Origin of the sequence: Mesorhizobium atlanticum (assembly GCF_003289965.1) — a bacterium.
GTDB classification, from domain to species: Bacteria; Pseudomonadota; Alphaproteobacteria; order Rhizobiales; family Rhizobiaceae; genus Mesorhizobium; species Mesorhizobium atlanticum.
In genome coordinates, this window is record NZ_QMBQ01000005.1 from 224,290 (window position 1) to 277,919 (window position 53,630).

Here is a 53,630-nt window from a genome sequence, read left to right on the forward strand (position 1 = left end):
CGCATCACCGTCGATCCCGGCCTGCGAGAGCGGCTGGCTGTCGACGGCAAGGAACCGCAGAGCGTGATCGTGGTGACGGTCAAGGCCGCCTACATGCACTGCGCCAAGGCCTTCATGCGCTCCGACCTCTGGAAGCCGGAGACCTGGTACGACCGCGCCACCCTGCCGACGCTCGGCCAGATCATCCGCGACCAGCTGGCATTGAGCGAAAGCGCCGGCGAGATCGACCGCGAGCTGGACGACGATTACCGGCAGACCATGTGGTAGGCTTGCCGCACGACTCACTTCTTTCGTCCGGCTCTTCCCTTGATCGAGATCATCGCCATATCGGGCAGCCTGCGCGCCGCCTCGACCAATTCGGCCCTGCTGGCTGCCTTGGCCGCCAACACGCCCGAGGACTGCCACGTCGAGGTTTACGACGGTGTTGGCCGCCTCCCGATTTTCAACCCCGACAACGAAGGCGAGCGCACGCCGCCTGAAGCCGCGCGCCTGATCGAGACGATCACCCGCGCGGACGGCGTCATTGTCTCGTGCCCGGAATATGCGCATGGCGTGCCCGGCGGCATGAAGAACGCGCTCGACTGGCTGGTGTCGCGCGACGCCGCGGTGGGCAAACCAGCGATGTTGGTGCATGCCTCGCCCCGTTCGCTCTACGCGCGGGCGGCGCTGGCCGAGGTGATGCGGACGATGTCGTTCGTGTTGTATGAGGAGCCGGCGCTGGAGATCGCGCTGCTGGGCAAGGGGCCGGAGGAAATGGAGGCGATCCTGGCGAAGGATTCGAACCGGCAGGCAATGCGTGAGGCAGTGCGGGGTTTTGCAAGGTTTATAGGCGCCAACATGGCCTCGTCATTCTAGGGCGGAGCAAGGAGCGAAGCGACGCGCGCAGGCCCTAGAATCCATGCCGTTACCCTAAGGCGTTGCAACGATTACAGAATTCTGCGCCGTTGCGCTCAACGTCGAAGTCACGGAATGGATCCTCGGGTCAAGCCCGAGGATGACGAACAGAGGGGGAGCGCCCATACCCCCGCCTTCGCCCAAAGGACCGCGCAGGCACTCGAACCTGCGACACCACTACCCCTTCCGCAGGGTTTCGACATCGGTCTTGCCGACATACCAGTCGCGGGCATTGACCTCCTCGAACACCACCCAGACATCGTTGTTGCCAAGCCCGGTGGCGTCCATGATGGCCGAAGTCACCTTCCTGGCGATATCAGCCTTCTTGCCGGCCGGATCGGCGGCGATCACTTCCTTGACGATGCGGATGTTGACGAATGGCATGATGTCCTCCCCTTGGGTTCTGCTGGTTAACGTCAGGCGACGATTTCGCAATTCGCTTCGGCGAGTCGGACAGCGCCGGTTGCGGGAACCGCGGCGCTGACGGCGCTGCTGGGACGCGCAGAAAGGCCAGTAAGGGCCAGAGAAGCGCCTGCAGCAATCTCAATAGGTCTTGGCCCCGTTCACCATCAGCCGCACCACATAGAGCGAGGTGGTGCCGGCGATGTAGAGGCAGTTCAGCTTGTTGCCGCCGAACACGCAGTTGGCGGTCACTTCGGGCACCTTGACCTTGCCGATCAGCGTGCCGTCCGGATCGTAGCAATGGATGCCGTCGGCGGCACTTGTCCAGATGCGCCCGTCGGAATCGAGCCGGAACCCGTCGAAAAGGCCGGCGGTGCAGTCGGCGAAAACCTTGCCGCCCGAAACCTTCTTGCCGTGCTTGCCGACATTGAAGACACGTATATGCGCGGGGTTCTTCTCGCCATGCGTGCGGCCGGTGTCGGCGACATAGAGCAGGCTTTCGTCCAGCGAGAAGGCGAGCCCGTTCGGCCGCACCATGTCGGTGATGACGGCCTCCACATCGCCGGTTTCCGGATCGACGCGGTAGACATTGCAGTTGCCGATCTCGCTTTCGGCCTTGTCGCCCTCATAGTCGGTGTCGATGCCGTAGCTAGGGTCGGTGAACCAGATCGAGCCGTCGGAGCGCACCACCACGTCGTTGGGCGAGTTGAGCCGCTTGCCCTTCCATTTGTCGGCGATGGTGGTGACCGAGCCGTCATGCTCGGTGCGGCTGACGCGGCGGCCGGAATGCTCGCAGGTCACCAGCCGGCCCTGCCGGTCGACAGTATTGCCGTTGGAATTGTTGGACGGCTGCCGGAACACGCTGACGCTGCCGTCGGTCTCGTCATAGCGCAGCATGCGGTTGTTGGGGATGTCGGACCAGACGAGATAGCGGCCGGCGGCGAACCAGGCCGGCCCTTCCGCCCAGCGGCATCCGGTGAACAGCTTTTCCACCTGCGCGCTGCCGTTGAACAGGCGCGCGAAGCGCGGATCGAGAACTTCGTAATAGTCAGCGGCCGCCATGCGTTTTCCTCCCGGCATCAGGTGACGGGCGGATCAAGCCAGCCTGAACGCAATCTGGCAAGACGGCAGGCCTGTAATTTGTATGACAAAACAGATGAGAAATGCGTGAAGCGCGCGCCACAGGCCGCCGTGCCGGATGCAGCGACCCGTTAGCCCGCGGTTAACCGGCTATGCGCTGGTTGCAATGGTGCATTGCAACATCTTTCTTTTGCAACGCACCATTCCTATGTCATGCTCGCAATCGTCAGGGAGGAACAACCGGCCGCACCAGTGCGGCATGAAAGGAACCCTGTCATGTTCGATAATCTTGTTTCCCGCGCCCGCGCCAGCATCGCCAAGCGCCGCCAGTACAACCGCCTCGTCGCCGAAATCGAGAACCTGTCCGGCCGCGATCTCGCCGATCTGCGCGCCGACCGGTCGGAAATGCTCTACCAGATCCGCAAGCAGATTTACGGCTGAGGCTTTTCCGGTCGAGGGGAATTCCCCCTCACCCGGATTGCCAACCGAATTGCGAAGGGCAATTCGGGGCAATCCGACCTCTCCCCGAGGCGAGAGGAGCAGGTAAGCGCCGCCGCCAACCTCTTCTCCCCCCGGGGAGAAGGTGGCCGCGAAGCGGCCGGATGAGGGGGTGTCAACCCGGCGCCGCCAGCGCTTTCTCGATCTGCGGCAACAGCAGGTCGCGAGCAGACTCAGGCGTCAGCGGCCCGACATGCTTGTAGGCGATCTTGCCATCCTTGCCGATGACGAAGGTCTCCGGCACGCCATAGACGCCCCAGTCGATCGCCGCGCGTCCGGCCGGATCGACGCCTATCGCCTGATACGGATTGCCGAGATCGCCGAGGAAGCGGCGGGCGTTTTCCGGCTGGTCCTTGTAGTTCAGCGCCGCAAGCGTGAAGCGCTTGTCCTGCGACAGGCCAAGCAGCACCGGATGCTCTTCGCGACACGGCGCGCACCAGGACGCGAACACGTTGACCAGCGTCACCCTGCCGGCAAAGCTCTTGGAATCGAGCCCCGGCAGGTTCACCCCTTCCAGCGGCGGCAGGCTGGTCTGCGGCGCCGGCAAGCCGATCAGCGCCGAAGGTATCTCGGCAACATCGCGGCCTGACAGGAGCTGCGACAGGAACAGCCCCGCCAGCCCCAGAAATACCAAGAGCGGCAAAAGCACGAACAAGCGGCGGCGCGGCGCCGGAGCTTCGGTCCCGGTGCTCATGGCTTGACGGCCTTATCCGAACGCCGCCTCACCCCGGCGGCCTCGAGCGCCGCGAGCTCGCGCTTGCGCGCCCGCTGGTCGAGCAGGATCCAGCCGACCAGCGCGGCGAGCACGACGCCCGTGATGGCGTAGGCGGCGGTGACGAACAGGGCATGCGTGCTCATGTCGGCCGCTCCCTGCTCTCCGCACTGTCAACCGTTACGATCATAGCTTTCCATAACCTCGGACCGGCCGGTCCGCAATTCGCTGCGGCGCCGCAGCGAAATGAACGTCCTTGTGGCCTCAATCCGTCCCATGCCGCAGCGCCAGCGCCGCCGCCAGCGGCCCGACCACGGCAAGAAACAGCGTCAGCGCGGCAAGAATGAGGAAGGGCTGCAGGAACGGCGCCGGATCGGCGACGGCGCCATAGCTTGCTGAGACACCGAAGATCAGCACCGGAATGGTGAGCGGCAGCACCAGCACGGAGATCAAGAGCCCGCCGCGCGGCAGCGCCACCGCCACCGCCGCACCCGCGGCGCCGATGAAGGTGATGGCCGGCGTGCCGATGAGGAGCGTCAGCGCCGTGGCGCCGATGCCCAGCGGCTCCATGTTCATGAACAGGCCGAGCAACGGCGCGGCGACCACCAGCGGCAGCACGCTGCCCGTCCAGTGCGCCAGGCATTTCGTCAGCACCGTCAGCGCCAGCATGTGACGGTCGCCGTTGAGCACCAGGAGGTCGAGCGAGCCGTCCTCGCGGTCGGCCTGGAACAGCCGGTCGAGGCCGAGCAGGCAGGCGAGCAGGGCGGCGATCCACAGGATTGCCGGGCCGATGCGGGACAGAAGGTTGAGGTCAGGCCCGACGCCGAACGGTATGGTGACGATGACGGCGAGAAAGAAGATGACGCCGACCAGCGCCCCGCCGCCGGCGCGGATGGAAAGGCGGATATCGCGCAGGAAGAGAGCTAGCATGGTTTGAGATGCCTGCGCCCAGGCCCCCCTCTCTGGCCTGCCGGCCATCTCCCCCTCAAGGGGGGAGATTGGATGTCACCGAGGCCTTCGCCAATCTTCAACGTAGAGAGGTTGGCGGGGCGCCCGAACTGCCGATCTCCCCCCTTGAGGGGGAGATGCCCGGCAGGGCAGAGAGGGGGGCTTGGCGCAAACATCAACCGGCTACCCTCATTTGCAGCTCGCGCGCCCCCTCCAACCCCAGCGGCAGATGCGTCGCCGCTACCACGATCCCCCCATCCTCGAGATGCCCCCGCATCAGCCCCGCGAACCGCTCCTCCGAGGCCTTGTCCAACCCCGCCGTCGGCTCATCGAGCAGCCAGACCGGCCGCCTGCTGACAAGAAGCTTGGCGATCGACACCCGCCGCCTTTGCCCGGTCGACAGGTAGCCGAACGGCAGATGCCCGAGGCCGGCGAGCGCCACCGTCTCCAGCGCCTCGTCCACGCCCAGCCCCGGCTCACCCTGGAACGCCCGCCAGAAGCCGAGATTCTCCTCGACGCTGAGCGCCGTCTTCATCGCGTTGAGATGACCGAGATAATGCGAGGCGGAGGCGACCGTCGGGAAAGCTTCGCCGCCGCCTTCGATCAGCACCTTGCCCCTGGCGACCGGCAGCAGACCGGCGACGATTCTGAGCAGCGTCGATTTGCCTGAGCCGTTCGGGCCGGTGATGATGAGCGCTTCGCCCTGGTCGAGCGCAAAGCCGATATTGGAGAAAACCGTCTCGCCGCCGCGCTCGCCGCCCAAATTTTCGGCGATCAGCCGCATTCTTGCCCGTCCCGAAAGCACCGTTTCGCGGCCGTCGCCGGCTCACGCAAATTCGTCTTTCGACTGTCTAGAACTATTCCAGGAAATTCTCTATATGCGGATCATCCGTGCCAGCGGTCGGCGCGGGAACAGGATTAGCGCCGAACCAGCGCACGCGCCGCCTTGAACGGCTCGGGTTGCTTGGGAGCGGACAGCGGAAATGGCCGTACCCGCACCTTTGCGCGTGATTGCATGCCAACGGCGTCCGTTCCCTTTCAGGCTGAACAGACAAGGACGGATCGCCGTGACGAAATCCCTCGACAGTTTCAATTGCCGCCGCACCCTGACCGCAGGTGGCGCGGACTATGTTTATTTCGACCTCGTTGAGGCCGAGAAGAATGGCCTCACCGGCATTTCCCAGCTGCCCTATTCGATGAAGGTGCTGCTGGAAAACCTGCTGCGTAACGAGGATGGCCGCTCGGTCACCAAGGAATCGATCCAGGCGGTCGCCGCCTGGCTGACCGACAAGGGCACCGCCGGCGTCGAGATCGCCTATCGCCCGGCCCGCGTCCTGATGCAGGATTTCACCGGCGTTCCGGCGGTGGTCGACCTCGCCGCCATGCGCGACGGCATCAAGGCGCTCGGCGGCGATCCGGAAAAGATCAACCCGCTGGTGCCGGTCGACCTCGTCATCGACCACTCCGTCATCGTCGACGAGTTCGGCACGCCGATGGCCTTCGCCCGCAATGTCGAGCTCGAATATGAGCGCAACGAGGAGCGCTACAAGTTCCTGAAATGGGGCCAGCAGGCCTTCCGCAATTTCCGCGTCGTGCCGCCCGGCACCGGAATCTGCCACCAGGTCAACCTCGAATATCTGGGACAGGTCGTGTGGACCAATTCGGAAGACGGCGAGACGGTCGCTTATCCCGACACCTGCGTCGGCACCGATTCGCACACAACCATGATCAACGGCCTCGGCGTGCTCGGCTGGGGCGTCGGCGGCATCGAGGCCGAGGCCGCGATGCTCGGCCAGCCGGTCTCCATGCTTCTGCCGGAGGTGATCGGCTTCCGTCTCACCGGCAAGCTCAAGGAAGGCGTCACCGCCACCGACCTGGTGCTCACCGTCACCCAGATGCTGCGCAAGAAGGGCGTCGTCGGCAAGTTCGTCGAATTCTTCGGCCCCGGCCTCTCCAACATGACGCTGGCCGACCGCGCCACCATCGGCAACATGGCGCCGGAATATGGCGCGACCTGCGGCTTCTTCCCCGTTGACAGTGAGACCATCCGCTACCTCACCATGTCCGGCCGCGAGGAAGGCCGCATCGCTCTGGTCGAGGCCTATTCCAAGGCGCAAGGCATGTGGCGTGATGCCGGCTCGCCCGATCCGGTCTTCACCGACCTGCTCGAGCTCGACCTCGGCGACGTCGTGCCGTCGATGGCCGGGCCGAAGCGCCCCGAAGGCCGCGTCGCCCTGCAGGACGTTCCGGCCGGCTTCGCCAAGGCGATGGAGACCGAATACAAGAAGGCCGCCGAGATCTCGAAGCGTTATGCGGTCGAAGGCACCGGCCACGATCTTGGTCATGGCGACGTCGTCATCGCCGCCATCACGTCGTGCACCAACACCTCGAACCCGAGCGTGCTGATCGGCGCCGGCTTGCTTGCCCGCAACGCCAACCGCGTCGGACTGAAGCAGAAGCCGTGGGTGAAAACCTCGCTCGCCCCCGGCAGCCAGGTGGTAGCCGAGTATCTGGAAAAGTCCGGCCTGCAGAAGGAGCTTGACCAGATCGGCTTCAACCTGGTCGGCTTCGGCTGCACCACCTGCATCGGCAATTCCGGCCCGCTGCCGGCGCCGATCTCCAAGACGATCAACGACAAGGGCCTGATCGCCGCCGCGGTGCTTTCCGGCAACCGCAACTTCGAAGGCCGCGTCTCGCCGGATGTGCAGGCCAACTACCTCGCCTCGCCGCCGCTGGTGGTGGCGCATGCGCTGGCCGGCACGGTGACCAAGGACCTGACCACCGAGCCGCTCGGCGAGGGCAGCGACGGCAAGCCGGTCTATCTCAGGGACATCTGGCCGACCTCGGCCGAGATCCAGGAGTTCATCGAGAAGAACGTCACCCGCGAGCTGTTCGCCCGCAAATATGCCGACGTCTTCAAGGGCGACGCCTACTGGCAGAAGGTCAAGGCGCCGGAAGGCCAGACCTATGCCTGGGACGACCACTCGACCTATGTGCAGAACCCGCCCTATTTCGCCGGCATGGGCCGCGCCTTCGGCAAGGTCGGTGACATCAAGGGCGCACGGGTGCTCGGCCTCTTCGGCGACAAGATCACCACCGACCACATCTCGCCGGCGGGTTCGATCAAGGCCGCCTCGCCGGCCGGCAAGTACCTCACCGAGCATGGCGTCGGCGTGGCCGACTTCAACCAGTACGGCACGCGACGCGGCAACCATGAGGTGATGATGCGCGGCACCTTCGCCAACATCCGCATCCGCAACCACATGCTGGGCGAGAACGGCCGCGAGGGCGGCTACACGATCCACTACCCCTCGAAGGAGGAGATGTCGATCTATGACGCCGCGATGGAGTATAAGAAGGAAGGCGTGCCGCTGGTGATCTTCGCCGGCGTCGAATACGGCAACGGCTCCTCGCGCGACTGGGCGGCCAAGGGAACGAATCTCCTTGGTGTCCGCGCGGTCATCGCCCAGTCCTTCGAGCGCATCCACCGCTCGAACCTGGTCGGCATGGGCGTCATCCCCTTCGTCTTCGAGGAGGGCACCTCATGGGCCTCGCTGAACCTCAAGGGCGACGAGCTGGTCGAGATCGACGGGCTGGACGCGATCAAGCCGCGCCAGAAGATGGTGGCCAAGATCACCTATGGCGACGGCACGGTGAAGAATGTGCCGATCATCTGCCGCATCGATACGCTGGACGAGCTCGACTACTTCAAGAACGGCGGCATCCTGCAATACGTGCTGCGCGATCTGGCCGCGTAAAATAGGGAGTAGTGAGTAGTGAATTAGTGAGTAGGGGAACAAGCACCGCTACTCACTACTCACTACTCACTACTGCCCTCACCTTCCCAAACCTCGCCGTCGCCGCCAGCAGCGCCGCCAGCATCAGCGCGTTGAAGACGTGCCAGAGGAAATGCGTGCCGAGCGGGAAGCTGGCGCAGACCAGCGGATCGACCATGCGGCAGATGACCGAGACGACGAAGATCGCCGATCCGGTCAGATTGTACCAGCCGGCCCTGTTGCCGGTGGCTGCGATCCATACCCCGAAGAAGGCGAGCGCAAGGAAAGGCGGCAGATAGCTTGTGGTGCCGTTCGAGGCCATGCGCAGCCAGTCAGGCACGGCAAAGGTGATCAGCCCGGCCACGACATAGAAGGCGACGAAAACGAGGATCGCCTTGCTCCATGACATGCCGAGGAAACGGCGCAGGTTGAACAGCGTGTAGGCCAGCGTGAAGCCGGCGATCGGCAGGATGTCGGCCCAGATCGTGCCTTTGCTGGCGAAGGTGTGGAACACGGTCGAGCCGATGCCGATCGCCACCACCCACCAGGCCAGCACCTCGGCGAAGGCGCCGGTCTTATATCGCCGCACTTGCCGGACGCCCCACAGTCCCGCGGCAATGAAAGCAAGGTTGCTCAAAGCATTGGCCGGCTCCGCCCAAAGTCCAGGTCCGGTGCGTTCGCAATAGAGATCGACAGGGGTCAGGAGAGTTTGCCACATGGTGAGGATGCTGCTCCTGAATCGAACCGCGCCGTGAAATGCAAGGGCTTCTCCTATTGCCCTCTTACCTGCGGTTGCAACAGCAAAATTTCACCGCAACGTGACTTCCCGTTGACTGGCGCTTCTGCCACATATTTTAGCAATCAGAACAAGGCCGGCGTTCACCGGCGGGAATTGGAAAAGTCATGGCATTTCGAGGACGATTGCGGCTTGCGGCAGTAGCGCTGGCCCTGACGGCGTTGGGCGGCGTGGGCCTTGCAGCCGAGCCCGAGAAGGCCGCGACCGGCAAGCCGCAAAGCGAAAAGCCTTTGGGCGTGGTCGAATTGTTCACCAGCCAGGGCTGCAGCTCCTGTCCGCCGGCCGACGAGTTCTTCGCCGAGCTCGCCGGCAAGGACGACATCATCGCGCTCGCCTACCATGTCAACTACTGGGACTATCTCGGTTGGCAGGACACGCTGAGCACCAAGGAGAACACCGAGCGCCAGTATGATTACATGCGCGCCTTCGGCAGCCGCTCGGTCTACACGCCGCAGGCCGTCATCAACGGCCGCAGCCATGTCAATGGCGCCAGCCGCAAGGACGTCGACGGCGCGCTCGCCCGCATGGACAGAACCGGCGAGGGCATGCGGGTCGCCATCAAGGTGAGCCGCACCAGCGACCGCGTCATGATCGACGCGGGCGACGCCGGCGGCGGCCCGGCGGACGCCCATGTGGTGATCGTCTATTTCGACCCGCCGCAGGTGGTGAAGATCGGCCAGGGCGAGAACAGCGGCCGCAGCCTGACCTACTGGAACGCCGTTTCCGATATCCAGACCGCCGGCATGTGGCACGGCAAGGCGCAGCGTTACGAATTGCCGATGACCGAGATCGCCAAGAAGGGCGGCTGCGCGGTGCTGCTGCAGTCGGTCGGCAAGGATGGCATGCCCGGGCCGATCCTCGGCGCCGCCTTCATCCACAAGCCCGATCGGCTGTAGCTTTTTCCCTTCTCCCTTGTGGGAGAAGGAAAAATAAAAAACCGGCGTCAGCTTGCTTCTGACGCCGGTCATTCAGGTTTTGGGATCGTCGCACCTGATTTTTCCAAGGAAAAACCGAGGTTGGTTCGATCCGACGCTGACCCGTGGGCGGGGGGCTTGGGGTTTACGAGCCGGTGCCGGACCGAACCGTCTCAGGCAACGCCGGTAAACTCGTCGGACATTGGGGCATGAGCGCGGATTATTTGTGGCGAGATTGTGGCGGAGCATCACCAATTCCAACATGTGTTTCGCAAACGTGACTGGACGTTTGGGAAACCGCGCGACCGTAGGCATGCCTGGCTGGCCCTTGCAATTCGATCCTGAAAGCGCGAACCTTGCCCGGCGCATGATTCAATCGAAGGATCGAGGCATGACCGATCACAGCGGCGGGATGGAGGATGGGGAAGCATCCGGAATATTGATCCCGTTGCACGAGGCGCGCAGCGCACGCCTCGACCAGCCGGTGCGATTCGACCGGCGCGAGCTCGACCAGATCCTGAGGCTTTACGGACGCATGGTGGCGGCCAATGAATGGCGCGACTATGCCATCGACCATCTTACTGATCGCGCTGTCTTTTCCGTCTTTCGCCGGGCCAGCGAAGTGCCGCTGTTCCAGATCGTCAAGGACCCCAAGCTGGCGCGTCGGCAAGGCGCATTCGCCGTCATCGCGGCGGGCGGCCGCATCCTGAAGCGCGGCCAGGAACTCGGCCGCGTGCTCGGCGTGTTCGATGCCAAGCTGAAGGTTGTCGAGGCGTGAGAAGAGGAATTGAAGAACTGAAGAATTGAGGAACTGAGGAAAAAGGGCGCTTGGCGCGCCGGTGCGGCAGTCGTTTTTCTTCAGTTCTTCAGTTCTTCAATTCCTCAGTTCCCCTTGAGCCCCCGAAACCTCCGCTCCGGCAGCGAATCGGGATCCGGCGGCAGCGCGGCGCCGCCGTTCAGCGGCAGCTGCATGAACACCGTGTCCAACCAGCGTCCGTGCTTGTAACCGGATCCTTCCAGGCGCCCGGAATGACGGAAGCCGAGCTTCTCGTGCAGCCGCACCGAAGCGCTGTCGGCATGGCCGTCGCCGATCACCGCGATGATCTGGCGGAAGCCCGCAGCGCGCGCCGTTTCGATCAAGGCCCGCATCAGCAGCGAGCCCACGCCCTGCCCCCTGGCCTCGGGCGCGACATAGACCGAATCTTCGATGACGAATCGGTAGGCGGGACGCGGCCGGAACGGTCCGGCATAGGCATAGCCGAGCACGGAGCCGTCCTTTTCCGCCACGAGATAGGGAAAGCCTCCCGCCGCCAGATTGTCGAATCGATTGCCCATTTCGGCGCGGCTGGGCGGCTCCAGCTCGTAGCTCGCCGTGCCGTGGACGACCGCATCGGCATAGATTTCCGTGATCCGGTCGAGGTCAGCCGCGGTGGCGGCCCTGATCGCGATATTGCTCATAATCTATGCAGTTTATTTTCCTGCCTCGATAACAGCAGAGGCATGCGCAAAAGGAAAGGGCGGCCGTTGGGCCGCCCTTTGCAACTCTATGGTCCAGTGAGACCGGGTAACCACCCTTAGCGGCGGTCGCCCATGAACTGCAGCAGGAACATGAACAGGTTGATGAAGTCGAGATAGAGCTGCAGCGCGCCCATGATCGCCTTGCGGCCGGCGACGTCGGCGACGTCACCCTCGAAATACATCTCCTTGATCCGCTGAGTATCGTAGGCGGTGAGGCCGGCGAAGACCAGCACGCCGATCGCCGAGATGGCGAAGGCGAGCGCCGACGACTGCAGGAAGAAGTTGAGCAGCATCGCGATCAGCAGGCCGATCACGCCCATGATCAGGAACGAGCCGAACGCCGACAGGTCGCGCCTTGTCGTGTAGCCGTAGAGCGACAGACCGCCGAAGGCCGCGGCCGTGGCGAAGAAGGTCTGGGTGATGCTGGTGCCGGTGTAGACGAGGAAGATCGTCGACAGCGACAGGCCGACAAGGCCGGCATAGACCCAGAACGTGGTCTGCGCCGCCGCCACGCTCATCGACTGGATACGGAACGACAGGAACATCACGGCGGCGAGCGGCGCCAGGATGACGACCCAGCGGAACGCGCTGGCATAGATGAGCTGGCCGAAACCGGTCAGTTGGCCATCGCCGGTGATGGCGAGTTGGAACGCGCCCCAGGCGGCGAGGCCGGTAATGAGCAGGCCAAGCCCCATGAGGTTGTAGACTTTGATCATATAGGCGCGCAGGCCCTGATCGATATCGACGCGCGCGCCGGGGGCGGCGGACGTCTGGTAGTTGCGAATGGGATCAGCCATTGGAAATCCTCTGTTGCTTCTGCCCCGTCCGGTGACAGGTCTTTTGAGACCAGGCGCCGCTGGCGGAGCTCCAGCATGCCTGCGCAAAATATGAGCGTTCTCGACGTCAAGAACAAGACGGTAACGAGCGGTAACGCTTTGTGAGAAAGCAAAAGGCCGGTTTTCGGGCCTTCCTACCGCCATTCTTACAAAGATTTAACCGGGCGGCCTGCCGGAAGCCCCACCGGTCAAAGGTTGCGCAGAACCGGCGCCGCCTTGTGGCCGAGCACCCGCCAGGTGCCGGCAAGGCCGATGCCGACGGTGACCGTCAGCGAAACCAGGATCGTCGCCACCGCCACCTCCGGCATGAAGTGCGAAGGCAGCGTCATGATATGCGCGACCACGAACCAGGCGGCGATGCCGCCGGCAGCCAGCGCGAACAGCGCCGTCGCAAGGCCGATCAGCACATATTCCAGCGAGAAAGCGGCGATCAGCGTTCGTCGCGTCGCGCCGAGCGTCTTCAGCACCACGGCGTCATGGATACGCGCCCGGTTGCCGGCTGCCAAAGCGCCGGAGAGCACCAGCACCGAGGCGATCAGCGCCACGCCGGCGGCGGCGCGGATCGCCGTGCCCAACTGCGCCACCAGCCGGTTGACGATGTCGAGCGCGTCCTTGACGCGCACCGTCGTCACCGCCGGAAACGCGCGGGTGACGGCGTTGAGCAGCCTCGCGTCATCGGCCGCGGAGGCTTGCTTGTCGGTCAGCGTCGCCAGCCAGCCATGCGGCGCTCCAGCAAAGCTGTTGGGCGAGAACACCATGACGAAGTTGATGCCCATCGTCTCCCACTCAACCTGGCGGAAATTGGCGATCTTGGCCGTGACGTTGCGTCCCAGCACATTGACGGTCACGCTGTCGCCGAGCTTCAGCCCGATCGCCTTGCCCTCCTCGGCCGAGAACGACACCAGCGGCTCGCCGGAATAGTCCTGCGGCCACCACGCGCCTTCGGTCAGCGTCGCGTTTTCCGGCTGCCTGGCGTCATAGGTCAGGCCGCGGTCGCCGCGCAGCACCCAGGCGCCGTCGGCCGGGATCTTCACCTTGTCGACGTCGACGCCGTTGAGCGCCATGATGCGGCCGCGCAGCATCGGCACCTTGACCAGCGTTCCACGAGGCGACTCCTTGCCCACAAGGCTGGCGAAAGCATCGACGTCGCCGCTCTGGATGTCGACGAAGAAGAAGTTCGGCGCCCGCTCCGGCAGGCTGCCGGAGATCTGCCGCCTGAGATTTCCGTCGATCAGCGCCAGCGTCACCAGCAGCGTCAGCCCCAGCCCGAGCGACAGCACCACCGAAGGCGTCAGCGCGCCGGGCCGATGAATGTTGCCGAGCGCCAGCCTCAATGAGACCGAGCGCACGCGCGGGCTCTTCCTGGCCGCCCATTGCACCAGCGCCGCCACCAGCCGCAGCACCAGGAAGGCAAAGACGGTGGCGCCGACGAAGATCGAGGCGATGCGGTAGTCATTGGCCGAGAGGATCGCCAGCGCCGCCAGCGCGACGACGATCGCCAGCGCCGCGCCCGTATAGGGCAGACGCGGCAGGCCGCGGCTCTCGAATCCCATCTCGCGGAACAGTGCGGTCGCCGGCACGTCGCGGGCGCGGCCGAGCGGCAGAAGCGCGAAGGCCAATGTCACCAGCAGGCCGAACAGCGCGGCCATGGCGAGCGCGCCAGGATAGAAGCCTCCCTGCGCCGGCACTGGGATCACGGATTGCAGAAGGGCGCTCGCCACGAACGGCATCGCGGCGCCGAGGATGAGCCCAAGCACGATGCCGAGGCCTGCGATCAAAAGGATCTGGACGAGATAGACGGTGAAGACGAAGCCACCCGAGGCGCCGAGGCTCTTGAAGGTGGCGATGACGCCGCGCTTGCCGTCGAGATAGGCGCGTACGGCGTTCGCCACGCCGACCCCACCGACCACCAGCGCCGTCAGGCCAACCAGGGTAAGGAATTGCGAGAAGCGCTCGATATTGGCGGACAGCGCGGGCGCGGCGTTGCTGCGCGTGCGGACCGACCAGCCGGCCTGCGGGAAATCCTTCGCGGCTTGAGCCTGGATGTCCTTGATCCGCGCCTCGGACGTGCCCTCCGGCAGCCGCACCTTATAGGCGTTCTCGACCAGGCTGCCCGGCTGCACCAGGCCGGAAGCGGCGAGGCCCTGGCTGGAGATCATCAGCCGCGGCGCGAAGCCGAAACCGTCCGACACCGCGTCCGGCTCGCTGACCAGCCTGGCGCGCAACTCGAAAATGGCGCTGCCGAGCTTCAGCCTGTCGCCGATATGGAGGTTGAGCCGCTCGAACAACAGGTCGGGCGCGGCGGCGCCGAACACGCCGGACCTTTCGCCGAACAAATGCTCCTTCGGCAGCGCCGGATCGGTCTCCAGCGCGCCATAGAGCGGATAGGCGTCGTCGACGGCCTTGGCTTCGACCAGCGCCTGGTCGGAGCCGTCTTCCAGCCGCGCCATCGAGCGCATGCCGGAATTGAGCGACACCATGCCGAGGCTCCGGATGAAGCCAAGCTCGGCATCCGAAGCGCTGCGCTGGTTGATCTGGAAGCGCAGATCGCCGCCAAGCAGCGTCTGGCCCTGGTTGGCGACGCCGGCGCTGATCGCCTGCGCCACCGAATTGACGCCGCCGATCGCCGCGACGCCGAGCGCGATGCAGGCCAGGAAGATCATGAAGCCGGACAGGCCGCCGCGCATCTCGCGCAGCGAGAAGCGGATGGCGAGCTTCAATGTCCGCATCAGGCGGGAACCTTCACGGCTTTCGGCGCGTCCTCGATCCGCCCCGAACGCATCGACACCTGGCGCGCGCAGCGCGCGGCAAGCGCCGGATCATGCGTCACCAGCACCAGCGTCATGCCGCGTTCCGCCGCCTTGGCGAAGAGAAGATCGGCGACCTGCTTTCCCGTCGACTGGTCGAGATTGCCGGTCGGCTCGTCGGCGATGAGGATGCGCGGCGACGGCGCCAGCGCCCGCGCGATCGCCACGCGCTGCTGCTCGCCACCGGAAAGCTCGCCGGGATAGTGCGTCACACGGTCGCTCAAGCCGACAGCCGCGAGCTCGCGCGCGGCGACGCCGAACGGATCGGCATGGCCGGCAAGCTCGAGCGGCACCGCGACATTCTCCAGCGCCGTCATATTTGGGATGAGATGGAAGGACTGGAACACGATGCCGATGTTTCGCCCCCGAAACGAAGCAATCTGATCTTCGCTTTTGTCGTTGATCAGCTCGCCGGCGATCCGTACCGTGCCCGAATCGACCCGTTCCAGGCCGGCAAGAACCATGAGCAGTGTGGACTTGCCCGAGCCCGACGGACCGACAATGCCGGTGGCTTGCCCGGCCGCCACGTCGAGGCTCACGCCCTTCAGCACATGGACGGAGGACGCGCCCTCGCCGAGCGTCAGCGATACGTCCCTCAGCGCGATGACGGCTTCTGTCACAATAAAAGCGCCCTATATGTGGAAAAAGGAGACGGCCCGTGTCTCCTTCCTTGGGTTGTTCCGGTCATATGGGGCTCGCCGCATGGCATTCAAACATCGTTTTGCCGCAGCCCCCGTTGTTTTCGCAGCCCTCATCCTTTTCCTTGGCCTTTGCGGCGCCATTTCGTCGGCGCGCGCCGCCACCTTCACCATCGTCGGCTTCGGCGACAGCCTGATGGCGGGCTACAGTCTCGCCCCTGGCCAGGGTTTCACCGACAGGCTGCAGGCAGCCTTGAAAGCGAAGGGCCTTGACGTCACCGTCGCCAATGCGGGCGTGTCGGGCGACACCTCGAGCGGCGGGCTGGCGCGGCTCGACTGGTCGGTGCCGGACGGCACAAGGCTGGTTATCCTCGAGCTCGGCGCCAACGACATGCTGCGGGGCCTTTCACCCGACATCGCTGAGAAGAACCTCGACGCGATGCTTGGCAAGCTGAAGCAGCGCAAGATCCCGGTGCTGCTCGCCGGCATGCGCGCCGCGCCCAATCTCGGCGCCGACTACCAAAAGGCTTTCGACGCCATCTATCCGCGGCTCGCCCAAAAATACGGCGCTCCGCTCTATCCGTTCTTCCTTGACGGCGTCGCCGGCCACGCCGAACTGCAGCTGGAAGACGGCCTGCATCCCAATCCCAAGGGGGTCGACGTCATGGTCGAGCGCATCCTTCCCGTGGTCGAGAAGGCCATCGCCGCGAATGGCGGGGCGTCGTGAGACCGAAAAGTCACGCTTCCCGCTGGGGAAACTTTGTGGACAACAAACCGCTTGCCCCGCGCCTGCATCGATGATTCGCTAGGACCGAGAGTTTCGATTCGAGGACAGGAGGCTTCACATGCCACGTCTTTTCACCGCCCTCGAAATTCCGCGTGATGCCGCCCTCTCCTTGTCTCTGCTCCGGGGCGGGCTGCCCGGAGCGCGCTGGATCGATGTCGAAAACTATCATCTGACGCTGCGCTTCATCGGCGATGTCGAAGGCCATGTCGCCGACGAGATCGCCAACGCCCTCGACAGGGTTCACCGCCCCTCTTTCCAGATGACGCTCTCCGGCGTCGGCGCCTTCGGCGGCAAGAAACCGCATGCGGTATGGGCCGGCGTGTCCGCCTCGCCGGACCTGACGGCGCTGCAGGGGGAAATCGACCGCATCTGCCAGCGGCTCGGCCTGCCGGCCGACCCGCGCAAATTCTCGCCGCATGTGACGCTGGCGCGCCTGCGCAATGCGAGCCCGCTCGATGTCGCGCAATATCTTTCGGCGCGCGGCAATTTCGCAGCACTCCCCTTCCGCGTCGGCCGCTTCGTCCTGATGTCGTCGCGCGATTCGGTCGGCGGCGGCCCCTACATCGTCGAGGAAGCCTGGCCTCTGGTCGGCGAAACGCTCGCCTCGAGCCGCTTCGCCAGCGCCTCCGACGCCTCGCGGATCATGCGGTAGACCGAGGCGAAGGCCTCGGCGCCGTCATAATAGGGATCCGGCACGTCCGCGGACTTTCCCGTGGCGAAATCCAGATAGAGATGGACGCGGTCGCGCGCGGCCTGCGGCGCCAGCGCCTTGAGGTCGCGCACATTGGCCCGGTCCATGCCGAGGATCAGATCGAAGCGCGCAAAATCCTCCGGCAGCACCTTGCGCGCCCTTTGCCCCGAAATGTCGACGCCATGCCTTGCGGCAACCGCGATCGAGCGCCGGTCCGGCTCTTGGCCGGCATGCCAGCCACCGGTCCCGGCCGAATCGAGCAGCATATCGAGGCCCCGGCCACGCTCGGCCCAGACGGTGCGAAACACGCCCTCGGCCAGCGGCGAGCGGCAGATGTTGCCGAGGCAGACGAACAGAACCGAATTTATGGGCTTTATGCTCATGCGATATGCGCCGTTCGTGCATTTGGAAGCCCAAAACGCAAAGCAGCTTTGGGCGACTTGCATTATGGTGAGGGCCAAATTCGAGATAGCACGGGAAATCATCATGACGAGAGAAAAACTTAGCAAGGACGCGATCGCCGCCGCTCTGGCCGAGCTCGACGGCTGGTCGCTCGCCGCCGACGGCGCCTCGATCAAGCGCAGTTTCGTCTTCAAGAATTTCTCCGAGGCCTTCGCCTTCATGACCCGTGTGGCGCTGGCGGCCGAGAAGATGGATCATCATCCGGATTGGTCCAATGTCTACAAGACCGTCGACGTGACGCTGAACACCCATGACGCAGGCGGCGTGACGGCGCTCGACATCGAGCTGGCAAAGCGGATGAACCGGTATTTTCACTGATCGGAAGGATGCCTCGGCCAACCACCAGCCTGCGGCGATTGCCAATTGCACCCACCCACGGCATTCGGAATGCTGCAGCCCGTATCGCTGCCAAACGCCAGGTGATTGCGATTTCCTGGAACCAACCCCTGAACTCTTGTAGCAGCCCCCCGCTTTCACCACATTTTCCGCCGGCGGGCCGGCACGCAACCATGCGCCCGGCCGCCAAGGAGCGATTGATGACGCAAGATTCCGGTTTCGATTTCTTCGGCTTCGGCGACAAGCTCGCCGGCGAAGGCGAGGTCCGCGAGAAGTTCTGGCGCACCGCCAAGAAGGCGGCGCGGCAGATCCCGTTCATGGACGAAGTGGTCGCCGCCTATTACTGCGCCATGGACAAGGACACGCCGCTGCGCGCCAAGGCCACCCTGCTCGGCGCGCTCGGCTATTTCGTCCTGCCGTTCGATTTCATTCCCGATTTCGTCGTCGGCCTCGGCTATACCGACGACCTCGCCGTGCTGACCGCGGCGATCGCCGCCGTCAGCGCCCATATCACGCCTGCCCACCGGCAGGCCGCCCGGGACGCGCTGGCTGACCGGAGCTGATCCCGCCCGCTTCACGACCGAAAATCAGCGCGAGCGAAAGACAAACTCTTGCCGTTTTCGTGGCATCCAACTCCGCCCGGGACGTCGCGTCGGCCGCTTTCAACGGCGGTGGCGTGAATGCATGTCGCCCCAAAAGTGCGTAGCGGTTTTGGGATAACGACATGCATAAGAAAAGAGACCCAAAGCACATCGCTCGAACCCTTCGGCGTGATGTGCCCTGGGTGGGCGGTTTCCTGGGGTGAGTTCCTTTTCTCGAGGACGATTCACCGTTTGGTAACCCTGATTAAATCAAAATGAAGCGACGGCAGGACGCCATGCGGCCCGCCTCCGCACCATTTGGAATACGGGAAGAACGATGCGCGGATTGATTGCTACAATTTCCAGCCTGGTCCTGGCGGCCGCCTTCGCGGCGCCGGCGCTGGCGCAGCAGGCGACCAAGATCGGCCAGCACAACGCCTGGGGCACCTACAGCTATCAGTCGCAGGCCGGCAAGGTCTGCTATGTGCTGACCGTGCCGACCGACAAGCAGCCGCCGTCGCTCGACCATGGCGACATGTTCTTCTTCGTCAGCCAACGTCCGGGGCAGCAGGTCTCCTACGAGCCGCAGTTCATCGCCGGCTACAATTTCCAGGAAGGCTCCAAGGCCACCGTCACCATCGACAAGAAGACCTTCTCGATGTTCACCCGCGGCAAGTCCGCCTGGGTCGAGAACGCCGCCGAAGAGCCGGTGCTGATCGCCGCCATGAAGACCGGCACCGACATGAAGGTGCAGGCCAAGTCGGGCCGCGGCAACCCAACCTCCTATGTCTTCTCGCTGAAGGGCATCTCGGCCGCGCTCGCCTCGATCGCCAAGTGCAAATAAGCAGGAACGGCATTCGAACCTGACGCAAGGCCGGGCATCAAGTCCGGCCTTTTGTTTGAAAATGGCGCTCAGCCCTGCGCGGGAACCTCCGCCCTGCGCCGCCGGATCGCCTCGGCGATGAAGACACGCGACAGCGCATGGTAGAGCGGTTCGTTGGAGATGAGCCGTGCCGTCCCGTAGCCCAGCATCGCCGCGCACATCAGCGCGATGACATTGTCGTGGTTGCCGGTCATTTCGAGGATGATGACGAAGGCTGTCATCGGCGCCTGCACGACGCCGGCGAAATAGCCGGCCATGCCGAGCAGCGCCGCGGTTCCCGTGGCCGTGCCGAAGACCAGGCCGAGCGTGCTGCCAAGGCCGGCGCCCACCGCCAGCGACGGTGCGAACAGGCCGCCCGGAATGCCCGACACCATCGACAGCAGGCCGGCCGCGAATTTCTCGACGAAGAAGAAGGCCGGCAGCGGCGTGCCTTCGATCGCGCCGCGCGCCTGCGCATAGCCGGTGCCGAAGGTCAGCCCGCCGGACGCGACGCCAATCATCGCCACGGCCAGCCCGCAGCCGGCCGCCACGACCAGCGCACGCGGCAACGGCTGCAGCGCGTTCCAGCGCCGGATGCGGCGCATGACCTTCAGCGCCAGGAGCGAGAACAGCGCGCCGACGCCGCCGCCGATGATGCCGCAGGCGAGCACCAGCGGCCACTCCGTGGCGAAGGCGACCGTGTCCTTGGCGACGCCGAAATAGGTGTAGTTGCCAAGCAGCCCCAGCGAGGCGAGGCCGGCCAGGATCACCGCCGTCAACACCAGCCCGTTGGTGCGCGCCTCATAGGCGCGGCCCATCTCCTCGATGGCGAAGACGATGCCGGCGAGCGGCGTGTTGAAGGCGGCGGCGATGCCGGCGGCGGAGCCGGCCAGGATCAGGCCGCGCGCCTGCGCCATGCCGCCCCACCGCGCCGCCTGCAGCATCAGCGAGGCGCCGACCTGCACCGTCGGGCCTTCGCGGCCGATGGAGGCGCCGCAGGCGAGGCCGACGACGGTGAGCGCGATCTTGCCCACCACCAGCCTGAGCGACAGGATGCGGCTGCGATCGTCCTCATCGCGCAGATGCCGCGCCGCGATCGCCTGCGGAATGCCGCTGCCTTGCGACCCCGGGAAGAAGGAATGCGCCAGCCAGGCGCAGAGCACGAACCCAAGCGGCGTCATGACCAGGGGCAGATAGAAACGCCAGCCGTCCTCGGTCCCCGTCATGACATGGAACAGGGCTTGCGCCCGGTCGGCGAGCAGGGCGAACAGGACGCTGATCAGGCCGATCGAAATGGCGCCGGCCCAGAAGACCAGGCGCGGCTGCCAGACGCGCCGCGACACCCACATGGCGTGGGAACGCCGCAGCATCCGGTATTTTCGGGATATGCCGGCCATGACGAGCCTCTTGGTGGTAGGCCCGGCCTAGCACAATGACGGAGCCGATCAACCCGCGAGGACGAGCCTGACGCTATGCCGGCAACGTCCAGGAACGGCGCTCAAGCAGATGTGATCGGGGAGGTTTGATCGGATAACCCGCCAGCGTACCGGCCGGCGGGGAGGTCGGCAAGCGGGATGGGCGATGTCACATCGCCATTTTTTCACATTCGGCCTGGGCCTTCTTGGTCGAGGTATCGATCATGTAGGCCTTGCCCTTGGCGTCGGTGATCATCATCATGCAATGCTTGATCGGCTTGGCCATCTTCATCATTTCGGCGCTCATCTTGGCGTCCGGCATCATGGTGCCCATGTGACCGTCCGGCATGATCGCGGTCACCTGGCCGCCCTTCATCATCGTCATGGCGCCCATCGTGTCCTCGGCAAAGGCCTGCGAGGCCAAAAGACCGGCGAGGCCGGCAATGAGTGCGAACTTGATCGAGTGCATCTGAACAACTCCCATTGTTGAGGGGCATGGTCGCCCCTTTCAGGTTCGCGGATGCGTTTCGATTGGTTACGCCAACACGAATATGTGATCGGGTTTCACGACGGCAGCCGGCCGCATCGCGCCCCGGGGACAGGCGCGGGTTCCTCCTTTTCCCCTTGTGGGGTGAGAAGCGGTCCGCGCAGCGGACGAAAAGCCAATTGCTTGGCTTTTCGAGCTTCGAACGCCCTGAGCCTGCGAAGGGCCGGGTGGTGGATCGGCGCGCAGCGCCGAGACCGATGAGGGGTGTTCCAGCGGAGTGAGACGCCGGCATGCCCTGGAACACCCCTCATCCGACCTCGCTTCGCGAGGCCACCTTCCCCCACAAGGGGCAAGGAAAGGCCAGCGCATGACTCCGCCATCAACCTGTGCTATGCGCCGCGCTTCCTGTCCGGCCGATGCTGAAATCGGCCGCAAATCGCTTATATTGGCGCCACCATGACCGTTTCGCTTGATCTTACCGCCGAAGGCGCCCGCGATGCCTTGCGCGCCCGCTCCACCGAGAAGCCGTCGCTGATCGGCCTGACCCGCGCCGAGCTCGGCGAGGCCCTTGTCGGCGCCGGCATCGTGCCCGAGCGCCAGGCAAAAATGCGCGCCCAGCAGCTCTGGCACTGGATGTATGTGCGCGGCGTCTCCGACTTCGCGCATATGTTCAACATCTCCAAGGACCTGCGCGCCGCGCTCGACAAACATTTCACCGTCGCCCGGCCGGAGATCGTCGAGGAGCAGATTTCTTCCGACGGCACGCGCAAGTGGCTGTTCCGCTTTCCGCCGCGCGGCGCCGGCCGCCCGGTCGAGATCGAGACCGTCTACATCCCCGAGGAAGGGCGCGGCACGCTCTGCATCTCCTCGCAGGTCGGCTGCACGCTGACCTGCTCCTTCTGCCACACCGGCACGCAGAAGCTGGTGCGCAACCTCACGACGGAAGAAATCCTTGCGCAGCTGCTCACCGCGCGCGACCGGCTCGGCGACTTCCCCGACCGCGACACGCCGGACGGCGCCATCGTTCCGGCCGAGGGCCGCAAGGTGTCCAACATCGTCATGATGGGCATGGGCGAGCCGCTCTACAATTTCGAGGCAGTGAAGAAGGCGCTGCTGATCGCTTCCGACGGCGACGGCCTGTCCCTGTCGAAGCGACGCATCACACTGTCGACCTCCGGTGTCGTGCCGGAAATCGCCCGCACCGGCGAGGAGATCGGCGTCATGCTGGCGATCTCGCTGCATGCCACCAATGACGATTTGCGCGACCTTCTCGTGCCGATCAACAAGAAGTTCCCGCTGAAGGAGTTGATCGCCGCCTGCAAGGCCTATCCCGGCCTCTCCAACGCCAAGCGCATCACCTTCGAATATGTGATGCTGAAGGACGTCAACGATTCCCTCGACGACGCCAAGGCGCTGGTGAAGCTCTTGAAGGGCATTCCCGCCAAGATCAACCTGATCCCGTTCAACCCCTGGCCCGGCACCAACTACCAGTGCTCGGACTGGGAGACGATCGAGAAGTTTGCCGACTACATAAACAATGCCGGCTACGCCTCGCCGATCCGCACCCCGCGCGGCCGCGACATCCTCGCCGCATGCGGCCAGCTGAAGTCGGAATCGGAGCGCATGCGGAAAGTGGACCGGCTCGCGCTCGAAGCCATGATGATCGCGGGGCACGGCGAGGCTTGAGGCGTATCATCGCCTATCTCGTCCGCTTCGCCGTCATCCTGGCCGGCTATATTGTCGGCTCGTTGGCGGCGAGCGCTTTCCTCAACGCGCTTTTCCTCGGCCATTTCGGCTATGCGCTGGAGCCAGGCCACCCGACGATCGCGCCGGCGCTCTATTTCTCGGTGCCGTTCGTGGCGCTGTTCGTCGCCTATTTCGCCTTCATGCCGGCGGCGGTCGTCATTTTGATCGCCGAGGTGCTCGGCCGGCGCGACTGGCTGTTTTACGCGCTCGGCGGCGCGGTCGTCGCCGTCGTCTTCCTCGGCTTCGCGCACAGGATCGGCGATAGCGACTTCGATGTCACCGACAACAGCGTGAAGCTGGCGCTGATCGGCTCCGGCATGGTCGGCGGCATCTTCTACTGGCTCTTCGCCGGCCGCTGGGCCGGAAGCTGGCGCCGCGATCCGTTGCCGGATCCTGAACCCTGAGCTTTTGGGACCGGACTTGCCTGATTTGATGTAGACTCCGCCTTGACCGGCGCTGCGTGCTCTCGCATCAGTGTATCCATGCCTAAAATGCCGCAACCGGGCGCCAAGCCCCTCGTCACCCCACTTGCAGCACAGGGACTGAGGCCTGTCTTCGTCGACCGGTGGAGCGACAAAATCCGTATCCGCACGCTCAGGCCGGCCGACGTGACAACCGAGATCGCGGCCTGGCTTACCGATCCCGCTGTGATGGAAGGATTGAACGCGCCGCAAAAGGCGATGGGCCTCGATGCCTTCCGGACTTATGTCGCAAGCTTCGACAATCTGAAGCGCAATCTCATGACGATCCTCGGCCTGCCGCACGGCCAGCCGCTCGGCCTGGCCGTTATGGAAGTCGACCTCAGGCACCGGCTCGGCTCTTTGCATCTGATCGTCGGCGATCCGGAGAACAGGGGTAAGAATGTGGCCTTCGAGGCATCGGCCGTGCTTCTTCGGCATTTCTTTCGCGAAAGGAAACTCGAGAAGGTGACCTTCCAGCCCTTGGCCCGGAACAAAGCCGCGATCGCCGTATGCGAACGCTCCGGGCTGCGCCTCGAAGGTACGCTGCGAGCGCATCGCATAGATGGTCGCACCGGCGAGCGCCTCGACCAGATGCTTTATGCGCTGACCTTGGAGGAATATGACGAACGCATTCGTGCGTTGGAGGCGGCCGGTCTGGTCCGCCCGTTCTCCGGCCCGGGTGTTCCGGCCTGAAGGCTATTAGGGCAATTCCAGGAAAAGTGTGAGCGGTTTTCCGTCCGGAATTGCGTAAAAACAAAGGGATAGAGCGGTTCGCCGTTTCCGTGAAACGGTGAAGCGCTCTAGAACCGGTACGCTAGACCGAACTTGACCGTGTCGAGGGATGGTCGAAAGCTCGCGCCGGCCGTGCCACCAGGTCCTGGTTCGATCTTTGCGAAGGCATAGTGGAGATATTCGCCTTTCAGCGACCAGTTTCGTGCGAATGCATATTCTGCACCCAGGCCGATCACGCCCCCCGCCTTCACCCCGGAAAAGTCTGAGGTCGAAGTGACAGGCGGAAAGAAGGGACGGTTATAGGAAGTCGCCTGGAAATGCCCGGCGGCCACGCCGCCCGTGACATAGGCAAGGAGCTGATCGGTCGGCGTATAACCGGCCCTCAGCCTCGCTGTCGCGACCCAGTCGACATCGTAGGTGTAAGTTTCGCCCTTGCCAAGAAAGTCGAGCTGGCCGAATTCCGTGTCGTGCATGCCGATGAAATCGAAATCGCCGACGACGCCATAGACGAACTTTCCGCTCTGCCAATCATGCCCGGCATAGATGCCGCCGAGATATCCGTCCTTGTGATAGGTGTCGTCGAAATTGGTCGCATCGGCGCCGAAGTGGACCGAGGAACCGGCATAGCCGCCTTCGATACCGATATAGGATCCTGACCAGTTGTAGGACGCGTCCTGGGCATGAGCCCCGCCAACCAGCCCGAACGCCGCGGCTGACGCCAACAATATGGTTTTCATGCAATCCCCCGAATCCTCCAGCGTTCTTAACGCAGGCCGATTTGCGGTCGCAATATCAAAAGAGATGCGCCGCGCGGGCCGCGCGAACATTCTGAAGAAGGGCTTACTTCGCCTGCGCGGTCAGGATCTTGAGCGCGAAGGCCGAGAACACGCCGCCGAACAGATAATCGACCACGCGGGTGACGCGCGGGCTGGCCTTCATCGCCGCCGAGAACTTTTCCGCCGCCAGCACCATCGGCGCCGTCACCGGGATCGACAACGCGATGAACATCATGCCGAGGAAGAACAGCTTTCCGGACGCGTTCGGATCATGCGCGGAGACGAATTGCGGCAGGAAGGTCATGAAGAACAGGATGATCTTGGGGTTGAGCAGGTTGACGCCGAGCCCGGCCGCCCAGCTGCGGAACAAGGAGACCTGCGGTCCCGTCCTCTTCTCCGGCGAGAACGCCGAGCCCTTGGCGATCGCCTGCCAGGCCAGGAACACCAGATAGCCTGCGCCGAAGATCTTGAGCACGAAGAAGGCCATCGGCGAAGCCACGATCAGCGCCGAGATGCCGACCACCACCAGCGTCGTGTGGATCAGCGTGCCGGTGAGCGCGCCGGCCATCGAGGCGAAGCCGGTGGCACGGCCCTGGCTCAGCGTGCGCGAGACGAACAGCGTCATGTCCGGTCCCGGCGTGATCGCCAGGATGATTGTGGCAATGGCGAACTGGATGAGCGTCGAAATGTCGGGGATGAAGGACATGGCTTGCCTCGGATGGATCGCGCAGCCCTATAATGCGGCGCTTTCCGCGGCGCCAGCGTCTGTCCTGGCAAACATCTGGCCCAGCCTGTGCCGTAGCATGTCGCACCTTCGTCTCTTGCGCCGCCCGGAAACGGCGTGATACTCGCCCCCGAACCTTTTTCCCGCGGAACCGCCAGAAATGTCCAAGATCAAGAACGTCAAGAAAGTCGTGCTCGCCTATTCCGGCGGCCTCGACACCTCCATCATCCTGAAATGGCTGCAGACCGAGCTCGGCGCCGAAGTCGTCACCTTCACCGCCGATCTCGGCCAGGGCGGCGAGCTGGAGCCGGCGCGCCGCAAGGCCGAGATGATGGGCATCAAGGACATCCGCATCGTCGATGTGCGCGAGGAATTCGTTGCCGATTTCGTCTTCCCGATGTTCCGCGCCAACGCCGTCTATGAAGGCACCTATCTGCTCGGCACCTCGATCGCCCGGCCGCTGATCTCCAAGCACCTTGTCGAGATCGCCAGGGAAACCGGCGCCGACGCGATCGCGCATGGCGCCACCGGCAAGGGCAACGACCAGGTCCGCTTCGAATTGTCCGCCTATGCGCTGAACCCCGACATCAAGGTCATTGCCCCCTGGCGCGACTGGTCGTTCAAGTCGCGCACCGATCTTTTGAACTTCGCCGAGCAGCACCAGATCCCGGTGCCGAAGGACAAGCGCGGCGACGCGCCCTTCTCGGTCGACGCCAACCTCCTGCACTCCTCCTCCGAGGGCAAGGTGCTGGAGGATCCGTGGAGCGAGCCGCCGGAATTCGTGCATCAGCGCACCGTCTCGCCGATGGATGCGCCCGATGTGGTCACCGAGATCGAGATCGAGTTCCTGAAGGGCGATCCGGTCGCGCTCAACGGCAAGAAGCTCTCGCCGGCCACCATGCTGGCGGCGCTGAACGACCTCGGCCGCGACAACGGCATCGGCCGCCTCGACCTCGTCGAGAACCGTTTCGTCGGCATGAAATCGCGCGGCGTCTACGAGACCCCCGGTGGCACCATCCTGATTGCCGCTCATCGGGCGATCGAATCGATCACGCTCGACCGGGGCGCCGCGCATCTCAAGGACGAGTTCATGCCGCGCTATGCCGAGCTCATCTACAACGGCTTCTGGTTCTCGCCCGAGCGCGTCATGCTGCAGGCCATGATCGACAAGAGCCAGGAAGACGTCGAAGGCACGGTGCGGCTGAAGCTCTACAAGGGCAATGTCATCGTCACCGGCCGCAAGTCGAAGAAGACGCTCTATTCCGACGCGCTCGTCACCTTCGAGGACGACCGCGGTGCCTACGACCAGAAAGACGCCGAAGGTTTTATCCGGCTGAACGGACTTCGGCTGCGGACGCTGGCGGCGAGAAACCGCAAGGGCTGACATCCAGCCCGCGGAAACTCGCCCCATTTGAGATCGGCAAGCCCGGCGAATTCGCCGGGCCTTTATTATTGGGTCTCTAATATAAGAAAATATACCCCGTACAGCTATATTCCCATTGATGTTTTGTCGACTTCATCTACGTTCCGTCGTGGGACATAGGGGGTTGACGATGAAAAATGCCATCTTTCTGTTACTTTCGGCTGCAGTCGTCTTTGGCGGATGCCAGTCATCGCAACCCGCGGCGGCGGCAGCGTCCAAGTTTCGTACCTGTCACGGCTTTGACGGAGCCTTTCAGATTCCCGCTTCCCAGAATTGTCCATTGAGCGGCTATGCGCATGCCGATCAACCGACAAAAATGGACACTCAACGCAGTGCAAAGCCGGCCTCGGCGCCGCAGTCGTCCAAGTTCCGCACCTGCAACGGGTTTGACGGCGCGTTTCAGATTCCCCTTTCCCAGCAATGCCCGCTAAGCGGCTACGCGCATGCTGACCAGCCGACGCAAATGGACACCAGGCGCAGCTCGAAACCGGCCTCGGCGCCGCGGTCGTCCAAGTACCGCAACTGCACCGGTATTGATGGCACCTTCCAGGTTCCCATTTCCCAGAAATGCCCGTTGAGCGGCTACGCCCACTATTGAGGGTGACTGGACCAGAACTGGTCGGCCCGAGTGATTGGGTTTTGAAGGCCAGCTTCAGAAATACGGCGTTTTGTCCTTAAAGATTGCAGGGGGCTTAAACTTGAAGAATGGAATTCTCTTGCTGTTGGCTGCAACGGCATTTGCCATCAGTTGTCAGGCAGCGTCGGCCCTTACAAAGCAGGCTGACTCCGAAATGTCCAAATGCATAGCGTCGGCCCGCGTTTGGGACATCACGTTCAAGCACGAGCTCGCCTCTTTCATGGGCGTATCGCTCGACCGCGTGCCGGCAATCTTTTGCCAGCGCATTTTCGAAGGCGTGCGCACCGGGCGCATCAGCTTCTCGGATGTAAACGCCATTCAGCTCAGCCAGCCGACTGAGATCTGGATGGTCATCAAGGGCAAGCCAAAGGCGGCCGCGGCCGCACAGGCCTCCGCGCCACGGAACCCCAAATTCCGTACCTGCAACGGAATTAGCGGCAGCTTCCAGATTCCTGCTTCCCAGAAATGCCCGTTGAGCGGGTACGCAAAGTTGGACCAACCGTCCAAAATCGAGATGCAAGGTAAGTCAAAGGCGGCCACCCCAGCGCCGCGGAACCCCAAATTCCGTACCTGCTCAAATGTTTTCAGCGGCACCTTCGAGGTTCCCGCTTCCCGGAAATGCCCCTTGGGTGGCGGCTAATTTCGAGCTGCCCCAATTCGAGCTGCCGGAGGAGTCCCGCCGGTGGTCGAAGGCAGGCCAAGGGCGGCTCCGCAAACGCCGCGGAAACTTCCGTATCTGCAACGGTTTGATGGCAGCTTCCAGGTTCCGAGCGACTGAGCTTGACTTGGTCCGTGAACAAAAAAGCCCGGCACTGGCCGGGCTTTTCGTTGAAATGGAGATGGTCCATCAGTCCGCGTCAATCGCCTCGGCGATGCGGGCGATGGCCTGCTGGTAGACGCTGGCCGAGTTCCAGCCGGCGATCGCGCCCATATTGGCCTCGTAGCTCGCGCCGGGCTGCCAGCCATGGGCCTTGAGGAAGTTGGCGGTCGACGCCAGCGCCGTGTTGCGGTCGCGCAAATTGCCGCTGCCCACGCCGTATTTCAGCACGTTTCCAGGCAGGAACTGGGTGTGGCCGATCTCGCCATGCATGGCGCCGACGGAGGAGGCGCTGAGCGCGCCGCGATCGACAAGCTTCAGCGCGGCGATGGCATGCGGCCTGAAATAGTCCGGGCGGCGGCAGTCATAGGCCAGCGTCACGATCGCCGAAACCGTGTTCTGGTTCCCCATCGAGGCGCCGAAACCGGTTTCCATGCCCCAGATGGCGAGCAGCACGCCCGGCGGCACGCCATAGGTGCGCTCGATATTGGCGAACATCGCCGCGTTTGCTTTCTTCAGCGCGCGGCCTCGAGAGATGATCGCGGATGCGCCGCGCCGCTGCATGAAGCTCTCGACCGAGCCGCTGAACGCCTTGTGGATCGCCCGGTCGGCGGCGATCGTCCTGGTGGCGTAGGTGGCACCCGCCAGCGCGGACAGGCCCCTCTGACCGACACCCTCGGCTCTGGCCTCGCCGGCAAAATCCTGTTTCCAGGCGTCAAAGCCTGCGCCGTTCTTGCCACAGCTCGGAGCCGCCTCGGCGCCCGCCGCCAGCGCCAGCGTCGCCACCAACGCCGCCGCGAAAATCCTTCCTTTGGCAAAAAATGCCATCTCGTTCTCCTGAATTGCCTGAATCACGTCCCGGTTGCGAATTTGCCAGCGAAACGCCCGGTTGTCACCGCCCTCGCCGGAGACGTGACACCCGACACTGGCGAAAGAAGGGCAATTTGCCTACGATCGGGCATCAGGTGTGGCGGGCTTGCCTCATGAAGGATGTTGATGTCGCGATCGTTGGCACCGGTTCCGCGGGACGCGCCGCGGCAAGGTGCTTCGAGCCACCGCACATTCCTCCCGAGGCGTGGATCGCATCGGCCGCCGCGGCCGGACCAGCGATCGCCATTTCCTTTCGACATAGGCTGGGCGCGGCCGACCGCAATCCTGTGGGCGCGCCAGCCTCTCGGGCGAAAGCGTGGCCAGACAGATCATTGCCCAGCTTTCGCCGAAGTAGCACTGGAACGCGGGACGCCGGCGGGCGTTAGGGGGCGAACCCACATCCACGCATGGGTCCCACGGGTTGATTGATGAAACTGTTCGACTGCCCCAATTGCGGCCATCGCCTCTATTTCGAGAACGCCCAGTGTCTGAACTGTTCCAGCCTGGTGCTCTACGACCCGGAGCAGGCGAACTTCGTGCTCAGCGGCAAGGGCGGCGCCCTTCCATGCGGCAACGCCGATGAATGCGCGTGCAACTGGCGGGCCGAGAACGGCCGGACGTTCTGCCGCGCCTGCGCTCTCAATCAGGTCATTCCCGACCTTTCCATCGACGGCAACCGCCGGCGCTGGATACGGGTCGAGGCGGCGAAGAAGCGTGCCGTCTACTCCCTGCTCGCCCTCGGCCTTCCGGTTACGCCCAAGGCCGATGCGGGCGACGAGATCGGTCTGGCCTTCGACTTCCTCGCCGACCCGATCGGCGCAGGTCCAGGCGGGGAACGCATCCTGACCGGCCATGACAACGGATTGATCACGCTCAACGTCGCCGAGGCCGATTCCGCCGAGCGCGAGCGCCGACGCGTCGAGATGGGTGAAAACTACCGCACCTTGCTCGGCCATTTCCGCCATGAGCTCGGCCACTATTATTGGGACCGGCTGATCCGTGACGATCCCGCATATCTTTCGGCTTTCCGCGCGCTCTTCGGCGACGAGCGGACCGACTACGAGCAGGCCTTGCAGGCCTACTACGCCAACGGCGCGCCCCCGGACTGGCAGCGGCGCCACATCTCTGCCTACGCCACGTCCCATCCCTGGGAGGATTGGGCCGAAACCTTCGCGCACCATCTCCACATCACCGACACGCTCGAGATGGTGCACGCGCTGAATCTTCCGCTCGGCCGCCTGGAGACCGTCGGCGACGGCGACCTGCCGCGCACCGATACCGGCGGTCATTTGCAGCCGGCGCCAACCGATCCCGATCCGGTGCCGGAACCGTTCGGGAGAATCCTCGCTCGTTGGCTGGTGCTTTCGGAGGCCTCCAATTCGATCAACCGCTGCATGGGGCTGCCGGACCTCTACCCCTTCGTGATTTCCGAGGTGACGGCGCGAAAACTGGCCTTCGTGAACGACCTTCTGACCGGCGCGTCGACAAAGCCTGGAACAATTCGTGAGCCAGCAGGGGCACTTTAGCCGGAACGCATAGGCATCTGTTTCGTTTCCGAGCCCTAGGGCATGATCCCCAAAAAGTGGGAACCGGTTTTTCGGAAAAGATCATGCTCCAACAAAGGAGCTGGATCAGGATGACGTCTCTTTGAAACGTCATCCTGATCCAGGGAGCGTTGAAAACGGAGTGAAAAACCATGAAACGCGTGTTGTTTCCGGCGCTTGCCGGTGCGCTGCTCACTATTTCGGGCGCCGCTTTCGCCGACACCCCCGTCCGGGCGGTGGCCGACCTGAATGTGCGGGCCGGTCCCGGTCCGCAATATCCGGTCATCGGCGTGCTGGCGGCCGGCCAGTCGGCCACGCTTAACGGCTGCATCGAAGGCAGCAAATGGTGCACGATCGCTGAAGCCGGCGGCAAAGGCTGGGTCTATTCCGACTATGTGACGGCCGAATTCGGGGGCAGCCGCGTCGTCGTCACCCGCCGCCCGGCCGATGCCGGCATTGCCGTCGTGGCCCCGCCGACCGATGATGTCTACACCACGGACACCTACACCGGCGCCATCGTCTCCAACGATGACGCCATCGAATCGATCGGCAGACCGCCAGCCGAAGTCGGCACCTATGTCACCACGCACCGGGTCGATCCGGTCTATCTCGAAGGCGAAGTGGTGACCGGCGCCACGCTGCCCGACACGGTCGAGCTGCGCGAAATCCCGGATTACCGGTATCGCTACGTCTATGTGAACAACCAGCCGGCGCTGGTCGATCCCGGCACGAGGCGCATTGTCTATGTGATGCGCTGAGCGGGCTTGATGCCATGAAAAGAGCGGCCGCCGGCGATGGCGGCCGCTTGTTTGTGTGCGGGCGGCTCAGGCCGCCTGCATCTGTTCGATAGAGTCGATCTCGGCCTTCTTTGCCTCGCCTTCCACCACAAGGTCGTAGCTCGCCTGCATGTTCATCCAAAACCGCGGCGTCGTGCCAAAGAACTTGGCCAGGCGGAGTGCCGTGTCCGGCGTTACCGGCGTGGCTTCGCCCACCAGGCGCTCAAAGCGCGTGCGGGGAACATGCAGCTTCTTGGCCAACGTTGTATGGTTTCAGTCCAAGAGGGACCAGATATTCCTCACGAAGGATTTCGCCCGGGTGAATTGGCAAGAAGATGTTGGCAGCCATCTTCATTTCCCTTCTGGTTGCGGGCACATGCCATGACTTCGATAGACGTCCAGCTCGTCTCCAACCGTGACTGCGGGTCACGTCGTTCGATAGCGTCTTTCAAGCTTCTTTGCACTCGAAGCGACCCAATTGAGCTGCCATTCCCGCCGAGTAATCGCGCGGTAACCGGCGATCTCCTAGATTGCATGTCGAAAGCCGGCAGGGGAGCCGCGTGACGATCGAAAATGCCGCCTTCGAGGGCTATCGCCGCTCGCCGAACGAAAAGACCACTTTGCTGCGCCTGTCCTTCGGGTCGGCGATCGTCATCGCCTTCTGGATGGCGATGACGGCCCTCGTGCTGTTTGCCGGCACTTATGTCTACATCGTCTGGCACCTGCCCGGTCCATCGACTGGGCAGTACATGCAGGATTTCCTGGCCTCGCCGGTCGGAATCCTGAGCGCCCTGACCTCCTTTGCCGGCATCTGGACCGGCCTGTGGGTGGCGATGCGCTTCGTTCACGGCGAGCCGCTATCTGCGCTGTTCGGCGCCAGCCGCCGCATCGCCCGCGGCGATTTCCTCAAGGGCCTGATCGCTGTCCTGATCACCTCGCTGTTTTCCGAGGTGCTGCTCTATTGGATGCAGCCCGAGATCGCGCGCGGACCGATCGCTTTTTCGTCCTGGCTGCTCTTCCTCATCCCGATCGTGCTGCTCGCTTTCCTCCAGACCTCGTCGGAAGAAATGCTGTTTCGCGGCTACCTGCTGCGCGGGCTTGCCTATCGCTTCAAAAGCCCGTGGATATGGGCGCTGCTGCCGGGCCTGCTCTTCACCTCGCTGCACTGGAACTCGGCCTCGACGCTTGCGATCAATGCCTGCGTGCTGGTGTCGATCGGCGCCTTCGCCCTGCTGCTCACCCTGCTGGTCCATGTCACCGGCAATCTCGGCGCCGGTTTCGGCGCCCATCTCGGCAACAACCTGACCGGCTTCCTGCTGATCTCGCACCAGGAAGGCTATAACGGCTTTGCCTTGCTCAACGCCAAGCCGCTCGAAGGCCCCGGCTGGACGAACTGGGACGCCGTGCTCATCGCCGCCATCGGCATCGTCAGCACGCTTTTGACCATGCTTTTGCTTTTGCACCGGCGCTCGCCGCTGCGGGTGGGCACGAGTAGGCAAAGCCCACGGTGAAAGGCGTTTTGGTTCGGATTTTGAGCTTGTCTCTTTGATGCATGTCGTTGCCGCAAAACCGCTGCGCACTTTTGCGCGACATGCATTAGCCTTGACTCCGCGGCCGTTTTCCTGTCTAGAGCCGCTGAATTTCCGCGACGAGTTTTCTTTCGCGAAAGCCGACCAGGACGCCGAAGCCTCTTCGAGGCAAGTGCTGTAAAGAGATCCTGGAGGCCAACACCCGGCAGCGCGATGCGCCCCCGGGTGCTTTTTGGCTTTGCGCTTTTGCTTGGCGATCCGGCGCGAACGCACTACCTCTCGGTTCGACCCCGAACCGAGATCAAGGACCGCAGATGTTTGAATCCCTCCAGGAGCGTCTTGGCTCCATCCTGAACGGCCTGACCGGTCGCGGCGCGTTGTCCGAGGCGGATGTCTCGGCGGCGCTGCGCGAGGTGCGCCGTGCGCTGCTCGAGGCCGACGTCGCGTTGGAAGTGGTGCGCTCCTTCACCGACAAGGTGCGCGAGAAGGCGGTCGGCGCCGCGGTGCTGAAGTCGATCAAGCCCGGGCAGATGGTCGTCAAGATCGTCCATGACGAGCTGGTCGACATGCTGGGCGCCGAGGGCGTCGCCATCGACCTCAATGCGCCGGCGCCCGTCGTCGTCATGATGGTCGGCCTGCAGGGCTCCGGCAAGACCACGACCTCGGCCAAGATCGCCAAGCGGCTGACCGAGCGCCAGAACAAGAAGGTCCTGATGGCCTCGCTCGACACGCGGCGGCCCGCAGCACAAGAGCAGCTGCGCCAGCTCGGTGAGCAGACCAAAGTCGCGACGCTGCCGATCATCGCCGGCCAGAGCCCGGTCGACATCGCCAGGCGCGCCGTGCAGGCGGCCAAGCTTGGCGGCCATGACGTCGTCATCCTCGACACCGCCGGCCGCACCCATATCGACGAGCCGCTGATGGTCGAGATGGCCGACATCAAGAAGGTGTCGAACCCGCACGAGATCCTGCTGGTCGCGGACTCGCTGACAGGCCAGGACGCCGTCAACCTGGCGAAGAGCTTCGACGAACGCGTCGGCATCACCGGCCTCGTGCTCACCCGCATGGACGGCGACGGCCGCGGCGGCGCCGCGCTCTCGATGCGTGCCGTCACCGGCAAGCCGATCAAGCTTATCGGCACCGGCGAGAAGATGGACGGGCTGGAGGAATTCCACCCCAAGCGCATCGCCGACCGCATCCTCGGCATGGGCGACATCGTTTCGCTCGTCGAGAAGGCCGCCGAGACCATCGACGCCGAGCAGGCGGCGGCGATGGCCAAGAAGATGCAGTCGGGCAAGTTCGACCTGAACGACCTTGCCGCGCAGCTTCAGCAGATGTCGAAGATGGGCGGCATGGGCGGCATCATGGGCATGATGCCCGGCATGGGCAAGATGAAGGACCAGCTCGCCGCCGCCGGCTTCGACGACAAGATGTTCGGTCGCCAGCTCGCCATCATCTCCTCGATGACCAAGGCCGAGCGCGCCAACCCCGATATCCTCAAGCACTCGCGCAAGAAGCGCATCGCCGCCGGCTCCGGCACCGACGCGGCCGAGATCAACAAGCTGCTCAAGATGCATCGCGGCATGGCCGACATGATGAAGGCCATGGGCGGCAAGGGCAAAGGCGGCGGCCTGATGCGCGGCATGATGGGCGGCCTTGCCTCGAAGATGGGCCTTGGCGGCATGATGCCCGGCGGTATTGGCGGGATGCCGGACCTTTCCAAGATGGATCCCAAGCAGCTCGAAGCCTTGCAGAAACAGGCGCAGGCCGCCGGCCTCGGCAAGGGCCTGCCGGGCGGATTGCCCGGTGGACTTCCCGGTGGCGGCGGGCTGCCGGGCCTGCCCGGCGGCATGAAGCTTCCGGGTCTCCCCGGCCTGGGCGGTGGCGGCCTGCCCGGCCTTGGCAAGAAGAAGTGAGGGAGCGATGAACGAGGAGAAAGACATGGCCGATGCACGCGCCATTCTTGCTGGCTACCGCGCTTCGATCGACAACATCGACGCCGCCCTCATCCATATGCTGGCCGAGCGCTTCCGCTGCACCAAGGCGGTCGGCGTGCTGAAGGCCGAGCATGGCCTGCCGCCCGCCGATCCGGCGCGCGAGCAGCAGCAGATCGCCCGCCTTCGCCAGCTGGCGAAGGAAGCGCATCTCGACCCCGATTTCGCGGAGAAGTTCCTGAACTTCGTCGTCCGCGAGGTCATCCGCCACCACGAACAGATCGCCGCCAACAACGGCGTGACGAAAACCGGCTAACCGGTGCATGCCGCCCAAAAGTGCTTAGCGGTTTTGGGATAACGGCATGCACGAACAATAAAGACAGCCGCAACCACATCAAACGAAATCAGAGCTTTTAGGAGATAAGAATGGCACTGAAAATCAGACTGGCCCGTGCGGGTTCGAAGAAGCGTCCTTACTACCACGTCGTCGTTGCCGACGCCCGTTCGCCGCGCGACGGCCGTTTCATTGAGTCGCTGGGCTCGTGGAACCCGCTGCTGCCGAAGGACGGCGAGCGCGTCAAGGTCGACGCCGACCGCGTCAAGCACTGGCTGTCGCACGGCGCTCAGCCGACCGACCGCGTGCTGCGCTTCCTCGACGAGGCCGGCATCGCCAAGCGCGAAGCCCGTTCGAACCCGAACAAGGCCCTGCCCGGCAAGAAGGCGCAGGAACGCGCCGCGCTGCTGAAGAAGGCCCAGGAAGACGCCGCTGCTGCTGCTGCCGCGGCGACCGCCGCTCCGGCCGAGGCCGAAGCCGCCAGCGCCGAGTAATCATGGCGCCGTTTCCCTGAAACGGTGAAACGCTCTACGAGAACGGCGGGCATATGCCCGCCGTTTTTCTTTGCCGGCTTTGCAGCCTCAATAGCCCGACGGGCAGCGCGCCACATAGACGCGACCGTAACGGTCTCGATAACGGCACTGGCCGGCCTCGCTGGCATGGCCGATCAACGCACCGGCGACCGCGCCGACCGCGCCGCCGACCACCGCGCCCTGCACCGGGTTGTTGGCAACGGCTGCGCCGACCGCCGCGCCGCCCAGGCCGCCGATCGCCGCGCCCTTTTCCGTCTGCGAGCAGGCGCCCAGGGCCATCGTCAGCACCAGAATGGTAATTGCTTTCTTCATTGCTGTTCCTCTCTCAAGCGCCGTCCTCGCCGCCATGGCCTAAACTCATGAACAGCTAAATTGATCCCGGCGATGGTGAAGATTGGCCGGCTACGTGCCGGCCGCATCTACGGAACCAAGTACCAAGCTGTTGAAATCTTGTGGCTTTCACCGCTCGGCAAGACGTCTCAGATTGTCGAGCCCGGCCTCGAAATCCTTGCCGATGAGGTTGTCGAAATCCATGAACAAGCCCATCAGCTTGGCGATGAGGGGCCTCGCGCCGCGCATGGCCCAGGTGACCGTCGTGGCGTCGCCGGACGGCGAGAGCGAGAAGTCGACAATGTTGTTGGCCCGGAACGGCTTTTCGAAGTCTAGCTTGAGCGACACCTGCGAGAACGGTACCGAAGCGGTGATCTCCATGCGGCCCTTTCCGGCCTTGGAATTGCCTTCCCAGGCATAGGCGGCGCCAATGCCGCTGTCGGTGCCGGACAGCGTGCGCCGCATCGCAGGGTCGAGCTTTTCGAAGGGCGACCATTCCGGCCAGCGCCGGAAATCGTTGATCAGCGGAAAGATCGCCTCGGCCGGCGCCTTGATGCTGGCCGAGCGGCTGACGACGAAATCGTTCGGCCGCGTCGCGGCATAGATCAGCACGGCGGCGATGATGACGACGAAGATGATGAGAATGGTGGTGAGCACTATCGTCTCCTCCTATCGGCTGAACGGGATCAGCGCGCGCACCCTCGGGTCGCGCAGATAAAGCCCGCCCCACAGGATGACGCCGAGATAGACGCCGAACAGCGTATGCGAGAACAGAGGGTTGCCGATCCGCACATGCGTCGAAATCGCGCCGCCCATATAGGCGGTGAGCAGGATGGCGCCGAGCACCGAGGTGCGCGGCAAGGCATAGAGCGCGGTCGAGATCAGCCCGATGACGCCGATCAGGCGCGCAGTGTTGGCGTCGCCCGGCCAGCCGAGCTGCGCCATCGTCTGGGTGACGATATCCAACGGCGGCAGCTTGATGGCGCCGTCGAAGATCATGAACAGGACGACGACGGCGCTGAGCGCGCGCCCGGTCCACAAGGCGCCGTTCGAGACAGGCACGGCTTCGGAAATGCTCATGGATGCTCCCTCCTTATGGTTCGATCCCTCTGCTGAGGTCGAGCCAAGGACGCGCCGTGGGGCCGCGATCCTACAGGGTCCGGATTCTTTTCGGCGCGGGCGCAGCTGTCTTTCGTCATCCTCGTGCTTGACCCAAGGATGACGAAGTTGCCTGCGCTTCACGAAAAATAGAACTTGTCGGCCGCGATCATCTTCGGCGGCGTCTCGTCCAGCGCCTCGAACACGGAGATCTCGCAGACACGGCAGAGGCCGTCGAGCGCCAGGTCGTTGGCCTCGATGCCGAACGGATCTTCGAGCTCTTCCGACAGCGCGTCGAGGCCGAAGAAGGTGTAGGCGATCAGCGCCGTGAACAGCGGTGTCGCCCAGCCCGTGGTCGAGACCAGCCCGAACGGCAGAAGCAGGCAGACGACATAGGCCGTGCGGTGCAGCAGAAGCGTATAGGCGAAAGGCAGGGGCGTGCCGGCGATGCGCTCGCAGCCGGCCTGGATGGCGGCGATCGCGGCTAGCCTTTCGTCGAGGATGCGGAAACCGATCGGATCGAGCGCGCCGGCTTCGCGCCGCGCATTGGCGCGCCGGCCCATGCGGCGGACCATGTCGTCCGCCGGGTTGGTGCGGGCGGCGGCCTTGTCGACCTCGTCGCCGATGAAGGCGCGCGCGTCCTTGATGCTGTCGATCCGTCGCAATTGCCCGCGCAGCAGATGGCAGAAGGCCAGCGCCTCCATCAACAGCGCGTGCTGCTCGGCGCGGTCAGCAATCAGGCTGGTGGTGGCGCGCGCCAGGTTGCGGATCTCGAAAACCAGCGCGCCCCAGAGCTTGCGCGCCTCCCACCAGCGGTCGTAGGCAGCGTTGTTGCGGAACGACAGATAGATCGACAGAGTCACGCCGACGAGACCGAAAGGCGCGATGCTGAAGGCGCTGAGATCGAGCTGGAAGTGCCGCGCCAGGATCAGGATGACCGCCGAATAGATGGCGAAGCCAAGAATCTGCGGCAGGATGCGCGGCACCACCGAGCCGCGCATGATGAAGAACAGCTGCAGGAATGTCGGGCGCGGGCGGACGATCATCGGGTGAACCTTTACGAGCCGTTATGTCTCTACGGCGATAACGAACGCGCGGCTCAACCGCCAGCGACATCGCCGTGTCGTCCAGGCGCCGGACCGTTGACGTTTCGACCGGGACTGTCGAGAACGTCGCAGGGGCAAGGCGAAGGGAAGGAAACATGAGCGGCGAGACGGACCTGCAAAAGCTGCTGGCATCGATGACGCCGCGGCTTCACCCGGAAGTCCATGTCTTCGCGACCTTGCCTCCAGGCACGCTCTTGCCGGAAGGCGTGGAGCCGGCCATGCGCTTCATCGAGCGCGAAGGCACGACGCTGATCGTGACCGAGGACCGGGCGAAGGCCGCCGGCCTTGTCGGAACATTCCGCAGCCGGATGATCACGCTCGACATCCACTCCTCGCTGGAAGCCGTCGGCTTCCTCGCCACCATCACCACGCGGCTCGCGGCCGCCGGCATGGGCGTCAACCCCGTCTCGGCCTTCTATCACGACCATCTGTTCGTGCCGGCGGAGCGAGCGGAGGAGGCCATGGCGATATTGCGGCAGTTGGCGGAGAGCGGTGCCTGAGCCACGAGAAGATCGAAGAGCCGGCGCTACCCGTCCACCCTGCTACCTCCCACTGCGGAAAGGTCTCATGCCCGGCGACTGGCTTGATCTATCCTGGACGGCGATCCTGAAGCCCAGCCCGTGGGCGCATTTTCATCGCTTTTGCGCAAATGCTGCCAATGCTGTATATTGCAGCAATCAGCAGGAATTGGAGGTCGCTATGCCCCGCTCAGGTGGTTCCTATTCGACGAGCGAGCTTTCCCGGAAGTCCGGCGACATTATCGCCGAGGCCCTGCGCCGTCCTGTGACGATTACCCAGCGCAACAAACCGCGTCTGGTGCTTCTCAACATCGAGGATTACGCGCGGCTGGTGCGCCAGTCGGATAGCCGCTCTGCCGGTACGATCGAGACCATGTCTGACAGCCTCTTCGCCGATTTCGAGAGCGCCGTTGAAGCCTATGCGCAGGAGGATGAAACGGGGCGGACATGAGCTACGACGACATCCGCACGGCAACGGTCATCCGTTACCCTTACCTCTGGGCGCGCGAAGCCCGCGCCGGCGAGACGGAGGGTCGCAAGGAACGACCCGTCGCCGTCGGCGTGCGGGTTGTACGAGCGGATGGCGATCTTGTCCTGTTCTTCCCGCTCACCACCAAGGAGCCGGAGAAAGCTCGGTTCGCGGTGGAGATCCCCGCCATCGAGAGGCGCCGCGCCGGGCTCGACGCCGACCGGCGGTTGTGGATCATCCTCGACGAGTTCAACTCCGATCTCGTCGGCAAGTCCTTCTATCTCGAACCCGAGCCGCCGATCGGACGCTTCAGCAAAGCCTTCTTCCTGCCGCTGCTGCGGGAGTTCATCGTCAGACGCAAGGCCTTCATCGAAGTCATCCGCTTCCGATAGCCTCGGCACAGCCGCGTACTCTGTGAGCGAGAACAACCGGCCGAAGGCCGAGCCCGCGACTGCGGGCCGCCGATCGTTCGGCGCCCCCGCGGAGGCCCAGCCGCGCCAGCGGCAGAACAGCCCGTGAGCGAAAACGAACAGCCGAAGGCTGAGCCCGCGACTGCGGGCCGCCGATCGTTCGGCGCCCCCACGGAGGCCCAGCCGCGCCAGCGGCGATACGGGCCGTGAGCGAAAACAAACTGCCGAGCCCGCGACCGCGGGCCGCCGGTCGTCCGGCGCCCCCGCGGAGGGCCAGCCGCGATAGCGGCGGTGCGGCCCGTGAGCGAGAACTAAGCCGCCTTCTTCTTCGGCTGGATCAGGCCGCGCTCGACCAGCAGCTCGGCGATCTGCACGGCGTTCAGCGCCGCGCCCTTGCGCAGGTTGTCAGAGACGACCCACATCGACAGGCCGTTGTCGACGGTCGAATCCTCGCGGATGCGCGAGATGAAGGTGGCGTCCTCGCCGGCCGATTCCAGCGGCGTGATGTAGCCGCCATTCTCGCGCTTATCGAGCACCTGGCAGCCGGGCGCCTCGCGCAGAATCTCGCGCGCCTCGTCGGCGGTGATCGGCTTCTCGAACTCGATGTTGACCGCTTCCGAATGGCCGATGAACACCGGCACGCGCACGCAGGTTGCCGTCAGCTTGATCTTGGGATCGAGCATCTTCTTGGTCTCGGCCACCATCTTCCACTCTTCCTTGGTGGAGCCGTCGTCGAGGAAGACGTCGATATGCGGGATGACGTTGAAGGCGATGCGCTTGGTGAACTTCTTGACCTCGACCTGGTCGGCGACGAAGACGGCGCGGGTCTGCGTGAACAGCTCGTCCATGCCTTCCTTGCCGGCGCCAGAGACGGACTGGTAGGTGGCGACGACGACGCGCTTGATGGTGGCGACGTCATGCAGCGGCTTCAGCGCCACCACCAGCTGCGCCGTCGAGCAGTTCGGGTTGGCGATGATGTTCTTGCGCGAGAACAGCGAGACCGCGTCTGGGTTCACCTCCGGCACGATCAGCGGCACGTCCGGGTCGTAGCGGAAGGCGGACGAATTATCGATGACGACGCAGCCCTGCTTGCCGATCTTGGGCGACCATTCCTTGGAGACGTTGCCGCCGGCCGACATGACACAGAGGTCGGTGTCGGAAAAGTCGTAGGTGTCGAGCGCCTTGACCTTCAGCGTGCGATCGCCGAAGGACACTTCGGTGCCCTGGCTGCGCCGCGACGCCAGCGCCACCACCTCGCTCACCGGGAAGCCGCGCTCGTCCAGAATGTTGAGCATTTCGCGGCCCACATTGCCCGTGGCGCCGACAACCGCAACCTTGAAACTCATCTGATATCTCCTGTCCCTCTCCGCTTGGTTGTTGGAGAAAACCCGCCGGCCTCATGCGGGTTTCGTCCCCCGGGCCGGACCCGGGAGAGGGTGGTTAGGCCAAGGGAATCACACCGTTTTGGTGGTGGTTTTTTTGGCCGTAGTTTTGCTGGAACGGGCGGACGCGCCGAAGCACCCGGCCCGATGTTGTGCATCGCGGCTGGGTGCGTCGAATGCAAGAAGAGCCATCAAAAGGCCGCGCATCGAAAAACGATCCCGTTCGACGCGGGCTTTTACGCGGTTTGATGAAAGAGTCAATTGGCGTAGCGCCTCTCCTTCCTTGTGGGGGAAGGTGGCCGAGCGAAGCTCGGTCGGATGAGGGGTGTTGGAAGGATCGCCGCGTTGAAGAATCGAGCGCCAGCTCCCTGCGTCTCACTTCGCTGGAACACCCCTCATCCGTCTCGGCGCTGCGCGCCGATCCACCTTCTCCCGCAAGGGCCGCAAGGGGGAGAAGGAAAGGCGTCGCCGCCTGCTCTGTACAATGGCGGCCGCAGGAAGTAGGAACGCCGCCAATATCCTTTGGCCGGCGCAGTGCCTGCCTTGTGCTCCGTGATGAGCACAGACCCCCGAATTCCGAAAGAAGAAAATGTCCAGTTTCGAAATGATCGTTCCTGCGCTGGCACAGGCGCTGGAAAAGCGCGGTTATTCGGCGCTGACGCCGGTGCAGAAGGCGGTACTGGAGCCTGAGCTCGGCGAGGCCGACGCATTGGTGTCGGCGCAGACCGGCTCCGGCAAGACCGTCGCCTTCGGCCTGGCCGTGGCGCCGACCCTGCTTGGCGAAGCTCACCATTTCGCCGCTGCCGGCGCCCCGCTGGGCCTGGTCGTGGCGCCGACGCGCGAGCTGGCGCTGCAGGTGCGGCGCGAGCTGGAATGGCTCTACGAGCTGACCCGGGCGCAGATCGCCTCCTGCGTCGGCGGCATGGACATGCGCACCGAGCGGCGCGCGCTGGAGCGCGGTGCCCATATCGTCGTCGGCACGCCGGGCCGGCTGCGCGACCACATCACGCGCGGCGCCCTCGACATGTCGGCGCTGAAAGCCGTGGTGCTGGACGAGGCCGACGAGATGCTCGATCTCGGCTTTCGCGAGGACCTCGAATTCATCCTCGACGCCGCGCCCGCCGGACGCCGCACGCTGATGTTTTCCGCCACCGTGCCGCGCTCCATCGCCACGCTGGCCAAAAGCTACCAGCGCGACGCGGTGCGCATCTCGGCGGGCGGCGAGGAGAAGCAGCATCTCGACATCGAATACCGCGCGCTTTCCGTCGCGCCCGCCGATCGCGAGAACGCCATCATCAACGTGCTGCGCTATTACGAGGCGGCGAATGCGATGGTGTTCTGCAACACCCGGGCCGCCGTCAATCATCTCACCGCGCGCTTCAACAACCGCAATTTCTCGGTCGTGGCTCTGTCGGGCGAGCTCAGCCAGAACGAGCGCAGCCATGCCCTGCAGGCCATGCGCGACGGCCGCGCGAAGGTCTGCATCGCCACCGACGTCGCGGCGCGCGGCATCGATCTGCCCAACCTCGATCTCGTCATCCATGCCGACCTGCCGAGCAACCCGGAGACGCTGCTGCATCGCAGCGGCCGCACCGGACGCGCCGGGCGCAAGGGCGTCAGCGCGCTGATCGTGCCGGGCAATGCCCGCCGCCGCACCGAGCGGCTGCTCGCCAATGCCGGCCTGACCGCGACCTGGGCGAGCCCGCCCTCGGCCGACGAGGTGCTGCGCCGCGACGACGAGCGCATCCTGGCCGACCCTGCCTTCGGCGAGCCGGTGAAGGACGAGGAGCGCGACTTCGCGGCGGCCCTTCTGGAGCGGCACGGCGCCGAACTGGTGGCCGCTGCCTTCGTGCGGCTTTGCCGGGGGAGTAGGTCGGCGCCCGAGGACCTGATCGACGTCGGCCCCTTCGCCCCGTCGAAGGAAAAGTTCGCGCGCAGGGAAGAGACACCCGCCCGCCGCGACGATTTCGGCGACAGCGTATGGTTCTCGCTGTCGGTCGGCCGCAGGCAGAATGCCGAGCCGCGCTGGCTGATCCCGATGCTGTGCCGCACCGCCGGCATGTCGAAGCGCGAGATCGGCGCCATCAAGATGCAGCCGGAAGAGACCTTCGTGCAGATCGCCGCTGACTGGGCCGACCGCTTCGTCGCCGCGATCGGCCCGGACCGCAAGCTGCAGGGCAGCATCGCAGTCAGGCGGATCGACGGCACGCCGGACCTGTCGCGCGCCGGCTACCAGCCGCCGAAGCCGGACAAGAAGCCGCACCGAGGCAAGCGGGTTTTCGACCAGGGTGCGGCCGGGTTCGAGAAGCGGGCATCAGACGAGCATCCGACGGCCGGGGCGCCGGGGCCAAAACCCTGGACGAAGAAGCCGCCAAAGGCGAAGTTCGACAAACCCAGATTCGATGGGCCAAAGTTCGATCGGCCGAAATCCGACCAGCCGGCAAAGCGCAAGAAGCAGAAGAAGCGGCCAGCGTAGGATCGCGACGGCCCGCGACGGCGCCGTCCGCGAAGGCGAGCGCGAAATGCGGATAGGCCGGGCTCTCGTCGTTAAGCCATTGTCGCGCCTTGTCCATCGCCCGGCCATGATCGAGCGGGGCCTGCCGGTAGTGCGCCGCCATCTCGCACAACACGGTGGCGAGCGCCTCGGCGTCATCGGTCGTCGCCCAGCGGACGTCGACCTCCATGATCAGCCCAGGAACTTGGCGATGATGGCGTCGCCCATCTCGACCGTGCCGACCTCGGTCATGCCGTCGGACATGATATCCTTGGTGCGCAGGCCGTCGTCGAGCACGGCGGCGATCGCCGCTTCGAGCTTGTCGGCTTCCGACACCATGCCGAAAGAATAGCGCAGGCACATGGCGAAGGACGCGATCATGGCGATCGGATTGGCGATGCCCTTGCCGGCAATGTCGGGCGCGGAGCCGTGCACCGGCTCGTAGAGCGCCTTGCGCTTCTTGGTCTTGGCATCCGGGGCGCCGAGCGAGGCCGACGGCAGCATGCCGATCGAGCCGGTCAGCATCGCGGCGATGTCGGACAGCATGTCGCCGAACAGATTGTCGGTGACGATGACGTCGAATTGCTTTGGCCAGCGCACCAGCTGCATGCCGCCGGCGTCCGCCAGCATGTGGTCGAGCTTGACGTCGGAATAGCGCGCCTTGTGCGTCTGGCTGACCACCTCGTTCCACAGCACACCCGACTTCATGACGTTGCGCTTTTCCATCGAGGTGACGTGGTTCTTGCGGGTGCGGGCCAATTCAAAGGCGACGCCGGAGATGCGCTCGATCTCGAACGTGTCGTAGACCTGGGTGTCGATGCCGCGCTTCTGGCCGTTGCCGAGATCGATGATCTGCTTCGGCTCGCCGAAATAGACGCCGCCGGTAAGCTCGCGCACGATGAGGATGTCGAGGCCTTCGACCACCTCCTGCTTGAGCGAGGAGGACGCGGCCAGCGCCGGATAGCAGATCGCGGGCCTGAGATTGGCGAACAGCTCCATGTCCTTGCGCAGGCGCAAGAGCCCAGCCTCGGGGCGCACCTCGTAAGGCACGGCATCCCATTTCGGTCCGCCGACGGCGCCGAACAGCACGGCATCCGCCGCCATCGCCTTGGCCATGTCGGCGTCCGAGATCGCCGCGCCATGCGCGTCATAGGCGCAGCCACCGACAAGCCCCTCATCGGTGGCAAAACCGCTGCCGAGCTTGTCGTTCATGGCCTTGATCAGCTTCTTCACCTCGGCCATGGCCTCGGGGCCGATGCCGTCGCCGGCGAGCAGGAAGAGATTTTTCGAAGCCATGGAGAACCGTCCGGTGAGAGTTTGGAGAAATCGCGGCTGTTGCTAAACGCCAAGCGGGCCGGGCGCAAGAGGACGACGGGACATTGCGGCTCCGGTCAGGCGTGGCACGGGTTCCTCTCCCCACTTAGTGGGGCGAGGAACCCCAGCTACCGATGCGCCAAAATATTCACCAGCCGCCCGAACGGATCGCGCACATAGAAGCGCCGCACGCCCCAGGGCTCGTCGGCCGGGCCGTATTCGGCGGCGAAGCCGGCCTTCTCCATGCCCGCAAGCGCCGCGTCGACATCGTCGACCTCGATCGACAGATCCGGCACCGGCGTGCCCGACCCGCCCTCGGCCATGAAGCTCACCTGCACCGTCATTGTCTCGGCCGAACCGCAAGTGAGGATCCAGCCCTGGTCCATCAGGACATCAAGTCCGAGCACGTCCTGGTAAAAGCGCTTGGCCGCGGCAATGTCGGATGTGGCGATGTTGGCGACGATGCGTCTGACCTTCACCATGGGCTGGCCCCTGCTTTGCGCGCCTCACGTGCCGGGCAACGGTCTCTATGCCGTGCGCTTGAGCGCCGTCACCTCGATCTCGATCTTCATTTCCGGCTTGTTGAGCTGGCACACGATCATCGTCGCCGCCGGACGGATGTCGCCGAACACCTCGCCGAGGATCGGGAAGACCACGTCAACGTAGGCCTGGTCGGTGATGTAGTAATGCGCCCGCACCACATCGGCCATGTCGAAGCCGCCGTCGGCCAGCGCCCTGGCGATGGTGGCGAGGCAGTTACGCGTCTGCGCCTCGACCGTGTCGGGCATGGTCATGGTGGCATAGTCGTAGCCGGTCGTGCCGGAGACGAAGCACCAGTCGCCCTGCACCACCGCGCGCGAATAGCCGGCGGTCTTTTCGAAGGGAGAGCCTGTGGAGATGAGCTTGCGCATGGGAGCCTCGCGTTGGTTTGCAGGCCTGCATCTAGCAAAACAGGCTCGGCTGGTCGTGGGCCAAGCAATGCGGAGCATTGTCACGAGGCGAGCGCAATCCTTGGAGATTAGCCTGAGCCTTCCTCAGGTCGTCATTCCAGGGCGGAGCAAGAAGCGAAGCGCCGCCAACCGTGCAGAATTCTGGACCCTCGCGCTCTACGGCAGCGGTCACGGCATGATCCTCGGGTCTGCGCTCCGCTGCGCGTCGCTCCGCCAGTGGATGACGAAGCCGCGTTGAACCGAATCCCTAGTTCCCTTGCGCGTCGTCATAGGCTTTCTTGATATCCGCCGGCCAGTCCTTCAGCGGCGGCCAGGCCTGCGGCTCGCCATTGTCGCCGCGCCGCGCAAAGTAGACTTTGTGCTGGCCGGGGTCGACCGCCATGAAGCCGTCATTGCCGCCGCAGTCATGCGGCACGCAGCCGGTGGCGTAGAAGGCGCCGGTCGCCGTCTTCTCGGTGCCGCCGCCGACCAGCAGGCTGGTCGCCATGTCAGGCATGTCGTTGCCCAGCAGCGCCTGGCCGGCCTTGTAGACGGCCTCGTTGTGGAAGGCGTCGATGATGTTGTCGTATTTCGACGGGTCGATATCCTTCCAGTCGGTACCGGGTTCCGGCGTGTAGGTCAGGTTGCCGGAGGTCGTCAGCCCTTCCGTGGGCGACCATTGCAGCGCCGGCTTGGAGTCGCCCGGCAAAAGGTAGGGCACGAAATAGATGGCGCTGTCGGAGACGGCGGCCGGCGGCGCGCCGCATTCGTCCTGCTCGACCGTGGTGGTCTGGATCTCGCCGTCCTTCTTCCAGACGATGACCTTGGCCGGGCCGCACTGATTGCCGCCATCGCCGACATCGACGAGCGCCACGTTGACGTCGCCGATCTTGACGATCTTGTCGAAGAAGACGTCGTAATTGCTGGCAAGCTGCTTCCCGTCATAGGCAAGCACCTTCTCGCCGTCCTGCTCCGGTTGCGTGATGGTGAGCTGGCCGCCCTCGAAGGGGATCGGCGCCTGCTTGTCGTCATCCGACGCGGCCTGGTCGCTGCCCGATCCCGGGTCGGACGCGCCTTGATCGGCCGCTGGCTGGTCGGACGCGGCGGGCGCCGGCTGCGTGGCCGGCGCGGCGGTCTGCGCGTTGGCGCCGATCGTGGCGAGAAGGATTGCCGCCGAAGCGGCCAGAAGCGAGCGTGTCATGACTGTCCCTCCATTCAGTCGCCACGAACCCGGCTGCTTGCAGCCGGGTCTATCCGTTCAGTGCTTCAGGCTGCTCAGGCCCAGGGGCGCAGCTCGGCATTGCGCTTCTCGAAGGAAGCGATGGCGCCGGCCTTCTCCATGGTGAGTCCGATGTCATCGAGGCCGTTCAAGAGGCAATGGCGCTTGAAATCGTCGAGGTCGAATTTGACCACGCCGCCATCCGGGCCGCGGATTTCCTTGGCTTCCAGGTCGATCGACAGCGTCGCGTTGGAGCCGCGCGAGGCGTCGTCCATCAGCTTGTCGAGGTCTTCCGGGCTGACCGTGATCGGCAAAATGCCGTTCTTGAAGCAGTTGTTGTAGAAAATGTCGGCGAACGAGGTCGAGATCACGCAGCGAATGCCGAAATCGAGCAGCGCCCAGGGCGCATGCTCGCGGCTCGAGCCGCAGCCGAAATTGTCGCCGGCGACCAGGATCTGCGCCTTGCGGTAGGCCGGCTTGTTGAGCACGAAATCCGGATTCTCCGAACCGTCCTCATTGTAGCGCATCTCGGCGAACAGGCCGGTGCCGAGCCCGGTGCGCTTGATCGTCTTGAGATAATCCTTCGGGATGATCATGTCGGTGTCGACATTGACGATCGGCATGGGCGCGGCGACGCCGGTGAGCTTGGTGAATTTATCCATGGGTACCTGCCCGTCTTCTTGGCTTGCGGGGAATTTTGCGGGACGGTTTACACAAAGCCGGCGGCAAATGAAAGGCGACTGTTCGTGCACGGTCCATGGGCCAATGGCGGGGCATGGCTTGCGGACGGATTGGACACCTCAAAAAAAGCGGCTTCGAAATCCTGACCGGCTGGTGCAGTCTGCCGCCATGGCCGGCCCTTCCAAAGTCCTTTACGCAAGCGAGCCCAAGCTCGATGTCGCCGAATTCCGCCGCGTGCTGGTCGACTCCGGCCTCGGCAAGGTCAGGCCCGTGGATGACGAGGCCCGGCTGCAAACGATGCTCGACAACGCCAACCTGGTGTTGACGGCGCGGCTCGACCGGCCGGACCGGCAACTGGTCGGCGTCGCGCGCGGCATGACCGATTTCTCCTGGGTCTGCTACATTTCCGACCTCGCCGTCTCGAAGGCGGCGCAAGGGCTCGGCGTCGGCAAGGGCCTGATGCACGAGGCGCGGCGCCAGCTCGGCCCTTCGGTCGCCATCAGCCTGATCTCGATGCCCGATGCCGTCGGCTTCTACGAACGCATCGGCATGACACGCATGACCGACGCCTTCTGGTTCTCCCGCGAGCACTGACGCCATTCACCGGCAAGTGATCGCCTGGTCCTGTTGTGCGGCTTGACATGCAACCAAATGGTTGCATATTAACGCCATGAGCATGGATGCCGTCTTTCGCGCTTTGGCCGACCCGACCCGCCGGCAATTGCTGGACAGCCTCCATGCCAGGAACGGGCAGACGCTCAACGCGCTCTGCGAGCACATGGATATGACGCGCCAGGCGGTGACCAAGCATCTGGCGATCCTCGAGGAGGCGAACCTCGTCACCACCATGCGCCGCGGCCGCGAGAAGGAGCACTACCTCAACCCCGTTCCGATCAACGAGATCGCCGAGCGCTGGATCGGCAAGTTCGAGCGCCATCGGCTCGATGCATTGAGCGACCTGAAGCAACGTCTTGAAAGGGAAGAGCCGTGAGCGAGAACAGCTTCGTCTATGTCACCTATATCCGCACCACGCCTGAAAAGCTTTGGCAGGCGCTGACCGATCCGGAATTCAACCGGCAGTTCTTCCTCTGCTCCCACCAGGAGAGCGACTGGAAGGTCGGCTCGAGCTGGAAGCTGGTCTTTCCCGACGGGCGCGTCGCCGACTCGGGCGAGATCCTCGAGGTCGACCCGCCAAGACGTCTCGTCATCAAATGGCGCAATGAATGGATGCCCGAGGTGAAGGAGGACGGCTACACGCGTTGCACCTTCACCATCGAGCCGGACGGCGAATTGATGAAGCTTGCCGTTGTTCACGAGGCCGACGGCCCGCACAGGCTGATCCCGAACGTCTCCAGGGGCTGGCCGCTGGTGCTGGCGAGCCTGAAGAGCCTGCTCGAGACCGGCAAGGGTTTCGAGCGCCCGCCGTCAAAGGTATGAAGTATCGTTTCGATACCGAAACAATTGGGAGAGATCGCGATGATGCTTCGGCATTCCTGGCCGCAGGCCATGGCGAACGATGAAACGGCCATGGCCCTCGCCGAAATTCCCGCCACGCCGGAACAGACCTTCGCCGCGCTCGTCACCGATGAAGTCGAGTGCTGGTGGGGCTCGGCCGACACTTACCTGACGACCGGTTGGACGGCCGATCTTCGCGCCGGCGGCCGCTGGAATGTCCTCGTGAGAACGGCGGATGACCGGAGCCTGCCCGCCGGCGGGATCTTCCTCGAAATAGAAGCGCCGCGCCGGATCGTGCAGACGCGACGATATGACTGGGACCATCCGATGCTCGGCCGGCATGAGACGACAGTCGCCTATCTCCTCGAGCCAATCGCCGGCGGCACAAGGCTTGCCATCTGCCATGGCGGTTTCGCCGGCTTCACCGGAGCCGCCCCCGAGCAGGCGAACGACTGGGCACGCGTGCTCGGCTGGCTGCAACGGTATTTCGGCGCGGGCGGCCCCGTCCGGGCTCAGATCGAAACCAGTCGGTCCTGGGTCCCGCCGAGATAGGTTTTCCAGATATGGTCCGACAGCAGGCGACGGTAGTCCGGATGGATCGCGAGCGAGCGATAGGACGCGCCGCCGACGTGGAAAAGGGCATCGTCATATATGTCGTAGTCGGCGATTTCCCCCTCGACGTTCACCGGGATCTGACTTGATCGGGCCATCTCGAATTCCGCGACGGGGTGCTCCGAATACAACACCGGCCAGTTGCCGCCTCCGGTATCCATTCCAATGTCGAGCCGATTTCTGAAATCGAGCTTCGTACGCGCGACGCTGGCGAAATTGTAGAAGCAGAGACCGGCCCAGTAATACCAGCCGGGCTCGTCATCGGCCGCCTTGTACAGGTAGCTCGACCTGGCATGCAGCGGCAGCCCATAACCGATCTTGCGTCCGAGGCGCTGCGCGATATCGATCGGTCTGACCGGGAAGCAATCGTGATCGATGAACCCGAACATGTCGGGTTTGAGGTGCTTGACGATGTTGTGGAAGACCCAGGTTTCGGAAATGCCGTGTGACCTCGAAGGATTCGTTTCGAAATTTCTGGGCAGTCCGAAATACGCAACCCCGCGTCGCGCGCAGATTGCTTCGATCGAAGCTCGCGCATCCTGCTTCGGCGAATTGTCGACCACCACAAGCCTCGTCCCGGTTGGGAACACCTGCCAGGCCTTGGTGAGCACGTCTATGATCCAGGGGGTATTGAAGGCGATGGTGAAGCAGTAATTCCGCCCGGGCTCCCCGCTTAGGCCTCTGGCGAACGCATGGCCTTTTGACGCGGCGCTTCCCAGAAACTGGCGGTACAGAATCTCGTGGCGGAGTCCCAAAAGCAATTGGACTCCCCTTGTGCGCCGAAAATTTTCGACAGCCTTTTTTAGCAATGTCTTCCCCGAGCGCCAGACAAGCTCAAAGTAGCATGACGTAGCAGGCAGGAAGCAACGACATTCGTCGACAGCCGGCCCGGTCGGGCTTGCTACTCAAATCACGTTCAGCTCCCTGAACGCCCTTCCTTCCGCTACCCGCTCATACCCGAACGCCCTGCAGTCGATGGTGCGATACCCTCCATGCACGATGAGCTCGGCGAGCGACTTGCCGACCGCCGGCGCCTGCTGCAGGCCGTGACCGGAAAAACCGTTGGCGAAGAGGAAGTTACCGACCTCCGGATGCGGCCCGATTACCGCGTTCTGGTCGAGCGTGTTGTAATCGTAATGCCCGACCCAGGCGCGCGTCGGCTTGATCGCCTCGAAGGCCGGGATGCGGGTGGCCAAGGTCGGCCAGATCACCTCTTCGAACAGCGGCCAGTTGACGTCGAAATCCTTCGGATCGGGCGCGACATCGCCTTCCTCAGGTTCGGCGCCGCCGGTGAGGTAGACCGAGCCTTCCGGCCGCACATAGATGCCCGACGGATCCACCAGGAGCGGCATATCGGTATATTTTTCGCGCGCCTCGAAGACGAAGACATTGCGCTTGCGCGGCTCGACCGGCAGTTCAAGCCCGGCAAAACCCGCCACCTTGCCGGCGTTCGGCCCGGCGGCGTTGACGATAATGCCGGCTTCGAGCGTCTCGCCATTGTCCAGCGACACAGCGGTGACGCGGCTGCCCTCGCGCGAAATGGCGGTGGCGGAAGCCGTGATGAAATCGATCTTCTTGTCGCGCAGCGCCTTGCGGAACAGCGTCAGCAGCGCATGCGCGTCGAACCAGCCCTCGCCGCTGCGACCATAGGCGCCGGCGGAAATGCCTTCGACCGAGAGCCACGGAAAGCGGCGCGCCAGCTGCCCGGCGTCTTCGAACGCGATATCGGCGCCCTCGGCGATCTGCGCCTCGTGATTGGCCTTGAGGATCGGCAGGCCGGCCTCGCCGGCGAGGATGAGGTAGCCGCCCTCGCGAAAACCGATATCGGCGTCGGCGCCGAAGGTTTCCTTGAGCCGCCGGAACAGTTTCAGAGTGAACTGCGACAGGCGGATGTTTTCAGGGATGGAGAATTGCTGGCGGATCGAGGCGAGCGACAAGGTCGTCGCCGCGTGGGAGAATTGCGGATCGCGCTCGATCAGCGCGATCGAGCCGGTAAAGCCCTCTTCACGCAGGTAGTAGGCGACCGAGGATCCGACGATGGCTCCCCCGATGATGACAATGTCGTAGCGCATTTTTTCTCCGATCCAGAGCAATTCCTGTAGCGGTGCGCTCGACAACTTCGTCGTGGCGGCCCGTCTGGAATTGCGTAGAAAGCCGCCGCGTCTTCACGCAGCCGGCAGATCGATCTCGAAGCGCGTGCCGCGTTCGGAGTCAACCAGCCTTATCGTGCCATCATGCGCTTTCAGGAGGGCCAGCACGATGCCGAGCCCCATGCCGGTGCCGCCGGTCTCGCGCCGCGTGGTGAAGAACGGCTCGAATATCCTGGCGCGGTTGGCGGCCGAGATCCCGTCGCCGTCGTCGCCGACCTGTATCGACGCGCGCTCGCCATCGGCGGAGGCCCGGATCGTCACCTGCTGGGCGCCGTGCCTGGCCGAATTGTCGATGAGGTTGGCGAGCACGATGCCGAGATTCTCGGCCGAGATGCCGAGCCCGATATCGCCACCGCCTTCAAGCCGCGCTTCCAGCCTTGTGTCGATCGGCAGCGATGTCAATGCCGCATGAAGCGTCGTGCTCTCGCCGCTCGGCTCCAGGTTTTCAGCGCGCGCCAGGTCGAGCAGCCGGCGCACCAGCAGATTGAGCCGCCCGGCATCGGTGACGATGTTGTTGGAAAAGCGCCGGCGCTCGGCCTCGTCCATCGCGCCGCCGGAATCCCTGAGCAGCTCGGCCGCGCCCTGGATTGCGGTGAGCGGCGATTTCAGCTCATGCGAGACATGAGTGGCGAAGGTCTGGATCGAGTCGGAGCGCGCCTGCAGCTTGGTCGCCATGTCGAGGAAGGCCGTCGACAGCGCCGCCATCTCGCGCGTGCCGTGATGGGCGAGCGGCCTGATCGCGTCGCGGTCGCCGGCGGCGATGCGTTTCGTCCGCTCGATCAGCGCATAGATCGGCCGGCTGACGGTGCGGATGAACACCAGCGCGATCAGCAGCGTGCCGCCGAGGATGGCGATCGCCGCCAACGTCACCTTGCCGCGCTCGCCATAGAGATGCTTGACGATGTTGTTCGGCGTTCGCGACAGATAGACGACACCCGCGACCCTGCCGTCGAGCTCGACCGGCATGGCGACGAAGACGCGCACCCTGGTGCCCCGGCTTACCGAGTAAAGCGGTGGCGGCGGCTGGTCAGGGATGCGGAGTCGGAGCTCGCTGGCATAGGCGCCGGAAAGCGCGGCGCGCACCTCCTCGACCCCGCTGAGCGACTGGCCGATCTCGTCGCCGCCGGCAATGACCACGCCGCGCGGGTCGAGCAGACGGAAGCCGGCAAGCGTCGTCTTCTGCGTTTCGT

The 53,630-nt window shown here is 64.3% G+C and carries 63 protein-coding genes (2 of these 63 only partly in view); 31 read left to right on the forward strand and 32 right to left on the reverse strand.

The features are described 5' to 3' along the window. Together DPM35_RS18430 and DPM35_RS18435 are read left to right on the forward strand one after the other, a co-directional pair. Positions 1 to 267, forward strand: the end of a protein-coding gene (locus DPM35_RS18430) for a pyridoxamine 5'-phosphate oxidase family protein (RefSeq protein ID WP_112128707.1). 354 nt of this gene lie to the left of the window's left edge; 267 of the gene's 621 nt are visible here — the last part of the coding sequence; its start codon lies beyond the left edge, outside the window; the stop codon is at positions 265 to 267. Between the two features lie 39 nt (positions 268 to 306). Next, positions 307 to 855: an NADPH-dependent FMN reductase gene (locus tag DPM35_RS18435; RefSeq protein ID WP_112128708.1), complete on the forward strand. Its 549-nt coding sequence runs from the start codon at positions 307 to 309 to the stop codon at positions 853 to 855. Positions 856 to 1,071: 216 nt separating this feature from the next. Here DPM35_RS18435 and DPM35_RS18440 read toward each other — a convergent pair whose 3' ends face one another. After that, the gene (locus tag DPM35_RS18440) at positions 1,072 to 1,278 is read right to left on the reverse strand and encodes a tautomerase family protein (protein ID WP_112128709.1); all 207 of its coding nucleotides are present in this window, start codon (positions 1,276 to 1,278) and stop codon (positions 1,072 to 1,074) included. Between the two features lie 159 nt (positions 1,279 to 1,437). Then, a complete protein-coding gene (locus DPM35_RS18445; RefSeq protein WP_112128710.1) occupies positions 1,438 to 2,358 on the reverse strand; it encodes an SMP-30/gluconolactonase/LRE family protein in 921 nt (306 codons plus the stop codon). Between the two features lie 294 nt (positions 2,359 to 2,652). Here DPM35_RS18445 and DPM35_RS18450 point away from each other — a divergent pair, with 294 nt between their 5' ends. After that, complete coding sequence (locus tag DPM35_RS18450) at positions 2,653 to 2,817, forward strand: hypothetical protein (RefSeq protein ID WP_245431577.1); 165 nt, start codon at positions 2,653 to 2,655, stop codon at positions 2,815 to 2,817. 172 nt (positions 2,818 to 2,989) lie between these two features. Here DPM35_RS18450 and DPM35_RS18455 read toward each other — a convergent pair whose 3' ends face one another. The 4 genes from DPM35_RS18455 to ccmA form a co-directional block, all read right to left on the reverse strand. Then, entirely contained in the window at positions 2,990 to 3,568 is a 579-nt protein-coding gene (locus DPM35_RS18455; RefSeq protein WP_112128711.1) for a DsbE family thiol:disulfide interchange protein, read from the reverse strand. Further along, positions 3,565 to 3,732 carry a heme exporter protein CcmD gene (ccmD, locus tag DPM35_RS18460; protein ID WP_112128712.1) on the reverse strand — a complete coding sequence of 56 codons (168 nt, stop codon included), beginning with the start codon at positions 3,730 to 3,732 and terminating at the stop codon, positions 3,565 to 3,567. The genes DPM35_RS18455 and ccmD overlap by 4 nt, the downstream gene beginning before the upstream one ends. A 118-nt stretch (positions 3,733 to 3,850) precedes the next feature. Then, the gene (gene ccmB / locus DPM35_RS18465) at positions 3,851 to 4,516 is read right to left on the reverse strand and encodes a heme exporter protein CcmB (protein WP_112128713.1); all 666 of its coding nucleotides are present in this window, start codon (positions 4,514 to 4,516) and stop codon (positions 3,851 to 3,853) included. 193 nt (positions 4,517 to 4,709) lie between these two features. Beyond that, entirely contained in the window at positions 4,710 to 5,318 is a 609-nt protein-coding gene (gene ccmA / locus DPM35_RS18475; RefSeq protein WP_112128714.1) for a heme ABC exporter ATP-binding protein CcmA, read from the reverse strand. Positions 5,319 to 5,601: 283 nt separating this feature from the next. On the opposite strand from ccmA, the gene acnA reads away from it, so the two are divergent. Beyond that, entirely contained in the window at positions 5,602 to 8,292 is a 2,691-nt protein-coding gene (acnA, locus tag DPM35_RS18480) for an aconitate hydratase AcnA (protein WP_112129088.1), read from the forward strand. A gap of 55 nt (positions 8,293 to 8,347) precedes the next feature. Here the strand turns inward: acnA and DPM35_RS18485 are convergent, their stop codons facing one another. After that, on the reverse strand, positions 8,348 to 9,028 hold the full coding sequence (locus tag DPM35_RS18485) for a ceramidase domain-containing protein (RefSeq protein ID WP_112128715.1): 681 nt from the start codon (positions 9,026 to 9,028) through the stop codon (positions 8,348 to 8,350). 185 nt (positions 9,029 to 9,213) lie between these two features. Between DPM35_RS18485 and DPM35_RS18490 the strand changes: the two genes are divergently transcribed. Both DPM35_RS18490 and DPM35_RS18495 read left to right on the forward strand, forming a co-directional pair. Next, complete coding sequence (locus DPM35_RS18490) at positions 9,214 to 10,002, forward strand: DUF1223 domain-containing protein (RefSeq protein WP_112128716.1); 789 nt, start codon at positions 9,214 to 9,216, stop codon at positions 10,000 to 10,002. A 409-nt stretch (positions 10,003 to 10,411) separates the two neighbouring features. Beyond that, positions 10,412 to 10,798 carry a DUF2794 domain-containing protein gene (locus DPM35_RS18495; protein ID WP_112129089.1) on the forward strand — a complete coding sequence of 129 codons (387 nt, stop codon included), beginning with the start codon at positions 10,412 to 10,414 and terminating at the stop codon, positions 10,796 to 10,798. A 104-nt stretch (positions 10,799 to 10,902) separates the two neighbouring features. On the opposite strand, the gene DPM35_RS18500 is transcribed toward DPM35_RS18495, so the two are convergent. The 4 genes from DPM35_RS18500 to DPM35_RS18515 form a co-directional block, all read right to left on the reverse strand. Further along, positions 10,903 to 11,478, reverse strand: coding sequence for a GNAT family N-acetyltransferase (locus DPM35_RS18500; protein WP_112128717.1), 576 nt, complete (start codon positions 11,476 to 11,478; stop codon positions 10,903 to 10,905). A gap of 116 nt (positions 11,479 to 11,594) precedes the next feature. Continuing rightward, positions 11,595 to 12,335: a Bax inhibitor-1/YccA family protein gene (locus tag DPM35_RS18505; protein WP_112128718.1), complete on the reverse strand. Its 741-nt coding sequence runs from the start codon at positions 12,333 to 12,335 to the stop codon at positions 11,595 to 11,597. Positions 12,336 to 12,562: 227 nt separating this feature from the next. Beyond that, the gene (locus DPM35_RS18510) at positions 12,563 to 15,103 is read right to left on the reverse strand and encodes an ABC transporter permease (protein WP_112128719.1); all 2,541 of its coding nucleotides are present in this window, start codon (positions 15,101 to 15,103) and stop codon (positions 12,563 to 12,565) included. Next, entirely contained in the window at positions 15,103 to 15,801 is a 699-nt protein-coding gene (locus tag DPM35_RS18515; protein WP_112128720.1) for an ABC transporter ATP-binding protein, read from the reverse strand. Before DPM35_RS18515 ends, DPM35_RS18510 begins: the two co-directional genes overlap by 1 nt. An 82-nt stretch (positions 15,802 to 15,883) precedes the next feature. On the opposite strand from DPM35_RS18515, the gene DPM35_RS18520 reads away from it, so the two are divergent. Together DPM35_RS18520 and thpR are read left to right on the forward strand one after the other, a co-directional pair. Next, on the forward strand, positions 15,884 to 16,546 hold the full coding sequence (locus tag DPM35_RS18520; RefSeq protein WP_112128721.1) for an arylesterase: 663 nt from the start codon (positions 15,884 to 15,886) through the stop codon (positions 16,544 to 16,546). A gap of 118 nt (positions 16,547 to 16,664) precedes the next feature. After that, the gene (gene thpR, locus DPM35_RS18525) at positions 16,665 to 17,258 is read left to right on the forward strand and encodes an RNA 2',3'-cyclic phosphodiesterase (RefSeq protein ID WP_095820315.1); all 594 of its coding nucleotides are present in this window, start codon (positions 16,665 to 16,667) and stop codon (positions 17,256 to 17,258) included. Here the strand turns inward: thpR and DPM35_RS18530 are convergent. Continuing rightward, positions 17,165 to 17,680 carry a low molecular weight protein-tyrosine-phosphatase gene (locus DPM35_RS18530; protein WP_112129090.1) on the reverse strand — a complete coding sequence of 172 codons (516 nt, stop codon included), beginning with the start codon at positions 17,678 to 17,680 and terminating at the stop codon, positions 17,165 to 17,167. The two genes, thpR and DPM35_RS18530, sit on opposite strands and share 94 nt — an antisense overlap. 103 nt (positions 17,681 to 17,783) lie before the next feature. Between DPM35_RS18530 and DPM35_RS18535 the strand changes: the two genes are divergently transcribed. The 3 genes from DPM35_RS18535 (at position 17,784) to DPM35_RS18545 (ending at position 19,520) form a co-directional block, all read left to right on the forward strand. Then, positions 17,784 to 18,077: a 4a-hydroxytetrahydrobiopterin dehydratase gene (locus DPM35_RS18535; RefSeq protein ID WP_112129091.1), complete on the forward strand. Its 294-nt coding sequence runs from the start codon at positions 17,784 to 17,786 to the stop codon at positions 18,075 to 18,077. 218 nt (positions 18,078 to 18,295) lie between these two features. Next, positions 18,296 to 18,658 (forward strand): YkvA family protein, encoded by a 363-nt coding sequence (locus DPM35_RS18540; RefSeq protein WP_112129092.1) that lies wholly within the window; start codon positions 18,296 to 18,298, stop codon positions 18,656 to 18,658. Positions 18,659 to 19,013: 355 nt separating this feature from the next. Then, positions 19,014 to 19,520 (forward strand): invasion associated locus B family protein, encoded by a 507-nt coding sequence (locus DPM35_RS18545; protein WP_112128722.1) that lies wholly within the window; start codon positions 19,014 to 19,016, stop codon positions 19,518 to 19,520. Positions 19,521 to 19,588: 68 nt separating this feature from the next. Here DPM35_RS18545 and DPM35_RS18550 read toward each other — a convergent pair whose 3' ends face one another. Next, positions 19,589 to 20,935: a chloride channel protein gene (locus DPM35_RS18550; protein ID WP_112128723.1), complete on the reverse strand. Its 1,347-nt coding sequence runs from the start codon at positions 20,933 to 20,935 to the stop codon at positions 19,589 to 19,591. Between the two features lie 187 nt (positions 20,936 to 21,122). Beyond that, positions 21,123 to 21,422: a hypothetical protein gene (locus tag DPM35_RS18555; RefSeq protein ID WP_112128724.1), complete on the reverse strand. Its 300-nt coding sequence runs from the start codon at positions 21,420 to 21,422 to the stop codon at positions 21,123 to 21,125. A gap of 474 nt (positions 21,423 to 21,896) precedes the next feature. On the opposite strand from DPM35_RS18555, the gene rlmN reads away from it, so the two are divergent. The 3 genes from rlmN to DPM35_RS18570 all read left to right on the forward strand — a co-directional run bounded on the left by rlmN (position 21,897) and on the right by DPM35_RS18570 (position 24,340). After that, positions 21,897 to 23,126 carry a dual-specificity RNA methyltransferase RlmN gene (gene rlmN / locus DPM35_RS18560; protein ID WP_112128725.1) on the forward strand — a complete coding sequence of 410 codons (1,230 nt, stop codon included), beginning with the start codon at positions 21,897 to 21,899 and terminating at the stop codon, positions 23,124 to 23,126. Continuing rightward, complete coding sequence (locus DPM35_RS18565; RefSeq protein WP_112128726.1) at positions 23,123 to 23,590, forward strand: hypothetical protein; 468 nt, start codon at positions 23,123 to 23,125, stop codon at positions 23,588 to 23,590. The genes rlmN and DPM35_RS18565 overlap by 4 nt, the downstream gene beginning before the upstream one ends. A 78-nt stretch (positions 23,591 to 23,668) precedes the next feature. Beyond that, complete coding sequence (locus DPM35_RS18570; RefSeq protein ID WP_112128727.1) at positions 23,669 to 24,340, forward strand: GNAT family N-acetyltransferase; 672 nt, start codon at positions 23,669 to 23,671, stop codon at positions 24,338 to 24,340. A gap of 107 nt (positions 24,341 to 24,447) precedes the next feature. On the opposite strand, the gene DPM35_RS18575 is transcribed toward DPM35_RS18570, so the two are convergent. Both DPM35_RS18575 and DPM35_RS18580 read right to left on the reverse strand, forming a co-directional pair. Beyond that, complete coding sequence (locus DPM35_RS18575) at positions 24,448 to 25,206, reverse strand: outer membrane protein (RefSeq protein ID WP_112128728.1); 759 nt, start codon at positions 25,204 to 25,206, stop codon at positions 24,448 to 24,450. 13 nt (positions 25,207 to 25,219) lie between these two features. Further along, entirely contained in the window at positions 25,220 to 25,861 is a 642-nt protein-coding gene (locus tag DPM35_RS18580; RefSeq protein WP_112128729.1) for a LysE family translocator, read from the reverse strand. A gap of 178 nt (positions 25,862 to 26,039) precedes the next feature. Here DPM35_RS18580 and DPM35_RS18585 point away from each other — a divergent pair, with 178 nt between their 5' ends. The 3 genes from DPM35_RS18585 (at position 26,040) to DPM35_RS32455 (ending at position 28,579) form a co-directional block, all read left to right on the forward strand. Then, the gene (locus DPM35_RS18585; protein ID WP_112128730.1) at positions 26,040 to 27,263 is read left to right on the forward strand and encodes an argininosuccinate synthase; all 1,224 of its coding nucleotides are present in this window, start codon (positions 26,040 to 26,042) and stop codon (positions 27,261 to 27,263) included. Positions 27,264 to 27,432: 169 nt separating this feature from the next. After that, positions 27,433 to 27,900 carry a hypothetical protein gene (locus tag DPM35_RS18590; protein ID WP_112129093.1) on the forward strand — a complete coding sequence of 156 codons (468 nt, stop codon included), beginning with the start codon at positions 27,433 to 27,435 and terminating at the stop codon, positions 27,898 to 27,900. A 34-nt stretch (positions 27,901 to 27,934) separates the two neighbouring features. After that, on the forward strand, positions 27,935 to 28,579 hold the full coding sequence (locus tag DPM35_RS32455; RefSeq protein WP_181592065.1) for a hypothetical protein: 645 nt from the start codon (positions 27,935 to 27,937) through the stop codon (positions 28,577 to 28,579). Between the two features lie 207 nt (positions 28,580 to 28,786). Here DPM35_RS32455 and DPM35_RS18605 read toward each other — a convergent pair whose 3' ends face one another. Further along, on the reverse strand, positions 28,787 to 29,584 hold the full coding sequence (locus DPM35_RS18605) for a lytic murein transglycosylase (RefSeq protein ID WP_112128732.1): 798 nt from the start codon (positions 29,582 to 29,584) through the stop codon (positions 28,787 to 28,789). 470 nt (positions 29,585 to 30,054) lie between these two features. Between DPM35_RS18605 and DPM35_RS18610 the strand changes: the two genes are divergently transcribed. Next, positions 30,055 to 31,152, forward strand: a complete 1,098-nt coding sequence (locus tag DPM35_RS18610) for a zinc-binding metallopeptidase family protein (RefSeq protein WP_112128733.1) — start codon at positions 30,055 to 30,057, stop codon at positions 31,150 to 31,152. Between the two features lie 170 nt (positions 31,153 to 31,322). After that, complete coding sequence (locus DPM35_RS18615; protein WP_112128734.1) at positions 31,323 to 31,928, forward strand: DUF1236 domain-containing protein; 606 nt, start codon at positions 31,323 to 31,325, stop codon at positions 31,926 to 31,928. 66 nt (positions 31,929 to 31,994) lie between these two features. Here the strand turns inward: DPM35_RS18615 and DPM35_RS18620 are convergent, their stop codons facing one another. Continuing rightward, positions 31,995 to 32,207, reverse strand: coding sequence for a HigA family addiction module antitoxin (locus tag DPM35_RS18620; protein ID WP_342633675.1), 213 nt, complete (start codon positions 32,205 to 32,207; stop codon positions 31,995 to 31,997). 299 nt (positions 32,208 to 32,506) lie between these two features. On the opposite strand from DPM35_RS18620, the gene DPM35_RS18625 reads away from it, so the two are divergent. The 4 genes from DPM35_RS18625 to rpsP all read left to right on the forward strand — a co-directional run bounded on the left by DPM35_RS18625 (position 32,507) and on the right by rpsP (position 36,234). Then, entirely contained in the window at positions 32,507 to 33,457 is a 951-nt protein-coding gene (locus DPM35_RS18625) for a CPBP family intramembrane glutamic endopeptidase (RefSeq protein WP_112129094.1), read from the forward strand. A 332-nt stretch (positions 33,458 to 33,789) separates the two neighbouring features. After that, the gene (gene ffh / locus DPM35_RS18630) at positions 33,790 to 35,388 is read left to right on the forward strand and encodes a signal recognition particle protein (RefSeq protein ID WP_112128735.1); all 1,599 of its coding nucleotides are present in this window, start codon (positions 33,790 to 33,792) and stop codon (positions 35,386 to 35,388) included. A 7-nt stretch (positions 35,389 to 35,395) separates the two neighbouring features. Further along, positions 35,396 to 35,722, forward strand: coding sequence for a chorismate mutase (locus DPM35_RS18635; protein ID WP_112128736.1), 327 nt, complete (start codon positions 35,396 to 35,398; stop codon positions 35,720 to 35,722). A gap of 110 nt (positions 35,723 to 35,832) precedes the next feature. Continuing rightward, positions 35,833 to 36,234 (forward strand): 30S ribosomal protein S16, encoded by a 402-nt coding sequence (rpsP, locus tag DPM35_RS18640; RefSeq protein ID WP_112128737.1) that lies wholly within the window; start codon positions 35,833 to 35,835, stop codon positions 36,232 to 36,234. 87 nt (positions 36,235 to 36,321) lie between these two features. On the opposite strand, the gene DPM35_RS18645 is transcribed toward rpsP, so the two are convergent. From DPM35_RS18645 to DPM35_RS18660, 4 genes are all read right to left on the reverse strand, one after another. Further along, positions 36,322 to 36,585: a YMGG-like glycine zipper-containing protein gene (locus DPM35_RS18645; RefSeq protein ID WP_112128738.1), complete on the reverse strand. Its 264-nt coding sequence runs from the start codon at positions 36,583 to 36,585 to the stop codon at positions 36,322 to 36,324. Between the two features lie 147 nt (positions 36,586 to 36,732). After that, the gene (locus DPM35_RS18650) at positions 36,733 to 37,260 is read right to left on the reverse strand and encodes an SRPBCC family protein (protein ID WP_112128739.1); all 528 of its coding nucleotides are present in this window, start codon (positions 37,258 to 37,260) and stop codon (positions 36,733 to 36,735) included. Positions 37,261 to 37,272: 12 nt separating this feature from the next. Further along, a complete protein-coding gene (locus tag DPM35_RS18655) occupies positions 37,273 to 37,683 on the reverse strand; it encodes a DoxX family protein (protein ID WP_112128740.1) in 411 nt (136 codons plus the stop codon). 158 nt (positions 37,684 to 37,841) lie between these two features. Then, complete coding sequence (locus DPM35_RS18660; protein WP_112128741.1) at positions 37,842 to 38,747, reverse strand: bestrophin family protein; 906 nt, start codon at positions 38,745 to 38,747, stop codon at positions 37,842 to 37,844. Between the two features lie 155 nt (positions 38,748 to 38,902). Between DPM35_RS18660 and DPM35_RS18665 the strand changes: the two genes are divergently transcribed. From DPM35_RS18665 to DPM35_RS18675, 3 genes are all read left to right on the forward strand, one after another. Beyond that, complete coding sequence (locus DPM35_RS18665) at positions 38,903 to 39,307, forward strand: ACT domain-containing protein (protein WP_112128742.1); 405 nt, start codon at positions 38,903 to 38,905, stop codon at positions 39,305 to 39,307. A gap of 199 nt (positions 39,308 to 39,506) precedes the next feature. Beyond that, positions 39,507 to 39,776, forward strand: coding sequence for a type II toxin-antitoxin system prevent-host-death family antitoxin (locus DPM35_RS18670; RefSeq protein WP_112128743.1), 270 nt, complete (start codon positions 39,507 to 39,509; stop codon positions 39,774 to 39,776). Then, complete coding sequence (locus tag DPM35_RS18675) at positions 39,773 to 40,186, forward strand: hypothetical protein (protein WP_112128744.1); 414 nt, start codon at positions 39,773 to 39,775, stop codon at positions 40,184 to 40,186. Before DPM35_RS18670 ends, DPM35_RS18675 begins: the two co-directional genes overlap by 4 nt. 329 nt (positions 40,187 to 40,515) lie before the next feature. Here DPM35_RS18675 and DPM35_RS18680 read toward each other — a convergent pair whose 3' ends face one another. Both DPM35_RS18680 and DPM35_RS32200 read right to left on the reverse strand, forming a co-directional pair. Beyond that, on the reverse strand, positions 40,516 to 41,550 hold the full coding sequence (locus tag DPM35_RS18680) for an aspartate-semialdehyde dehydrogenase (RefSeq protein ID WP_112128745.1): 1,035 nt from the start codon (positions 41,548 to 41,550) through the stop codon (positions 40,516 to 40,518). A gap of 108 nt (positions 41,551 to 41,658) precedes the next feature. Next, positions 41,659 to 41,847, reverse strand: coding sequence for a hypothetical protein (locus DPM35_RS32200; protein WP_146767965.1), 189 nt, complete (start codon positions 41,845 to 41,847; stop codon positions 41,659 to 41,661). Positions 41,848 to 42,175: 328 nt separating this feature from the next. Here DPM35_RS32200 and DPM35_RS18685 point away from each other — a divergent pair, with 328 nt between their 5' ends. Then, the gene (locus DPM35_RS18685; RefSeq protein ID WP_112128746.1) at positions 42,176 to 44,062 is read left to right on the forward strand and encodes a DEAD/DEAH box helicase; all 1,887 of its coding nucleotides are present in this window, start codon (positions 42,176 to 42,178) and stop codon (positions 44,060 to 44,062) included. A 210-nt stretch (positions 44,063 to 44,272) separates the two neighbouring features. On the opposite strand, the gene leuB is transcribed toward DPM35_RS18685, so the two are convergent. The 5 genes from leuB to leuD all read right to left on the reverse strand — a co-directional run bounded on the left by leuB (position 44,273) and on the right by leuD (position 48,204). After that, complete coding sequence (leuB, locus tag DPM35_RS18695) at positions 44,273 to 45,376, reverse strand: 3-isopropylmalate dehydrogenase (protein WP_112128747.1); 1,104 nt, start codon at positions 45,374 to 45,376, stop codon at positions 44,273 to 44,275. Between the two features lie 146 nt (positions 45,377 to 45,522). Beyond that, positions 45,523 to 45,873: a VOC family protein gene (locus DPM35_RS18700; RefSeq protein ID WP_112129095.1), complete on the reverse strand. Its 351-nt coding sequence runs from the start codon at positions 45,871 to 45,873 to the stop codon at positions 45,523 to 45,525. A gap of 48 nt (positions 45,874 to 45,921) precedes the next feature. After that, positions 45,922 to 46,305: a RidA family protein gene (locus tag DPM35_RS18705; protein ID WP_112128748.1), complete on the reverse strand. Its 384-nt coding sequence runs from the start codon at positions 46,303 to 46,305 to the stop codon at positions 45,922 to 45,924. Between the two features lie 286 nt (positions 46,306 to 46,591). Further along, the gene (locus DPM35_RS18715) at positions 46,592 to 47,524 is read right to left on the reverse strand and encodes a hypothetical protein (RefSeq protein WP_112128750.1); all 933 of its coding nucleotides are present in this window, start codon (positions 47,522 to 47,524) and stop codon (positions 46,592 to 46,594) included. Positions 47,525 to 47,598: 74 nt separating this feature from the next. Beyond that, positions 47,599 to 48,204: a 3-isopropylmalate dehydratase small subunit gene (gene leuD, locus DPM35_RS18720; protein ID WP_041009887.1), complete on the reverse strand. Its 606-nt coding sequence runs from the start codon at positions 48,202 to 48,204 to the stop codon at positions 47,599 to 47,601. 187 nt (positions 48,205 to 48,391) lie between these two features. Here leuD and DPM35_RS18725 point away from each other — a divergent pair, with 187 nt between their 5' ends. From DPM35_RS18725 to DPM35_RS18740, 4 genes are all read left to right on the forward strand, one after another. Continuing rightward, entirely contained in the window at positions 48,392 to 48,817 is a 426-nt protein-coding gene (locus DPM35_RS18725) for a GNAT family N-acetyltransferase (protein ID WP_112128751.1), read from the forward strand. Between the two features lie 76 nt (positions 48,818 to 48,893). Next, a complete protein-coding gene (locus DPM35_RS18730) occupies positions 48,894 to 49,214 on the forward strand; it encodes an ArsR/SmtB family transcription factor (protein WP_112128752.1) in 321 nt (106 codons plus the stop codon). Continuing rightward, positions 49,211 to 49,660 (forward strand): SRPBCC family protein, encoded by a 450-nt coding sequence (locus DPM35_RS18735; protein ID WP_112128753.1) that lies wholly within the window; start codon positions 49,211 to 49,213, stop codon positions 49,658 to 49,660. The genes DPM35_RS18730 and DPM35_RS18735 overlap by 4 nt, the downstream gene beginning before the upstream one ends. A gap of 39 nt (positions 49,661 to 49,699) precedes the next feature. Then, positions 49,700 to 50,230, forward strand: a complete 531-nt coding sequence (locus DPM35_RS18740) for an SRPBCC family protein (RefSeq protein WP_245431578.1) — start codon at positions 49,700 to 49,702, stop codon at positions 50,228 to 50,230. On the opposite strand, the gene DPM35_RS18745 is transcribed toward DPM35_RS18740, so the two are convergent. From DPM35_RS18745 to DPM35_RS18755, 3 genes are all read right to left on the reverse strand, one after another. Beyond that, a complete protein-coding gene (locus tag DPM35_RS18745) occupies positions 50,191 to 50,901 on the reverse strand; it encodes a hypothetical protein (protein ID WP_112128754.1) in 711 nt (236 codons plus the stop codon). The two genes, DPM35_RS18740 and DPM35_RS18745, sit on opposite strands and share 40 nt — an antisense overlap. A 294-nt stretch (positions 50,902 to 51,195) precedes the next feature. Then, entirely contained in the window at positions 51,196 to 52,362 is a 1,167-nt protein-coding gene (locus DPM35_RS18750; protein ID WP_112128755.1) for an NAD(P)/FAD-dependent oxidoreductase, read from the reverse strand. Positions 52,363 to 52,455: 93 nt separating this feature from the next. Then, positions 52,456 to 53,630, reverse strand: the 3' portion of a protein-coding gene (locus tag DPM35_RS18755) for a sensor histidine kinase (protein WP_425373392.1). It continues 325 nt past the right edge of the window; the window shows 1,175 of its 1,500 coding nt (coding positions 326–1,500); its start codon lies off the right edge, out of view; it ends in the stop codon at positions 52,456 to 52,458.

Coding starts and splice junctions, on each gene's coding strand:
- DPM35_RS18440 (WP_112128709.1), bottom strand. CDS start 1,278: ATGCCATTCGTCAACATCCGCATCGTCAAGGAAGTGATCGCCGCCGAT.
- DPM35_RS18445 (WP_112128710.1), bottom strand. CDS start 2,358: ATGGCGGCCGCTGACTATTACGAAGTTCTCGATCCGCGCTTCGCGCGC.
- DPM35_RS18450 (WP_245431577.1), top strand. CDS start 2,653: ATGTTCGATAATCTTGTTTCCCGCGCCCGCGCCAGCATCGCCAAGCGC.
- DPM35_RS18455 (WP_112128711.1), bottom strand. CDS start 3,568: ATGAGCACCGGGACCGAAGCTCCGGCGCCGCGCCGCCGCTTGTTCGTG.
- ccmD (WP_112128712.1), bottom strand. CDS start 3,732: ATGAGCACGCATGCCCTGTTCGTCACCGCCGCCTACGCCATCACGGGC.
- ccmB (WP_112128713.1), bottom strand. CDS start 4,516: ATGCTAGCTCTCTTCCTGCGCGATATCCGCCTTTCCATCCGCGCCGGC.
- ccmA (WP_112128714.1), bottom strand. CDS start 5,318: ATGCGGCTGATCGCCGAAAATTTGGGCGGCGAGCGCGGCGGCGAGACG.
- DPM35_RS18485 (WP_112128715.1), bottom strand. CDS start 9,028: ATGTGGCAAACTCTCCTGACCCCTGTCGATCTCTATTGCGAACGCACC.
- DPM35_RS18490 (WP_112128716.1), top strand. CDS start 9,214: ATGGCATTTCGAGGACGATTGCGGCTTGCGGCAGTAGCGCTGGCCCTG.
- DPM35_RS18495 (WP_112129089.1), top strand. CDS start 10,412: ATGACCGATCACAGCGGCGGGATGGAGGATGGGGAAGCATCCGGAATA.
- DPM35_RS18500 (WP_112128717.1), bottom strand. CDS start 11,478: ATGAGCAATATCGCGATCAGGGCCGCCACCGCGGCTGACCTCGACCGG.
- DPM35_RS18505 (WP_112128718.1), bottom strand. CDS start 12,335: ATGGCTGATCCCATTCGCAACTACCAGACGTCCGCCGCCCCCGGCGCG.
- DPM35_RS18510 (WP_112128719.1), bottom strand. CDS start 15,103: ATGCGGACATTGAAGCTCGCCATCCGCTTCTCGCTGCGCGAGATGCGC.
- DPM35_RS18520 (WP_112128721.1), top strand. CDS start 15,884: ATGGCATTCAAACATCGTTTTGCCGCAGCCCCCGTTGTTTTCGCAGCC.
- thpR (WP_095820315.1), top strand. CDS start 16,665: ATGCCACGTCTTTTCACCGCCCTCGAAATTCCGCGTGATGCCGCCCTC.
- DPM35_RS18530 (WP_112129090.1), bottom strand. CDS start 17,680: ATGAGCATAAAGCCCATAAATTCGGTTCTGTTCGTCTGCCTCGGCAAC.
- DPM35_RS18535 (WP_112129091.1), top strand. CDS start 17,784: ATGACGAGAGAAAAACTTAGCAAGGACGCGATCGCCGCCGCTCTGGCC.
- DPM35_RS18540 (WP_112129092.1), top strand. CDS start 18,296: ATGACGCAAGATTCCGGTTTCGATTTCTTCGGCTTCGGCGACAAGCTC.
- DPM35_RS18545 (WP_112128722.1), top strand. CDS start 19,014: ATGCGCGGATTGATTGCTACAATTTCCAGCCTGGTCCTGGCGGCCGCC.
- DPM35_RS18550 (WP_112128723.1), bottom strand. CDS start 20,935: ATGGCCGGCATATCCCGAAAATACCGGATGCTGCGGCGTTCCCACGCC.
- DPM35_RS18555 (WP_112128724.1), bottom strand. CDS start 21,422: ATGCACTCGATCAAGTTCGCACTCATTGCCGGCCTCGCCGGTCTTTTG.
- rlmN (WP_112128725.1), top strand. CDS start 21,897: ATGACCGTTTCGCTTGATCTTACCGCCGAAGGCGCCCGCGATGCCTTG.
- DPM35_RS18570 (WP_112128727.1), top strand. CDS start 23,669: ATGCCTAAAATGCCGCAACCGGGCGCCAAGCCCCTCGTCACCCCACTT.
- DPM35_RS18575 (WP_112128728.1), bottom strand. CDS start 25,206: ATGTTCGCGCGGCCCGCGCGGCGCATCTCTTTTGATATTGCGACCGCA.
- DPM35_RS18580 (WP_112128729.1), bottom strand. CDS start 25,861: ATGTCCTTCATCCCCGACATTTCGACGCTCATCCAGTTCGCCATTGCC.
- DPM35_RS18585 (WP_112128730.1), top strand. CDS start 26,040: ATGTCCAAGATCAAGAACGTCAAGAAAGTCGTGCTCGCCTATTCCGGC.
- DPM35_RS18590 (WP_112129093.1), top strand. CDS start 27,433: ATGAAAAATGCCATCTTTCTGTTACTTTCGGCTGCAGTCGTCTTTGGC.
- DPM35_RS18605 (WP_112128732.1), bottom strand. CDS start 29,584: ATGGCATTTTTTGCCAAAGGAAGGATTTTCGCGGCGGCGTTGGTGGCG.
- DPM35_RS18610 (WP_112128733.1), top strand. CDS start 30,055: ATGAAACTGTTCGACTGCCCCAATTGCGGCCATCGCCTCTATTTCGAG.
- DPM35_RS18615 (WP_112128734.1), top strand. CDS start 31,323: ATGAAACGCGTGTTGTTTCCGGCGCTTGCCGGTGCGCTGCTCACTATT.
- ffh (WP_112128735.1), top strand. CDS start 33,790: ATGTTTGAATCCCTCCAGGAGCGTCTTGGCTCCATCCTGAACGGCCTG.
- DPM35_RS18635 (WP_112128736.1), top strand. CDS start 35,396: ATGAACGAGGAGAAAGACATGGCCGATGCACGCGCCATTCTTGCTGGC.
- rpsP (WP_112128737.1), top strand. CDS start 35,833: ATGGCACTGAAAATCAGACTGGCCCGTGCGGGTTCGAAGAAGCGTCCT.
- DPM35_RS18645 (WP_112128738.1), bottom strand. CDS start 36,585: ATGAAGAAAGCAATTACCATTCTGGTGCTGACGATGGCCCTGGGCGCC.
- DPM35_RS18655 (WP_112128740.1), bottom strand. CDS start 37,683: ATGAGCATTTCCGAAGCCGTGCCTGTCTCGAACGGCGCCTTGTGGACC.
- DPM35_RS18660 (WP_112128741.1), bottom strand. CDS start 38,747: ATGATCGTCCGCCCGCGCCCGACATTCCTGCAGCTGTTCTTCATCATG.
- DPM35_RS18665 (WP_112128742.1), top strand. CDS start 38,903: ATGAGCGGCGAGACGGACCTGCAAAAGCTGCTGGCATCGATGACGCCG.
- DPM35_RS18670 (WP_112128743.1), top strand. CDS start 39,507: ATGCCCCGCTCAGGTGGTTCCTATTCGACGAGCGAGCTTTCCCGGAAG.
- DPM35_RS18675 (WP_112128744.1), top strand. CDS start 39,773: ATGAGCTACGACGACATCCGCACGGCAACGGTCATCCGTTACCCTTAC.
- DPM35_RS18680 (WP_112128745.1), bottom strand. CDS start 41,550: ATGAGTTTCAAGGTTGCGGTTGTCGGCGCCACGGGCAATGTGGGCCGC.
- DPM35_RS18685 (WP_112128746.1), top strand. CDS start 42,176: ATGTCCAGTTTCGAAATGATCGTTCCTGCGCTGGCACAGGCGCTGGAA.
- leuB (WP_112128747.1), bottom strand. CDS start 45,376: ATGGCTTCGAAAAATCTCTTCCTGCTCGCCGGCGACGGCATCGGCCCC.
- DPM35_RS18705 (WP_112128748.1), bottom strand. CDS start 46,305: ATGCGCAAGCTCATCTCCACAGGCTCTCCCTTCGAAAAGACCGCCGGC.
- DPM35_RS18715 (WP_112128750.1), bottom strand. CDS start 47,524: ATGACACGCTCGCTTCTGGCCGCTTCGGCGGCAATCCTTCTCGCCACG.
- leuD (WP_041009887.1), bottom strand. CDS start 48,204: ATGGATAAATTCACCAAGCTCACCGGCGTCGCCGCGCCCATGCCGATC.
- DPM35_RS18725 (WP_112128751.1), top strand. CDS start 48,392: ATGGCCGGCCCTTCCAAAGTCCTTTACGCAAGCGAGCCCAAGCTCGAT.
- DPM35_RS18730 (WP_112128752.1), top strand. CDS start 48,894: ATGAGCATGGATGCCGTCTTTCGCGCTTTGGCCGACCCGACCCGCCGG.
- DPM35_RS18740 (WP_245431578.1), top strand. CDS start 49,700: ATGATGCTTCGGCATTCCTGGCCGCAGGCCATGGCGAACGATGAAACG.
- DPM35_RS18750 (WP_112128755.1), bottom strand. CDS start 52,362: ATGCGCTACGACATTGTCATCATCGGGGGAGCCATCGTCGGATCCTCG.